This is a genomic window from Streptomyces diacarni (genome assembly GCF_003323715.1).
Lineage (GTDB): Bacteria > Actinomycetota > Actinomycetes > Streptomycetales > Streptomycetaceae > Streptomyces > Streptomyces diacarni.
Window position 1 is genome coordinate 1 of the sequence record NZ_QOIN01000048.1, and the last position, 57671, is coordinate 57671.

Consider the following 57671-nt stretch of genomic DNA (forward strand, 5'->3'; position numbering starts at 1 on the left):
CAGCGCTGCGAGGCGCAGCGCTGCGAGGCGCAGCGCTGCCAGGGGCAGCGCTGCGAGGGGCAGCGCTGCGAGGGGCAGCGCTGCGAGGGGCAGCGCTGCGAGGGGCAGCGCTGCGAGGGGCAGCGCTGCGAGGGGCAGCGCTGCGAGGGGCAGCGCTGCGAGGGGCAGCGCTGCGAGGGGCAGCGCTGCGAGGGGCAGCGCTGCGAGGGGCAGCGCTGCGAGGGGCGGCGCAGCGCTCAGCGGGCGCGGTCGAAGTCGATGGCGCTGTAGGCGCGCAGCTTCGAGAGCCGGTGCACGGATTCGATCTGGCGGATGGTGCCCGACTTGGACCGCATCACCAGGGACTGGGTGTAGGCGCGCTCTGCCCGGTAGTGGACGCCGCGCAGCAGGTCGCCGTCGGTGATGCCGGTGGCGACGAAGAAGACGTTCTCCCCCTGAACCAGGTCCTCGGTCAGCAGCACCTTGTCGAGGTCGTGTCCGGCGTCGAGGGCGCGCTGCCTCTCGTCGTCGTCCTTGGGCCACAGCTTGCCCTGTATCGTCCCGCCGAGGCACTTGATCGCGCAGGCGGCGATGATGCCCTCGGGGGTGCCGCCCACGCCGAGCAGCAGGTCGACGCCGGTCTCCTCGCGCACGGTCATCACGGCGCCGGCGACGTCGCCGTCGGCGATGAACTTGATCCGCGCGCCGGCCTCGCGGATCTCCTGGACCAGGTTCTCGTGCCGGGGGCGGTCGAGCACGACGACGGTGACGTCCTCGACGCCGCAGCCCTTGGCCTTGGCGATCCGCCGGATGTTGACGGCGGGCGGCGCGGTGATGTCCACGAACTCGGCGGCCTCGGGCCCGGTCACCAGCTTGTCCATGTAGAAGACCGCGCTGGGGTCGAACATCGCGCCGCGCTCGGCCACCGCCAGCACCGAGACGGCGTTGCCCATGCCCTTGGCGGTGAGGGTCGTACCGTCGACGGGGTCGACGGCCACGTCGCACTCGGCGCCCGTTCCGTCGCCGACGCGCTCCCCGTTGTAGAGCATCGGCGCCTCGTCCTTCTCGCCTTCGCCGATCACCACGATGCCGTTCATGGAGACCGTCGAGACGAGGGTGCGCATGGCCTTGACGGCGGCGCCGTCGGCGCCGTTCTTGTCGCCCTTGCCCACCCAGCGGCCCGAGGCCATGGCCCCCGCCTCGGTGACCCGTACGAGCTCCAGCGCGAGGTTGCGGTCCGGTGCCTCCGGGCTGACTTCGAGCTGTGAGGGCAGGTGGTGGTGTTCGGTCATCGGAACACACCTTTCTGTACGGCGACTCTGTACGGCCACTGCGGCGACGTGAGCTGTGCCGATTCGGCGAGGGTGAACAGGATTTTACCGGTCGTCATCTAAGTGAGCAGGAGCGCCCACGGATGAGCGTGGGGGCCGGGTCCGCCCCTGTCGCGGGCCGCCGACCGGCATAAGGGACGATGGGGGCGTGGCAGCAGACAAGAAGCGCGGCACGCAGACGGCCCGCGACATGGTGATCTCGCTGGCGGTGATCATCCTCGCCGCGTGGGTGATCTATCTGTTCATTCCCCACGACGAGGCCAAGAACCCGGCCAAGACGGTCAGCTACCGGGTGGAGTTGGCGTCCGCACGGCGTGCGGCGCCCTATCCCGTCGCCGCGCCGCAGGGGCTGCCGAAGGACTGGCGCGCGACCTCCGTGCGCTACTCCGCCGACGCCCCGACGGGGGCCGCCTGGCATCTGGGCTTCATGACGCCGAACGAGGAGTACGCCGCCGTCGAACAGAGCGACGGCGAGAAGCTCGGGCGGTTCGTCGACGAGGTGACCCAGGGCGCGCGCAAGACCGCGAAGAAGCAGCGCGTCGCGGGCGAGGAGTGGACGCGCTACTCCGGCACCGAGTACGACGCGCTGGTGCGCACGGCCCAGGACGGCAAGTCGGTGACCGTCGTCACCGGTACGGCCAACTTCCAGCAGCTGGGCCGGCTCGCCGGGGCGCTGGAGGCCAAGTCGCTGGAGGGCTGATCACACTCGCCCCCGCCCCCTTCCTGTCCGACCGGCTCCCCGTCCGACCGTTTCCCGCGGGGCGTGCGAAAGCCCCCGCGCGAGGGGATACGTGCGGGGGCGGTCCGTCGACGCGGCTGCTCAGCGGGTCGGCGCGGTTGCTCAGCGGGTCGGCGCGGTTGCTCAGCGGGTCGGCGACCCAGCGGCTCGCCGACCCGGTGGCTCAGCGCTTCACAGGACGGTGACCACGTCGTCGTAGGCGAGGCGGGGCGAGCGCGGTCGGAAGGCGTCGGGGCCCGGCTTGCCGATGTTGACGACCATGAGCACGCGTTGGCGCCCGTCGCCGAAGAACTCCTTGTTGACGCCCTCGGGGTCGAAGCCGGTCATCGGACCCGCGGCCAGACCCGCGGCGCGCACGCCGACGATGAAGTAGCCGGCCTGGAGGGTCGCGTTGAGGGCGCCGGCGGTCTCGCGCGAGGTCTCCTCGGCGAAGACCGCGTCCTTGATGTGCGGGGCGTGCGGGAACAGCTCCGGCAGCCGCTCGTGGAAGTCGAGGTCGTAGGAGAGGACCGCGGTCAGCGGCGCCTTGCGGGTCTTGGGCACGTTGCCCTCGGCCATGTGGGCGAGCAGGCGCTCGCGGCTCTCGGACGAGCGCAGCAGCGTCACCCGCAGGGGCGACTGGTTGAACGCGGTGGGGCCGTACTTGACCAGGTCGTAGATCGCCTGGGTCTGCTCCTCGGTGATCGGCTCGTCCGTGAAGGCGTTGGCCGTGCGGGCCTCACGGAAGAGGAGATCCTGGGCTGCGGGGTCGAGCGCGAGAGCCATGGGGGCGGTGCCTTGCCTTTTCGTGCGGGGTAGGGGTGCACGGTTGAGTGTAACGAGCACTTGTTCAAGCTTGAATAAATGCTGGCCACGGCCCCCCGCGGTCAACCCGGCCCCGATGAGCCCGCGTCGTCCCCCTCCACCTCTTCGGCCCCTTCCCCCTCTTCTTCCTCCAGCACCGCGTCCAGCCGGGCCCGCGCGCCGTCCAGCCAGGCGCGGCAGATGCCCGCGAGCTCCTCGCCGCGCTCCCACAGCGCCAGCGACTCCTCCAGCGTCGAGCCGCCCGACTCCAGACGCTGCACGACCTCGACCAGCTCCGCCCGCGCCTGCTCGTAGCTGAGCGCGTCCGCCGTGGCCAGCTCGGCCTGGGAGGCCGACGCGTCGTCCCCGGACGCTCCGTCCCCGGCCGCCGCGGCAGCCGCGGCACCTTCCGCTTCCGTCGTCATACAGCCAGCCTATGCGCGCCCTGTGACAGCGACGCCGAAGTCCCCCTCGGCGACCCGGGCCCGCAGCGGCTCGCCCTCGGCCACCTCGGCGGCGTCCCGCACGACGGCCCCGTCCGCGCGCCGGAGCACCGCGTACCCGCGATTGAGCGTCGCCGCGGGGGAGAGGGCCACGACACGGGCGCGGGTGTGCGCCAGCTCGTCCTGGGCGCGGGCCAGCCGGTGATCCAGACAGCGGCGGGAGCGGTCGAGCAGCGCCGCCACCTCGTCCTCGCGGGACTCCACCAGCGCGTGCGGATCGGCCATCGCCGGGCGGCTCATCACGTCCGCCAGGCCACGCTCCTCCCGCTCCAGCCTGCCGTTCATCACCCGCAGGCCGCGCTCACGCAGCGCCCGCACCCGCTCGTGCTCCTCGCCGACGTCCGGCACCGTGTCCTTCGCCGCGTGCGTGGGTGTCCGCGAGCGCAGGTCGGCCACCAGGTCGAGAAGCGGCGCGTCCGCCTCGTGCCCGATCGCCGAGACCACCGGCGTGCGCGCCGCCGCCACCGCGCGGACCAGGCGCTCGTCGGAGAACGGCAGCAGATCCTCCATACCGCCGCCGCCCCGCGTCACGATGATCACGTCCACGTCCTGCCGGGCGTCCAGCTCGCGCAGCGCCTCGATGATCTGCGGGACCGCGTAGGCGCCCTGCACCGCCGTGTTGCGCACCTCGAAGCGGACGGCGGGCCAGCGCTCCCGCGCCGTGTGCAGCACGTCCCGCTCGGCGTCGGAGGCCCGGCCGGTGATCAGCCCTATCCGCTGCGGCAGGAACGGCAGCCCCTTCTTGCGCTCGGCCGCGAACAGCCCCTCGGCCGCCAGCGCCTTGCGCAGCCGCTCCAGGCGGGCCAGCAGCTCGCCGACGCCGACCGGACGGATCTCGGCCGCGCGCAGCGACAGCCGTCCCGCCTTCTCGTACCACTCCGGCTTCGCGTGGACGACGACGCGGGTGCCCTCGCTGATGACGTCCTTGACCTGCTCGTAGACCTGACGGAAACAGGTGACGCTCAGCGAGACCTCGCGGGAGGGGTCGCGCAGCGTCAGGAAGACCATGCCGGCCCCCGGTCTGGGCGAGAGCTGGATGATCTGGCCCTCCACCCACACGGCTCCCAGCCGGTCGATCCAGCCGCGGATCAGCCGGGAGACCTCGCTGACGGGGATCGGGGACTCGGCGGACGTGGTGAGAGCCATGCGAGAAGGCTAGGCCCTGCCACCGACAGCCTGGCCCCGCCCCCGCAGGGCCCGCCGCACCTTGTCCCGGCGCGCCCTCAGCCCCCGCTTCCGTCTCCCGGGCCGCCCCCACTCCGGCTCTCCCGGCCGGTCCCGTTCCTCCGGCCCCCACGGCGGTCACGGGCGCGGAGGACGCACAGCGCGAGCAGGGCCAGGACGAACCAGCCCAGGCCCACCCAGTGGGCCTCCCGGTTGGCGGTGACGATCACGGCGATGACGATGGCGAGCCCCACCAGCGGAACCACCCAGTCCCACACGCCGCGCGCCCGTGGGTCCTCGGCGGTGGGTCCGGACGCGCTCCCGGCGCGGCGTCCGAGCCCGTAGTAGCCCACCACCGACAGGTGCAGCATGCCGAAGGCGAACAGGGCGCCGATGTCGACGATGGAGACCAGCCGGTCCAGGCCGTCGGGGGCGCGCGCCGCCCACACGGCGGCGCACATCGTCAGCACCGCGCTCACCAGCAGCGCCCGCCCCGGCACCCCGGTGCGCGGGCTGACGCTTCCCAGGACGTGCGGCAGCCGGCGGTCCCTGGCCATGGCGTACAGCAGCCGGGAGGCGGCCGCCTGCCCGGCCAGCGCCGCGAAGGCAGCCCCCAGCGCCTTGCTCGCCGCCACCGTCGTCTCCAGCCAGCCGCCGACCGCCGCCTCGGTGGCGTCGTAGAAGGCCGAACCCTGCTTCGCCGGGTCCTCGGCCAGCTGCCGTGAGGAGTCCTCGGACAGCAGCGCGGCCAGGTACGTCTGCGCGACGAAGAGCACTCCGGTGAGCAGCAGGCACCACACCAGCGCCCTGGCCACCGTCGGCGCGGTGCGGCCCTTGCCGCCGGCCGCCTCCTCGGCGAAGTTGGCGATGGCGTCGAAGCCCAGGAAGGAGAGCACCGCCACCGAGACCGCGCTCAGCAGGGCCGTCAGCGAGAACGCCCGGTCCCCGGTGAGCGGGGAGAGCCAGCCGCGCTGCGGGCCGTCCTGGACCAGTACGACGAGCGCGGCGGCCACGAACACCAGCAGCACCAGGATCTCCATGGCGAGCACCAGGAACCCCACGAGGGCCGCGCGGCGTACGCCCGAGAGGTTGAGCGCGGTGGTGATCACGACCGCGATCGCCGTCCAGATCCACTGGTCCACCTCGGGGACCAGCTGCGCCATGGCGATGCCCGAGAAGAGGTAGGCGACGGCCGGGATGAGGAGGTAGTCGAGCATCATCATCCAGCCGGTGACGAAGCCCGCGCCGTCCCCCAGGCCGGCGCGCGCGTACGCGTACACCGAGCCAGCCTGCGGCGCCGTGTGGATCATCCGTGCGTACGAGTAGGCGGTGAACGACATGGCCACCGTGGCGACCACGTACACCAAAGGGACGACTCCGTGGCTGCGGGCGTCCAGCGCCCCGTAGATGCCCACCGGCGCCATCGGCGCGATGAACAGCAGCCCGTAGACGATCAGGTCGCGGAGGGTCAGACTGCGCCGCAGGGCACCGTCCGGACGGCCTCCCAGGATTCCCGCGGTGCGTGTGCGAGCTGAAGGCATGGGGCCAGCTTGCCGCAGAACGCCGGCCGCGGCAGCGGAGCGCGCCACCTCCGGCTGCGGACGCGCTCCTCGCACGCCCCCCGAGTGAATCCCCGCACGCCCCGATGCCCTTTTCTCCCCGCCCTTACGATGGAGCCATGACTGGAACGTCCGACCGCAGGGCCGCCGACACACCGGAAGCCACGACAGCCGAACCCGCCGCCGGGGGACGCCGCCGCGTCCTGCTCGCCGCACCCCGCGGCTACTGCGCCGGCGTCGACCGCGCGGTGATCGCCGTGGAGAAGGCGCTGGAGCAGTACGGCGCTCCGATCTACGTGCGGCACGAGATCGTGCACAACAAGTACGTCGTCCAGACGCTGGAGAAGAAGGGCGCGATCTTCGTCGAGGAGACGGAGGAGGTACCCGAGGGCGAGATCGTCATCTTCTCCGCACACGGCGTGGCGCCGACCGTCCACGACGAGGCGCAGCGCGGCAAGCTGGCCACCATCGACGCCACCTGCCCGCTGGTGACCAAGGTGCACAAGGAAGCCGTGCGCTACGCCAAGGAGGACTACGACATCCTCCTGATCGGCCACGAGGGGCACGAAGAGGTCATCGGCACCAGCGGTGAGGCACCCGACCACATCACGCTGGTCGACGGTCCGGACGACGTGAAGAACGTCGAGGTCCGCGACCCGGAGAAGGTCGTGTGGCTCTCCCAGACCACCCTGTCGGTGGACGAGACGATGGAGACGGTCGACGCCCTCCAGGGCCGCTACCCCAACCTGCTCTCGCCGCCCAGCGACGACATCTGCTACGCCACGCAGAACCGCCAGACCGCCATCAAGCAGGTCGCGGCCGAGGCCGACCTGGTGCTGGTCGTCGGCTCCAGGAACTCCTCCAACTCCGTCCGCCTGGTCGAGACGGCGCTGACGCACGGCGCCAAGGACGGCCACCTCGTCGACAACGCGGAGGAGCTCGACGAGACCTGGCTGGAGGGCGTGGAGACCATCGGCCTGTCCTCCGGAGCCTCCGTGCCCGAGGTGCTGGTCGACGGCGTGCTGGAGTGGCTGGCGCAGCGCGGCTGGGACGAGGTGGAGATCGTCAAGCCGGTCGACGAACACATGCAGTTCTCGCTCCCCAAGGAGCTGCGGCGCGACCTGCGGTCCGAGGCGTCCGAAAAGCTGCGGGCCTGAGCGCACCGCGGCGGCTCCTGGCGTGCCGCCGGGGCTGCCGCGGTGTCGGGTGGCTGCCACTGCGGCCACCGCCGTGCTGGGGCAGTGGCCATCGGGTCGGAGTCGGTCGCACTGCTGTGCGAGTGGCGTGTTGCTGTCGGGCGCACGCCCTGCGTGGCCGGAGTGCTGCGGTCGGCGGCGCTGCTGCGCGGGCACCGCGTCGCCGGTCATGGCCGCACGGCTGCTGCGCGGTGACCCCGCCGCAGGCCGTACCCCGCTCAGGCGCCCTGGGGCGCCTTGGCGCGCCGCCTCCTGCGGCGCTCCAGGGCGAGCTTCGTCTTCCGTACGAGGACGATCAGCCCGGCGAGCAGCGTGCCCGCGTACAGCCAGACGGCGTGCAGCGCCAACCCCGTGAAGACGTCCTGGAGCAGCCCGGCGACGCCCTTCCCCGAGCCGCCCACCAGGAACAGCCCGACCGTGTAGGCCAGCGGCATCGCGACCGGTGCCGCGAACAGCTCGGCGGGCCGCACCCACAGCGCCGCGGCGACGCAGACGAGCACGAACGCGCTGCCGTACGCCACGGGTACCCCGCTCGGCAGCAGCCCGACGAGCGCGCCGAAGGCCGCCATCAGCAGCATGGCGAACACCCCGACGCCCAGCCCCGTCAGCCGGGGCGCGGGCCGCCTGCCCCGCAGGGCGCCCCGCGCCCCGGCGGGCGCACCCTCGCCAGAGGGCGCCGGACGGTGGGCGGAAGGGCGGTCCCCCTGCGTCCCCCCGCGCCCCGAGGGCGGCGGAGGCGGGGGAGAGGACGAGGGCGCGGCGGCCGGACGGGGCAGGCGCGGCCTGCGCCGGATGCGGACACTTCCGGCCGCGACCTCGCCACCGCCCATGCCGGCGGCGTCGTCGGCCGGCGCGTGGCCCTGACGCGGCTCGTCGCCGTACCGGCGGGGCGGCTCGTACGGCTCGGGGTCCCCGTACAGCTCGTACGGGTCGTGCTGGGTCGGGTGCGCGCTGCGTTGCTCCACCGGGCCACGGTAGGTCGTACGTGCCCGGCCCGGCGGTCATGGACACGCGATATCCGCCACCGCCACCGGACCGGCACGCCCGCGATCCGCCGGGAGGAGGAACACCGGTCGGGGGAGGGCGTTGCAAGGCCTTCCGTAGACTGGGTGGTCGGCCTTCGAGGGCCGCCTGTCCGCCAACAGACCCCACTATGGAGAACCCCGCGAGGGGCCACGGGAAGTAGTCGCCACGTGTCGCTCACGATCGGAATCGTCGGCCTGCCGAATGTCGGCAAGTCGACCCTGTTCAACGCCCTGACCAAGAACGAGGTGCTGGCGGCCAACTACCCGTTCGCCACCATCGAGCCGAACGTCGGCGTCGTGGGCGTCCCCGACCCCCGCCTCGGCAAGCTCGCCGAGCTCTTCCAGTCGCAGAAGGTCCTGCCCGCCACCGTCGACTTCGTCGACATCGCGGGCATCGTGCGCGGCGCCAGCGAGGGCGAGGGCCTGGGCAACAAGTTCCTTGCGAACATCCGTGAGTCCGACGCCATCTGCCAGGTCATCCGCGCCTTCAAGGACGAGAACGTCGTCCACGTCGACGGCAAGATCTCGCCCAAGAACGACATCGAGACCATCAACACCGAGCTGATCCTCGCCGACCTCCAGACCATCGAGAAGGTCCTGCCCCGCCTGGAGAAGGAAGCCCGGGTCAAGAAGGACAAGCAGCCCCAGGTCAAGGCCGTCCAGGAGGCGAAGGACATCCTGGAGGAGGGCCGCACCCTCTTCTCCGCCGGCATCGCCCAGGGCACCGACCGCGCCGAGCCGCTGCACGAGCTGCACCTGCTGACGACCAAGCCGTTCATCTACGTCTTCAACGTCGACGAGGACGAGCTGACGGACGAGTCCTTCAAGGACGAGCAGCGCGCCCTCGTGGCCCCCGCCGAGGCCGTCTTCCTCAACGCCAAGCTGGAGGCCGACCTCGCCGAACTCGACGAGGAAGAGGCCCTCGAACTCCTCCAGACCGTCGGCCAGGAAGAGCCCGGCCTGGCCACCCTCGCCCACGTCGGCTTCCGCACCCTCGGCCTCCAGACCTACCTGACGGCCGGCCCGAAGGAAGCCCGCGCCTGGACCGTCAAGAAGGGCGCCACCGCCCCCGAGGCCGCCGGCGTCATCCACACCGACTTCCAGCGCGGCTTCATCAAGGCCGAGGTCATCTCCTACGACGACCTCCTCACCACCGGCTCCACCGCCGACGCCCGCGCCGCCGGCAAGGCCCGCATGGAAGGCAAGGACTACGTGATGCAGGACGGGGACGTGGTGGAGTTCAGGTTCAACGTCTGACACGTCCTCATACATCCAACAGAAGGCCGTCTGGCCTGCTGCGGAGTGGGTGGGGCGGCCGTTGCGGTCCGCGCTGAGGCCGCAGCGTGCTGACGTAGGTCAGTGTGGGGGAATGGCTACGCTGCCGGTCCGGCCTGTGGTTCGTCCGGGTCGGTTCGGTCCGCGTGCGCCTTGTCGACGGCGGCCCGCGTCCGCTCTTCGGAGTCGGGCCGCGGATGGGTGTGGGCGTTCAGCGCGGATACCACTGCCGGCGCCCACCACCGTTACCTGAGCGACGGCTCGGAGGTCTCGCTGTACCTGGCGAAACCCGCAGCCCAGACGTAGCCGAGGGCGTTCAGGTCCGTCCGGGCAGAGCAACAGGGCATCGTCACGGCAAGTGCATCGGGCATGAGGTGGAGCAGTGTGATGCTCACTCTGCCGACCAACCGTCCAGCCTCGTCACCACAGGTCGTGAATGCGAGCTGCCACTACCACCGGCCAGCTTCCGGGCGCTGGAGGACTTTTGGGCGCGCGCCTGCGACAGGTCATCGCCCGGTACTGACGTCAGGCGCCGGCTTCGCTGTGCAGGGCCTCCGAGGGGAGCCCGGCGGTCAATGTCGGAGCCACCTGGCCAGGTGAGGGCAGCGGAACTGCGGGCCGCGGCGGATCGAAGCGCCCCACCTGCCGGCCGGGCAGAAGCGCAGAAGCAGGCTGTCAGGGCTCGTCGACGCTGGTCGGCGGGCCCTGTTCCCGTTGTTGCGGGCCTACGTCACCCCGTCGCGGCCTCGAAAAGTGAGCGCGCCTCACCAATCCGTTCGATACTTGCGGGTACTGAATACCCGTGGGTATGCAACTATGGGTGCATGGTAGATACAGCAGGTCACAGTCATCCGCCGGGGCCCGTGCCCCGCCTCCCACGTGACGAGGTGCGTCGCCGGCTGCTCGCCGCCGCGGAGCGGGTGTTCGCCGAGCGCGGGTACGCGGACAGCAAGCTGGAGGACATCGCCCGTACCGCCGGCTTCACCAAGGGCGCCGTCTACTCCAACTTCGGCAGCAAACAGGAACTGTTCGGGGCGATCCTCAGCGAACGCTCCGAAGCGGAGCTGGCCGACGTGATGGCCGGTCTCGACGCGGGTGCGGACGTCGCCGCGCTCATCGAGCAGGCGGCCCGTACGGTCGCGCAGCGGATCATCGACGACACCGAGCGGGGCCGGCTCGGTCTTGAGATCGCCGCCCGTGCCATCCGTGACGAGGAGACGGGTGCGGTGGTCGCCCCTATGCGGCGTGCTCAGCGCGCGTCGGCCGGGCGGGCGGTCCGGGAGGTCACCGAGCGTGCCGGGATCACCCCTCCCGTGGACCCCGAGCTCGCCGGAACGATCCTGCACTGCCTGACCAACGGCCTGGCGATGGAACATCTCGTCGATCGCGAGGGCGTCGACGCCGACACCGCGGAGCGGGCGCTGCGTGCCGTGCTCGGCTGGCTGACCGAGGGGGTACGGAAGTGAAGCGCAAGGAATACATCGACTGGCTGCGGAACCTGGCCATCCTCTTCCTGTTCCCGTTCCATACGGCCAGGATCTTCAACGACGACCCGGAGTTCTACGTGAAAGGGCCGGTGAGCACCCTCTCCTCGGCCCTGGTCAACATCTCCTCCTTCTGGTTCATGCCGTTGCTCTTCCTTCTGGCGGGAATGTCGAGCTTTTACGCACTGCGGAAGCGTTCCGCGGGGAGCTATGTGAAGGAGCGGTATCTGCGGCTGTTGATACCGTTCCTCTTCGGCTGCCTCGTCATCGTGCCGCCGCAGGCGTACTACGCGATGAAGTTCCACCACGACTACGGCGGAAGCTACGTCGACTTTCTGGATACGTACTTCACGGACTTCTCCCACTGGACGGTTCTCACGGGGATCTCCCCGGCCCACCTGTGGTTCATCCTGTTCCTGTTCCTCATCTCGCTCGCTGTGCTCCCCCTCATGCTCACGGTGGTCCGGAACCGGTACACGCCCTCCTGGCTGGACAGACCCGCTCTCGCCCTCGCGCCGGCGGCCGGGCTCGCGCTGCTGTCGTTCCTCCCGGAGATCGGCGGGGAGAACATCTTTGTGTACGCCGGCTACGTGCTGCTCGGATTCCTCCTCGCCACCAGCGACTCGATCACCGAGGCGCTGGAGAGGAATCGTCGCCGCTATCTCTGCCTCGCCGTTCCCGGGGCGATCGGGATTCTGGTCGAGCGCTTCACGATCGGCAGTCAGGACAATCTGCTGTTCACGGCCTGGCACTATCCCGTGTACTGGGCGACCCTGCTCGCCATCCTCGGATACGGGAAACGGTATCTCGACCGCAGGTCGGCCTTCATGAACTATTTCAGCCGGGCAGCCTTTCCCGTCTACATCCTGCACCAGACCTATGTGATCGTGATCGCGTACTACGTTCTCCAGGTGGACGCGCACGGTGCCGTCGCCTTCACCGCCATCATGGTTCCGGCATTCTGCCTCAGCATCGCCACCTACGAGATCGTCCGCAGGACGCCGGGACTGCGGGTCATGTTCGGCCTCCGGGCGCCTCGCCGGCCGTCGCCCCCGCTCTCGACAGAACCCACGGAGCGGCACGGCACGCGTCCCCCTCGACCTGGAGCGGCGTCCGGGCCCCGTCCGTAACCGTCCGTAACACCCCGGCGGGACCCTTCTTGCGTCGATCGAGGCTCTACCAGCCGACCTGCTCGCCGAGAGGTGACGCCTCTGGTCGGCCCCCGGCTGCAAGGATGTGGTGCACGAGTCGAGGGGAGAGGACCCGCTGTGTCGATCATCTACCGCACCACCATGCGTCCTACCAAGTTGGAACTGCTCGAGACGTGGCTTCCGTCCCAGCCGTGGTACGTCTCCGGCGCGGAGAGGGCCGCCCTCGTGATGGCGGGCGGCTTCCGGCTGGACGACCCTGCCGGCGAGGTGGGCGTCGAGTTCATGGCGGTCACCGACAAGGCCGGCGGCGAACCGGTCACCTACCAGGTGCCGATGACGTATCGGGCCGCGCCGCTGGCCGGCGCGGACGACGGACTCATAGGCACGTCGGACCATGGTGTCCTGGGTAAACGCTGGATCTACGACGCCACACACGATCCCGTCGCGATCGCACAGACGTACGCGCTGGTGACGGGGCGGGCGCAACCGCAGGACCGGAGCGAGAGCGACACCGCCGACCGGACGGTGGGCGTGCGCGCGGCGACCGGGGCGCCGGCGGAGGACGCGGGGATCGGGGAGGTGCGTCACGGGTCACGTTCGAGCGACGTCGACCTGGCCCTGCCCGGGGACGGCCTCCTGCGGCTGCGGTTCCTGCGCGCGCCCCGGCCTGATGACGTGCCGGAGACGGAGGACTGGCCCGGTCACGTCAGCGTCTCCTGGACGGACCTCGACGGCGGGCCGCAGCGAGGGCTGTGGTGTGCGTTGGTGGACGGCTCGGTGGACGGCGGGGAGTGACACCGGCGGGGCGGCCGGCGCCGGCCGGTTGATCGGCACGCCGGTCGCGGCTACGGCTGATGCCTGTCGGGGAGACCGGCTGACACCCCTCAGGGACGCTGCTGACGCCTGTCAGGACGCCGCTGACGGCCGAGGGCACCGTGACGCGTGCTGCGCCACGGTGCCCTCGGCCGTGTCGCGCACGCGGAACCCGATGCGGTCCACGCCCTCTGGTCTCACCGGCCGCTGTGAAACCCGAACGGCCCCGACAGCCCGCCGTGAGCGAGAGCCGCGAAATCCGCGAGACCCGGGGAGACCCGCGAGACCCGCGAGACCCGGGGGGCCCGGGGAGGCCGGGAAGCGGGAGACTGAGGAGATGAGCACGGACGACGACGACATGCCGCTGGCGGCACCGCGGGTCGACGTCGCCCCGGACGGGCGGCTGAGCGTACCCGCCCACGACGTCACGGCCCTCCTGCGTTCCCTCGCGCGGTCCTGGGCGCACAGCACACGCGACGGCGCTCCCGTGCGCGCCGGGGAAGGCCGTCAGACCGTGCGCCTCGAACCGGCTACCGTGCAGGCCCTCGCCGGCACCCTGGAGCAGATCGCCGACGAGCTCGACGTCCAGTTCATCGGGGTCGCCGGTCGTACGCCCCCGCCGCCGCCTCCCTCAGCGGACACCGAGGACTGACCGAGGACCGGCACCGGGCTGACCGAGGACCGGCACCGGGCTGACCGAGGACCGGCGCCGCCGCCCCGGCTCGCCCGTGGGAGGCTGTCCGCTCCGCTCGTGGTAGCCCGAGCTCCGACGCACTCCCACGCGTCCCGACGTCCCGAACTGGAGGCTCTGTGACCGCTGGAGGCCCCGTGACCCCACGTCGCGCCTGCACGACCGGCCAAGTCGTACGCGCACCCATCCGGCAGGACACCGCCGCGTGGCGCCGCGTGGCGGGCCGGCCGCACGGGTGGCCGATGTGAGGCGACCCGGGGGCGGTTCCGCCTCGGCCCCCGCCTCGGTCGACGGGGCGGGCGGCCGGGACAGCCGAGGCAGGCGGCGGTGGCGCCGGCGCGCGGAGCCGGCGGCCGGAAGCGGGATATCGGCCGCCGAACGGGAGCTGTTCGGCGGCCGGCTGCGCTGGGACGACGCGTTCGTCGAGCACGAGGGCGCGGTGGCGCGCCTGCGCTTCGCGCGCATGGCCGCCGCGTTGCCGCGCATGGTGGGGGTGGTGATGCGGGCCGGCTGGGAGACCGACCCGCGCGCGCTGACCGGTGTGGTGGTCGCGCAGGCGGGCCAGGGGCTGACGACCGCGTTCGGGCTCGTGGCCGTCAACGGTGTGCTCAGCAGCTTGTTCGCGGACGGGCCGACGGACGACAAGCTCCGGCAGTCGCTTCCGGCGCTCGCGCTGCTGGCTCTCGTCTCGGTGGGGATGGCGCTGCTGACGGCCTGGTCGACGGCCATGTCAGGACGGCTGGAGCCCCAGGTCGAGCGGGCTGTCTCGCTGCGGTACTACCGGTCGGTGACCGAGGTGGAGGTCGCGGCCACGGAACGGCCCGAGGTGCAACGTCACCTGGACGCGGGCAAGTTCGGCACGGACTCGGCGCGGCGCATGCTCACCCTGTCCGTGGGGGTCGCCAACGTGGTGATCGGCATGGTGGCGGCCGCGGTCGTGCTGGCCTCGCTGCACTGGGCGCTGCTGCCGATGCTGCTGGCCATCGCGCTGCCCAAGGCGTGGGGGGCGGTGCGTTCGGCGCGCCGGGAGTACGTGTCGCGGCGGCACTGGGTCGACCACCGCCGCGCCGTCGCCACGCTGCTCCAGTATCTGACGATGCCGCACGCCGCCGGGGAGATCAGGGCGCACGCGGCGGGCTCGCTGCTGCTGCGCGGGTACGAGGAGATGTCCGGGCTGATGGAGACCGAGCAGCGCCGTCTGGCCCGGGCGCAGGCCGGGACCGACCTGGTCGCCGCGGCGTTCTCCGGCCTGGCGTCCGTGGGCTGTTACGGCGTGCTGTGGTGGCTGCTGACCAGTGGTGGCCTGCCGATGGCGGTGGGGGGCACCGCCGTCGTCGCCATCCGCACCTCGACCGCGCGGCTCACGTCGCTGGTGCAGCAGGTCAACCGGATGTACGAGGAGATGCTCCGGCTCAGCGACACCGAGGAGGCCGTCAGGGTCGCGTCCGGGCACGCCATTCCCCGTACCGGCAGGCCGCTGCCCGCGCCGGTACGGGAGATCCAGGTGCGGGACGTCTCCTTCACCTACCCGGGGGCCACGGTGCCCGCGCTGCACCGGGTGGACGTGTCCGTGCGGCGCGGCGAGGTGACGGCGCTCGTGGGCGCGAACGGTTCGGGCAAGTCCACGCTGGCCAGGATCCTGGGCGGGCTGCTGCTGGCCGACAGCGGTGACGTGTGGTGGGTGGGCGGGACCCCCGAAGGGGAAGGGGAGCGGGTGGAGGTGCGCGATGCCGTCCGCGCCGAGGTCTTCCGGTCCGTCGGCATGCTGACGCAGGACTTCCCCACTTGGCAGATGACGGCCGCCGCGAACATCGCCGTCGGCGCCGGGGACCGTCCCCGGGACGCGGCCCGGCTCAAGGAGGCGGCGCGCGCCGCCGACGTGGACGAGTTGATCGAGGGCCTGCCGCACGGCTGGGACTCCATCGTCTTCAAGGGGTACGAACGCGGTGTCCAGCTCTCTGGCGGGCAGTGGCAGAAGCTGGGCACGGCGCGCAGCCTCTACCGGGGTGCGCCCTTCCTGCTGGTCGACGAGCCGACCTCGGCGCTGGATCCGCACGCCGAGATCGAGGCGTTCGACCGCTTGCGGACCCTGGCCGACAGCGGCGTCGCGGTCGTGCTGGTCACCCACCGGCTCGCCGCCACGGCCTCCGCCGACCACATCTACGTCCTGGACCGCGGGCACATCGCCGAACACGGCACCCACGGGGTCCTCATGGGCCGGGCGGGTGGTCTGTACCGGGGCATGTTCGACGCGCAGGCCGCACAGTACGGGCTCACCGCGTCCGTGGCGGAGGACGTTCCCGCGCCGCGCGACGGCAGTGCCGCTCAGTCCCCGTAGGAACTCCCGCTGTGCGCTCCTGGGTTGCGCAAGTGGCCGCCGTGATCGATGTGTTGACGCTCTCGTGGCGCTCCACTAGGTTCCAGGAAGCTCCGGGAAATCCGGCATTCGTCATCGCCGGATTTCTCTGGGATTCCCGTACGGGCCCCTTATCGAAGGGAACACAATGAGCGAAGACCTGCTGGAAGACGAATTCTCCCTCGACCTGCGTGTGGGTCACGCGGAGGTTTCGACCAGTTCCGCCGCCGCCACGAACAACGGCGGCTGCGCGACGTCGCGCACGTCGCTGTGCACCGACACACTCAGCGGGTGCTGCTGACACGTCACAGCTGATGTGACGCACACCCGTGCGGAGCCACGCGGAGGGCCCCGCGGCCCCTGCACAGGGGCTTCTGAGCCCTCCGTATGGTCATGTTCCTTCCGGCACGTACGGTCGTGTGCTTCCCGGCACGTACGGTCGTGTGCTTCCCGGCACGTACGGTCGTGTGCTTCCCGCGCGTACGGTCATGTGCTTCCCGTACGCATGGTCGTGCGCTTTCGAGGGCTGAAAGAGAGAACGGCGGAACCATGGAATCTCGTTCCGTGGGGAAAGTGACCGACGACGAGGTTCTGCGGCTGGCGCGCGAAGTGGCCGACCGGCTCATGGAGTCGGCCGGTGACGCCGCGGGGAAAGCGGATCTCGCCGACGGTGCCCCCGGTATCGCGCTCGCCCTCCGGTACGCCGCCGAGGTCTTCGACGACAGCCGCTACTTCACAGCGGGGCGGCTCCTCCTGCGGCGCACCGCCGAAGCGAGCGCCGCAACCCCCTTGCAGGCGCCCGGCCTGTACCTCGGCACCGCGGGCGTCGTCTGGGCGGTGACCGAGTACGCGCGCATGGAGCCGCGCTACCTCCCCACGCTCGCCACGATGACCGACCGGCTCGCCCGGCAGACGCTGGCGATCACGCTGCACACCGCCGCGGGAAGCGTCGCCTCGCACGATTACGACGTCATCGGAGGTGCGGCGGGCTGGCTCGCCGCGCTCCTCAAGGCCGCGGACGTGCTCGGCGGGCGCGCGACGGACACGGTAGGTGAGGCCGCGGACCGCCTCGTCGACTACCTGGTGGAGCTGACCCGGGATGACGGCGGCCCGCTCCGATGGTTCTGCGCGCCCTCCCACTTCCCCAGCATTCCCGGCCCCGACGGAGAGCCGACGCCCCTTCCCGGATACGTGAAGAACTTTCCCGACGGCGTCTACAACCTGGGATTCGCCCACGGGCCGCCGGGCATCCTCGCCGCCCTCTGCCGCCCCGAGCTCACCGAAGCGGCCGGCAGCACGACGGGTCGGGTGGCCGGCACCGAGGACCCTGCCGCACGGCCCCGCCGAGTGCGACAGGGGGTCCGCGATCTCGCCCGCACGCTCGAGGCGCTGCGCATCGACGGCCTGGACTACCCCGGGTGGGCCAACCTTCTGCTGCCCCACCCGGACTCGAAGCGCCCCGACACCGGTGCTGCGCAGGTACCGGCCAGGAGCGCGTGGTGCTACGGCCCGCCCGGAGTCGCCGCGTCCCTCCTGCCGGCTTCGCCGGTCTGCGGCGACCCGGAGCCGACCGACCTCGCGGTGGCCACGCTCCTCGGCCTCGACCGCACCCCCGCCGAGCAGCAGCGCGTCAACTCGCCCACGCTGTGCCACGGGCTGGCGGGGCTGGTGACCGTCTACGGCCGCGCCGCCGCACAGACCGGCGTGCCGGAGCTGTGGCGCATGCACGAGCGGTTCCTGGCGCGGATGTGCTCGTTCGCGGGCGAGGACCACCCCTATCTCTTCCCGGACTACGACCCATGGGGGCAGCAGGAGCACAACGCCGGTCTGCTGAACGGCGCGGCCGGGGTCCTCCTCGCTCTCCTGGGCGCCGTGTCCGAGGCGGCGGCCGGCTGGGACGAACTGCTGTTCCTGACCCCCAGGCCCCCGCGCGGGGACGTGCCAGGGACCGACGCACCGCGCAAGGAAGCGCCGCGCAAGGAAGCGCCGGACAAGGAAGCACCGCGCGGGGAAGCGCCGCGCAGAGACGCACGGCAGGGGGCCGGGGCGGAGACGAGACCGGGCCGGGGAACGGGGGAGACGTGAGCGAAGAGGCCGACACCTACGAGGCCTGCGGGTTCTTCATGCTCAGGGCGCCCGCCCTGCCGGCACGCCCGCTGCTGGAGGTGTTCAGGTCGCTGCCGGCGGACGCCGACACGCTGCGCACGGGCGCCTGGCAGGACAACTATGCCGAGCAGCTCCGCAAGCTGTGGTGGGCCCCGGGCGTGCGGGACGCCGTGCGGGCCGCCTCGCCCGACCTGGCGGACGCCGTCGAGCGGTTCGACACGCTCACCGGCAAGAGCCGGCGCAAGGCCGTGCGCGGGCTGGGCCGCTATCTGAACCGGATGAGTTTCCGCTCGACGCCGTTCGGCCTGTTCGCGGGCGTGACCACCGGCGTGTTCGGTGCCGAGCAGCGCACCCGGCTCGGGCACGGCGCTCTCGGCACGGCCCGTGCACGCGCGGACTCCGGGTGGGTCATGCACCTGGTGAAGCGTCTCGCCTTCGGCGCCGAGCGCTCCCGCGAGGACCTGCGGGTGCGGCGCAACGATCTGCTCCACGTGTCCCGCGGCCGGGTGTGGCTGTCCACCGCCGAGGGCTACGGACTCAACGAGGACGCCGGGGCCGCCCAGCCCGCCACCGGCGACGAGCAGCGCCCCACGCCCAAGGGCCGGCGCTCCGTCAGCGTGCGGCTCAGCGCGCCGATACGCTCCGTGCTCGATCTCGCCCGTACGCCGACGACACTCGGCGACCTGACCGCCGCGCTCACCGAGGCCTATCCGCAGGCCGGTGCGGAGCGCGTCGCGGCCCTGCTCGACGGGCTCTTCGACAGTGACATCCTCATCACCGTCGAGCGCCCCCGGCTGCTGGTCCCCCAGGCCGCCGGCACGGACCGCGACGACTCGCTGCTGCGCTCGATGCTTCCGCCCGTCACCGAGCCCGCCGTCGCCCGGGCGATCGACGAGGTGGAGGCCGCCGTCACCTCGTTCAACCGGGGCGAGATCCCGGCGCACCGGCTGCTCGGGGCGGCGAGCGCCCCGATGCCCGACGCCGTCGGCGGCCACGCGGGCCCGACGCTCCAGATCGACTCGGCGCTGAACCGCGACGGGTCCCTGGTCCTTCCACGGGCCGTGGCGGACCTGGCCGAAGAGGCCGCCCGCGTGCTGCTGCGCGTGGGCGCTCAGGATCGCTACCCGCCGCACCTGGGGGAGTACGCCGACGCCTTCGCCGAACGGTACGGCCACCGCTCCGAGGTCCCCCTGCTGGAGGCGCTGACCCCCGAGACCGGGCTCGGCCCGCCACGCCGATACCGCTCGCCGGGGCAGGCGTACCCGCTGCCCGGCATCGTGCCGGACCCCGTCGACCTGTCGGACCGGCCCGCGGGACCGACACGGAAGGCCGTGCTGGACCGGCTGGTCACCGGGGCGCTGGCCCGCAGGGAGCGGGCCGTCCAGCTCGACGACAGGGTGCTCGACGAGCTGGCCGAGGTCTCGGTGCCCGAGGACGACCACAGGCCGCCGATGCCCCTCCTCGATCTGCATCTCACCCTTGTGGCACCGGGACCGGGCCGTGAGCGGTGGCGCGCCGTCTGCGGCACCGCCGGGGTGGTGCCGGGCGGCCGGACCTTCTCCCGCTTCCACGACCTCCTGGACGACGGTGCCCAGGCGTCGCTGCGGGAGCTGGCCGCCGCCGAGGAGAAGCGCCAGGGCGACGCCGTCTGCGCCGAGCTGTCCTCCCTTCCGCAGGACGCCCGGTCCATCAACGTCTCGATCCGCCCGACCGCGCACACGTGGGAGCTGCCGGTCAACGTCACGCCGGGACGGGACGAGGAGCGGGTGATCCGGCTGGACGACGTTCTCGTCGGCGTGGCCGAGGGGAAGCTCTATCTGCGCAGCCGCACGCTGGGCCGGCGCCTGCACGTCACCGACCGCACCATGCTCAACTGGGCGGGCGCCCCCGACCCGTGCCGCTTCCTGCTGGAGGTCTCCCAGGCACTCTCCCGCACGGTCTCGTGGTTCAGCTGGGACGCGCTGAGCTGGACCATGCCGTTCCTGCCCCGCGTCGAACGGGGTGATGTGGTGCTGCGCCGGGCGCGGTGGCGGCTGCGGGCGGAGGAGTTCCTGCCGGCCCACGGGGACCACGGCGACGGGGACGGGCTGGCCGCGTTCGCCGAGACCTTCGCCGCCTGGGCGCAGACGTGGATGGTGCCCCGCCTGGTCAACATCGCCAGCAGCGACAACACCCTGCTGCTCGACCTCACCAGCGCCCCCTGCCTGCGCGAGCTGCGCGACAGCCTGGAACAGGCGCCGGAGGACGGGCTCGTCCTGGAGGAGGTACTGCCCGCGCCCGAGGACGGCTTCCTGCGGGACGCCGACGGGGAACCGTACGCCTCCGAGGTCGTGGTGCCCCTCGTGCGGACCGGCGAGGACCCGGGCCGGGTGGCCCGGCACATCAGGCCCCGCCGGCTCCCGGACACCGCCGAGGAGCCCGGTGCACGGGTCAAGCGGATCGGCAGCGACTGGCTGGCCGTGAAGCTCTACGCCGAACCGGACGCGCACGACACGCTGCTGGGCGTGGGCCTGGCCCACCTCGCAGGGCGGCTGTCCGAACAGTACGGCGTGGCGGCGCCGTTCTTCCTGCGCTACGGCGATCCGGCCCCCCACCTGCGGGTACGGTTCTTCGTGCCCGAGGAGGACGCGCGCGCGGATGTCCTGCGCGAGGTCACCGCCTGGGCGTACGACCTCGCGCGTGGCGGGCACCTGTCGGACCACACCTACGTCACCTACCAGCGCGAGGTCGAGCGCTACGGCGGCCCCGAACTGATCGCCGACGCCGAGGAGTTTTTCCGGCAGGACAGCGCGGCCGTCGTCCGGCTCCTCGCGGACCTGCGCGCCGCACCGGCCGGCCCGCCGGGTCTGCCGCCCCTCGGTCTGGACGCGTCACAGGAACGCGCCGCGCTGGTCGCCCTCACGCTCGACCGGCTGTGCGCCCTCCTGGTCCCCGAGCCCGGGGCGCGCCACGCACTCGCCCGCCTCGCGGCCTCGCGCAACGCCGGAGGCGGCCTGTACCGGACGGCGGGGCGCGGCCTGTGGACCGCCCGTACGCAGGACGGGCCCGCCCGCGCACTGCTCGACCGGGCGGCCGCCGCGTGGCACCCGGCCGCGGAGCGGCTCACCCGCCGGATGACCGAGCTGGAGCGGGACGGCGCGCTCCAGGCGGACCGCGGCGACATCGTGCTGGCCCTGCTGCACATGCACTGCAACCGCATGGGGCTGCGTCCCACCGAGGAGGCGGACTCCTACGGGGTGTGGCGACGGCTCCTCGACCGGGCCGCGCACGCGCCGCGCTGAGCGCGTCCGCGGGTGGGCTCCGAGCTCACCAGCGGACGGGCTGTCACAGGTTCCTGCGGAACAGGTCGAGGAGGGCCTCCCAGTGGCGTTCCTCCGCCGCCGGATCGTGGGCGGCGGTGTCGGACTGGGTGAAGCCGTGCGGGGCGCCCGCGTAGACCTCGGTGCGGTGGCGGACGCCCGCGGCGGTGAGCGTGCGCTCCAGCAGCTCGACCTGCTCGGGCGGCATGCCGGGGTCCTCGTCCGCGTGCCCGAAGTAGAGCTCAGCGGTGATCCGGTCGGCCGACAGGTGCGGGCTGTCCTCGGCGTCGGTGGCCAGGTTCGCGGCGTGGAAGCCCGCGGCTGCGGCGACCCGGTCGGGGTGGGCGCCGGCCGTGCGCAGGGCCAGCGCCCCGCCCATGCAGTAGCCCGTCACCCCCACGGGCCCTTCGGCCGCCTGCGCGAGTCCGGCGAGGTAGCGCAGGTACGCGTCGGCGTCCCGCGTGGCGTTCTCGGGTGTGAGCGCCTGGAAGGCCGGCCCCAGGCTCTTGAAGAGGTCGGGGCGCTGCGCGGGGTCGATGAAGTCGGGCAGCTCCACGACCGGAGCGCGCCCGGTGCGGTAGAAGACGTTCGGGACCAGCACCGTGTACCCGGCCGAGGCCAGCCGGTCGGCGAACGTCCGCAGAGCCGGGCGGAGTCCGAAGGCGTCCATGTAGAGGAGGACCGCCGGATGCGGCGCTCCGCCTCCGGGGTGCACGAGGTAGGCATCGGCGGTGCCGTCCCGCGTCGGGATGTCGATGGTGCTTGTGCTCACGGTGGTCATGGTCCCTGTCTCCTCCTCGCTCACGCGTGAGCCCCGGGGGACCCACGCCTCTCCGTGCGCCGCTGTCCCCGCGGCCCGGGGTCACAGCAGGCCCGCGCCGTACGGTACGCCGTGACCTGGGGCCGGCCCCTGAGGGGCGGGGATCGGACTCCCCGCCTCGGCCGGACGCCGCGCACGGCCCCGGGCTCGTGCTCAGCGGCGGGCGTCCGGTACCGGGTCGCGGCCGAAGACCCAGGGGGCGAGGACGAGCTGCCAACCGTCCGGGTCCGCGAAGACGGTGGCGCCGCGGGTGGGCCAGTACGGGTTGGTGGCGGCGACCGGACGGTGGCCGCGGGAGGTGAGGTGTGCGGTCGCGCGGTCGTGGGCCGCCTGGTCCTCCAGGTAGAGGACCAGCTGGTTCTCGGGGTGGGGCTCGGGGATGCGGGGCGGGGCGCCGTGCTGGGTCAGCTCCATGTGGACGGGGGTGCCGGGGAGGCCGAGGACGAGGCCGTCGTAGCCGGAGTGGTCGCGCCACTCGGCGAGGACGGGCAGGCCGAGATCGTCGACGTAGAAGGCGCGTACGGCGTCGAAGCGTGCCGTCGGGCGGGCGAATCGGACCGCGCCGACGGCCAGTTGGTCCGGCCAGCCGTGGTGGGCGGGTGTCGGGGTGCTCATGGGTTCACGGTGACAGGCGCGGCGGGCGCGGGCCTCCGTCCACCGGGCGGGCCCGTCTCCGTCTTGCGGCCGAGGACACCGTGCCCCTCACAGACCACCAAAGAAGTGTTTGACGGTGCGGGGCGGGTGCCGCACACTCACCGCATGACTCCTCCCGCCTCGCGGCCGCGTGGCCGCGGCGCCGACAGCGCGCGGCCTCTTCCCCTGCGCGCCCTGCTGCGTCGGCGCGGTTTCCGCGGGCTCGCGTCGGGGCGCGCCCTCACCTACCTCGGCAACGCGATGGCGCCCGTCGTCCTCGCCTTCGCCGTCCTCGACCTGGGCGGTTCCGCCGTCGACGTGGGCCTCGTCGTCGGGGCGCGCTCGGTCAGCAACGTCGTGCTGTTGCTGTTCGGCGGGCTGCTCGCCGACCGGCTGCCCCGGGCGCTCGTCCTCCAGGGCGCCGCCCTCGCCGCCGCGCTGGTGCAAAGCGGCGTGGGGCTGGCCCTGCTGTCGGGCCGGGCGTCGATGGGGGTGCTGCTGGTCCTCAGTGTGGTGCAGGGGGCGGTGGCGGCCGTCTCCGTCCCGGCCTCCGCTGCGCTGATTCCGCTCACCGTCACCGCCGACGAACTGCGGCCCGCCAACGCGCTCTCCCGGATGGGGGTCAACACCGGGATGATCGCCGGGGCCTCGCTGGGCGGGCTGCTGGCCGCCGTCGCGGGCCCGGGGTGGGGGATGGTGCTGGGCGGGGTGGCCTTCGCGGGCGCGTCCCTCGCCTACCGCCTGGCCGGACGGGGGCTCGCGTCCGTGCGGAAGCGGGCCGGTGCGGTCGCCGAGCCGGCGCGCCCGTGGCGGGAGTTGCGTGAGGGGTGGCGGGAGTTCGTCGCGCGCCCCTGGGTGTGGGTGGTGGTGCTCCAGTTCTTCGTGGTGAACGCGGTGGCGGCCGGCGGCATCCAGGTCCTGGGGCCGACGGTCGCCGACGCGACGTTCGGGCGCACGGCGTGGGGCTTCGTCCTGGCCACCCAGATGGCCGGGGCGCTGGCCGGCGGGGTGCTGGTGGCGCGCTCCAGGGCGCGGCACGCCCTGCGGCTCGGTGTGGCGGTGGTCGCGCTGGACGCGTTGCCGCTCATCGCGCTCGCGCAGTCGGCGGACGTGGCCGTGCTGGTGGTGGCGATGTTCGTCAACGGCGTCGCCATCGAGCAGTTCGGCGTCGCCTGGGACCTCTCGCTCCAGGAGAACGTGCCTCGGGAGAAACTGGCCCGCGTCTACTCCTACGACGCGCTCGGCTCGACCCTGGCCCTCCCCGTGGGGGAGATGGCCGCGGGCCCCTTCGCCGAACGCTTCGGAGCGCGGCCCACGTTGCTGTGCGGGGTCGCTCTGGTCGCCCTGGCGACGGCGGGCGCCCTGTGCAGCCGCCAGGTGCGGGGGCTGACGACGGGGGAGCCGCACCCGGCGGCCGGGTCGCCCGTGGTGGAGACGCGGACCTGAGGGAGACTGGCGCGATGTCCTCCCGTCCTCGCGGTGGTGCGCAGTCCGGTCCCGAGACCGTCCAGGCGTCCCCGGCCGCCACGCCTGCTGAGGCTCCGTCTTCCCAGGCGTCTTCCCAGGCGTCTTCCCGGGCGCGGGCGGGCGCGGCGGTCGCGGATCTGCGGGTGCTCGCCCACCCGTTGCGGCTGCGGCTGCTCTCCCTGCTGACGGGCCAGGCCCACAGCGCCGCTGAGGCGGCGCGGGTCCTCGGCCAGTCCCAGGCCAACGTCAGCTACCACCTGCGCAGGCTGCACAAGGCAGGGCTCGTCGAGGCGGCGGGCGAGGTGGAGGTCCGCGGGGGCACGGCCAAGCGGTACCGCCACGACCCCGACAGCGGCGACCGACTCGGCGCCGCCCGGGAAGTCGGCACCTACCTGGCTCTCTCCGGCACTCTCGGCGAGGAGTTGCGCCGGCGTACGGCGCAGCGCGACACCTCTGTGCCGGGCGAGATGACGGACGCCGAGGTCTGGCTGCCCGGACAGGTGTGGGAGGACGTGCGCGAGCGTGCCAGGGCGCTGGGCGGAGTGCTCCACGACCGGGCCCTCCCGCCGGGTACGGAGGGGGCGGTACGGGTCAGCGCGACGATGGTGCTGTTCGCGATGGAGGCGGCCGGGGAGGGGCCGTCGGGGGAGGGGCCGTCCGGGACGGGCGGTGACGGCGCGGAGACCTGACGGGCGGACGGGGGCGGACGGTCCGGTGGGCGGGTGGCGGGCGTACGCCGGGTGTCGGGCGTGTGCCCGGTGCGCATGCCGGCCGGATGTGCCTGCGGCGTCGAATGTGGGGGCTCTGAGCAGGGTCTCATCACATCGGGTGAAACTTTGGCCGACCGTTGCGGCCAACAACCCTCTGTTGCCAAGCTGTTGCTGACCGTCAGCATCTCTCGCACGATCCAGCGTTCACGCTGGCAGGCCGGAAACGGGGAGGGCACTCGTGCCATTCGGTGAACAGCCCGCGTATCTGCGGGTGGCCTCGGATCTGCGCAAGAAGATCTCCGACGGCTCCCTGCCGCCGCACGCCCGGCTCCCCTCGCAGGCCCGGATCCGCGAGGAGTACGGCGTCTCCGACACGGTCGCGCTGGAGGCCCGGAAGGTGCTGATGGCGGAGGGGCTGGTCGAGGGCCGCTCGGGCTCGGGCACCTACGTGCGTGAGGTGCCCTCGGCGCGCCGCGTCGCGCGTACGGGGTACCGGACGATGGAGGAGTGCACCCTCTTCCGTCAGGAGCAGTCCGACGAGAGGGTGCGGGGTACCTGGGAGTCGCGCAGCGAGCGGGAGGATGCCTCCCACGAGACCGCCGAGCGGCTGTTCGTCGAGCCGGGCGACAAGGTGATGCGCACGCGCTACGTCTTCCAGGTGGAGGGGGAGCCGGTGATGCTGTCCACCTCGTGGGAGCCGCTGGCGCTCACGGGGCGGACGCCTGTGATGCTCCCCGAGGAGGGGCCGCTGGGCGGCCGTGGAGTGGTGGAGCGGATGGCGGCGATCGACCTGGTGGTCGACAACGTCACCGAGGAGGTCACCTCCCGGCCCGGCAGGGCCGAGGAGATGGCCGAGCTCGGCGGGGTGCCGGGGCACGCGGTGCTGGTGGTGGCGCGCACGTACTTCGCGGGGAAGCGCGCCGTCGAGACGGCGGATGTGGTGGTGCCCGCCGACCGCTTCAAGCTGGCCTACCACCTACCCGTGAGGTGACGCGTCACCGGCTCAGGGGGTGACGCCTGCGGGGAGGGGGGCCCGGAGCCCGGGATGAGGGGCGAGGCCCGTCGCTCTCTGTCACCGATGGTGCTTCCGTGATCCCGCCCGCGCGTCCGGCGAGGCGAACTGGTGGCCGAGAACGTTTTCCCTTTGTGCAAAGTCGAATGCGGTGCGTGAGGGTCGGGCGTAGGCTCCGGCATATGCAAAGTGTGAGCGGCGACAGTGAGGCGGTGCGGCCCTGGCGGCTCATACGCCAGGACTGCCACGGCAATCGCTACCGCGTCGGCAGCTACGCCACCCGGGCGGAGGCCTTCCACCTCGCCGAGCGGCTGGGGGAACGGGGTGACGGCTATCTGGTGGAGCACCAGCGGTCCGACGGGTCAGTGCAGACGGTCAGCGGGTAGTCGTCGATGCGAGTGTGGATAATTCTCCCACCTTGACCGGTTCTGCCCGGCCCGTGAGTCTGGGGAGGCCGACCGGCCGAGCCTGCCATCCGATCCCGACCAGGGACGTGGGCCGTGTGAGCACCGAACCCGCCGGCGGGGCGCGACGAGCGACCCCGCTCCTCGACACGCTGCGCATCGGGATCGTCATGCTCGACGGGCGGGGCGACGTCCTGGTGTGGAGCCCCGCGGTGCAGGAGATCCTCGGCTGGTCCGCCGAGGAGACGATCGGCCGCCCCATCGAGGAGCTCATCGTCAGCGGCGCTGAGGAACGCCGGGCCCGGGTGGAGGCGCTGCGCCGTACGCACGGCTGGCGGGGCAACCTGAGCATCCGCCACCGGGACGGTTCGGTCGTCGAGGTCGAGGGCCGCGGTTCGCTGCTGCGCGACACCGAGCACCATCCGTTCGTGCTGGCCAACATCGTGGAGACCAGCCGCCTGCGGACGGTCGAACACGATCTGGCGGCGCTCGACGCGCTGTTCGCCTCCTCACCGCTGGGCATCGCCCTCTTCGACACGGAGCGGCGCCTGGTGCGCTACAACGACGCGCTGCTGCGGCTGGTGGACGCCGCGGACACCGACCTGGTGGGCCGTACGGTCGAGGCGCTGCTGCCGGCCGCGATGGCCGAGGAGGTCCTGCAGATCCAGACGGGCGTGCTGGAGACCGGCCGCTCCGTCGTCGACGTGGTGACCCCCTCGCTCGACGGCGGCGGTGCCCGTTCCGTCTCGTACGCGAGGCTGAGCGACCGCGGCGGCGAGGTGTTCGGGGTGAGCTGCACCGTCATGGACGTCACCGAGCGGCTGGAGGCGCTCGACAAGGCGGAGGCGGCGCGCGGCCGGCTCGCGCTGCTGGACCACCTCGGGGTGGCGCTGGGCGACCGGCTCGACGTCCGGGCGATCTCGCAGGCGGTCACCGGGGCGCTCATGCCGCGCTTCGCCGACTACGCGGGCGTGCTGCTGCGCGGCGAGGTCGCGTCGGGAGGCGAGCTGCCCGAGCCGGTCATCCCCGTGGGCACCCCGTTGCACATGCTGGGGTTCGCCGCCCGGCACGCGGGCGAGCGCGTGGAGCGGCTGCTGCGGCTCGGCAGCGAGATCGTCTACGCGCGCGACTCCCTGCTCGGCCGGGCGCTGGACAGCGGCGAGCCGCAGCTGGCGACCTCGCCCGAGGAGATCCTCCGCGCCACCAGGACGGGCGACCCCACGACGGACGCCACCCTGGAGCTGGACGTGCACTCGCTGATGGCCGTCCCCCTGCGCGCCCGCGGCACCGGCCTCGGGCTGCTGGTCGTCAGCCGCGCCGAGAACCGGGAGCCCTTCGTCGACGACGACCGGGCGCTCGCCGTCGAGCTGGCCGACCGCTCCGCCACCTTCCTCGACAACGCCCGGCTCTACGCGCGCGAGCGCGAGGGCGCGCTGATGCTGCAACGGAGTCTGCTGCCGCAGCACATCCCCGAGCCGCCCGGCGTGGTCCTCGCCTACCGCTACGTGCCGGGCAGCAGCGGCACGGAGGTGGGCGGCGACTGGTTCGACGTCATTCCGCTGCCGGGCGGGCGGGTCGCCTTCGTCGTGGGGGACGTGATGGGCCACGGGCTGCACTCGGCCGTCACCATGGGCCGGCTGCGCACCGCGGTCCGCACGCTGGCCGGGCTCGACCTGCCGCCAGATGAGCTGCTCGCCCGGGTCAGCACCGTCGGCGACGACCTCTCCCACGGCCCCGACGAACCGATGATGGCCACCTGCCTGTACGCCGTCTACGAGCCGGCGCCCACCTCGGCGGGCAAGCGGTGCGGGGTGCTCACCCTGGCGAGCGCGGGCCACGTGCCGCCGCTGCTCGTCACGCCCGAGGCCGACGGGGGGTGCCGGGCGCGCCCCCTCGACGTCCCCTCGGGCACGCCCCTGGGGATCGGGCCGGGCCTGGACGGCGCCCGGGAGCTGACGGAGGTGGAGATCGAGGAGGGCAGCGTGCTCGTCCTCTACACCGACGGGCTCGTCGAGCGCCCGGGAGAGGACATCACCGAGGGCATCGACCGGGTGTGCGGACTGCTGGCCGGGCCCTCGGGGTGCCGGGTGGCGCCCGAACCCGGCTTCTCGTGGGACGGGGCGGGCGGTTACGTCTCACCGGGGCCGGTCGAGGACACCGGGTGCGGCGGCATCGAGAACGCGTGCGACGTCCTCATCTCGGCGCTGCGCGAACAGGGCGGGCCCGGCGACGGGCGGCTGAGCACCAGGGACGACGTGGCGCTGCTGCTGGCGCGGCTCGGCGGACTCCCCGGCGACACCGCCGCCTCGTGGTCGTTCACCACAGGCGACTACGCGGTGCGGCGGGCGAGGGAAGCGGTACGGCGCACCCTGCACGAGTGGGGCCTGGTGGAGCTGGAGGACACCGGCGTACTGCTGGTGAGCGAACTGGTGACCAACGCGCTGCGCTACGCGCGCGGCCCGATCGGGGTCCGGATGGTGCGCGACACCGGGCAGCAGGCCGGGGTGCAGGGACGCGTGCTGGTCGTGGAGGTCTCCGACCCGATGCCCGAGCCGCCGCGCGAGCGGGTCGTCACCGAGGACCAGGAGGGCGGCAGGGGCATCCAACTGGTGGCCGGACAGGCCCGCCGCTGGGGCACCCGGATCGGGCCAGAGGGCAAGACGGTCTGGTTCGAACTGCCTCTCGACTGAGCGTCCTCGGCGGGTGAGGTGTGCCCCCAGTGGGCGGGTGGCGCGGGGTGGCGTCGGGCCGGTGAGCGGACGGCCTGCCAACCGTGCCGCCTCCCAGGGTTCGAGACCCCGCTCGCTGGTTAGGAGACAGAGGTGGCCCCCGTGGACAGCGGGGGGTGTGCGCACGTTGCCTCGTCGTGGCAAGGAGACTTGTGGCGATCGGGAAGAGCGGGCTCCGGATTCCTCTCCGGGCTGCCACACTGCTCGGACCGGAGGCGAGCACCGGCAGTGGAAGGGGCGGCATTGAGCGATATCCCGGTGGAGGCGGCCGGTAAGCAGGACGACGTACGTCGTGCCCTGGCACTGCTGAACGCCGCAGGCGCGCGGATCGGCAACTCACTGGACCTGGAGACCACGGCCCGCGAACTGCTGGACGTGGCAGTGCCGCAGTTCTGCGACCTGGCCTCCGTCGATCTGTACGAGAGCGTGCTGGCGGGCGACGAACCCCGCCCCGTCGGACCGCCGGGCCCCGACGACGCCGACGGTTTCGGCGACACGGGACCGGCCCGCGGCATCGGCTCCGCACCGGGCCACACTCCGCGCCCCGAGCTGCCCAGGCGGCGCCGGGAGCCCCTCGCGGCGCCCCGCGGCGAACTGCGCAGAGTGGCCTTCGCCAGCGCCGTCGCCGACGCGCCCTACGCCCTCGCACTGCCCGACGAGGAAGCCAGGAGGGGCGAGAACACGGACGAGCGCGCGGCAGCGGCCCGCTGCAACGGCAGCGGGCCCGCGAGCGGCGCGCAGCCAGGACAGCCCGCCGAGGTGGGCTCCACGCACTGCTACGCCGAGCACTCGCCCTACGCCACCGCGCTGCGCACCGGGCGGGTGCAGAACATCCCGGGCCAGGACGGCAGCGTCCCCGCCCAGTTCGGCGCCGTCGTCCAGTCGACACTCGCCGTCCCCATGGTCGCCAGGGACCGGGTGCTGGGGCTCGCGCAGTTCTCCCGGGCCAAGGGCAGCGAACCGTTCGGGGAACGGGACGGCGCGCTCGCCGCCGAACTGGCCGCCCGCGCCGCCGTGTGCATCGACAACGCGCGCCTCTACCGCAGGGAACACGAACGCGCCCTCATACTGCAGCGCAGCCTGCTGCCGCCGGGCGACCCGGAGGCGGCCGGACTGGAGATCGCCTGCCGCTACCTGCCGGGCAACCCGGCCACCGAGGTCGGCGGCGACTGGTTCGACGTCATCGAACTGCCCGGCCACCGCACCGCCATCGTCGTCGGCGACGTGATGGGCCGCGGACTGCGCGCGGCCGTCGCCATGGGCGAACTGCGCACCGCCGTGCGCACACTGGCGCTGACCGACATGGAGCCCGCCGAGGTCCTCGGCGCCCTCGACGAGATCGCCCGCGGCCTGGGCGACGCGCGCCGCCAGCAGCACACCCAGCGCGCCTACCGCGGCGCCGACGCCGACCTGTCCGAGGTCTACCTGGCCACCTGCATCTACGCCGTCTACGACCCCGTCTCGCGGCGCTGCACGTTCGCCAACGCCGGGCACCTGCCGCCCATCCTGCTGGAACCGGCCGACGAGTCCGCGCTGCTGCTGGAGGTGCCCAAGGGGGTCCCGCTGGGGGTGGGCGGCGAGCCCTTCGAGGAGATCGAGGTCGAACTCCCCGAGGGCGCCATGCTCGCGCTCTACACCGACGGCCTGGTCGAATCCCGCGACCACCCGCTGGACGAGGGCCTCGACCGGTTCCGCTCCGCTCTCACGGACGCCGCCGAGCCGCTGGAGGACACCGCGGACCGGGTACTGCGCACCCTCAACGTGCACCACGGCGAGGACGACATCGCGCTGCTGGTGGCACGGGTGCAGGGCCTGGACGGCGGCAACGTGGGCGACTGGACGCTGCCGCCCGAGCCGCGCTCGGTGGCGCGCGCCCGCGAGCTGGCCCGCGAACAGCTGACCGCCTGGGACCTGGAAGCGCTCGGCGACACCACGGAGCTGCTGGTGAGCGAGCTGGTCACCAACGCACTGCGGTACGGCGAGGGCAACATCAGGCTGCGGCTGCTGCTGGAGCGCACGCTGGTGTGCGAGGTGTGGGACGCCGGGCAGGTGCAGCCGCGCCGCCGCCGCGCCCACGACACCGACGAGGGCGGCCGCGGACTGCAACTGGTCGACCTGCTCAGCACCGGCTGGGGCAGCCGCCGGGTGCCCCTGGGCAAGGCCGTCTGGTTCCAGCTGCCCCGCCCCGAGTCGGGCACCGCGGCGCCCGACCCGACCGAAGCGCTGCTCAACCTCTTCTGAAACGCGTCAACCCTGACGCGTGTCAACCCCGACGCGTGTCAACCCTGACGCGTGTCAACCCTGACGAAGGGCAAACCCCCCGCCCGACTTTCGGGTCGGGGGCCCGCGCCCGCCCCGCCCGTACGTTCCCCGCATGGTCACCGAACAACGGCACAGCCGAGCAGCACGACGTGAACGGCATACGGGCAGCCGGGGACGAGCGACACCGGCCGGGCACCGGGGCCCGCGTCCGGCCCAGCCGGGTCCACCCGCGAAGCGGCGCGGTGTCCCGTGGCGTCCGTGGGTGCGCGGTGCGCTCGCGGCGGTCGCGGTCCTGTCGGCCGGCGCGGGCGCGCTGTGGGCGCTCGCACCGGGCGGGCTCGGCCGGCAGGCACCCGTACGGATCACGGACGGCGTCTCCGCCTCCGCCTACCGGGAGTTGAGCGGGGCCGCCTCCCACGGGCCGGGCTGGCTCGGCGGCCTCTTCGAACTGGCCACCGAGGGCACCCTCGTCGCGCTCGGACTGCTCTGGCTGTGGACGGGCGTGCGCGCGTGGCGCGACAGGAACCCCAGGCTGGGGACGGGGCTCGCGCTGACGGCGATCGGCACTGTCGTGGCGTACGCGCTGAGCGAGGGGCTGAAGCTGGTGGCCGATCAGGAGCGGCCGTGCCGGGCCCTGGCCGGGGCCGACCCGCTCGCCGCGTGCCCGCCGACGGGCGACTGGTCGTTTCCGAGCAACCACGCCACCCTGGCCGCGGCGCTCGCGGTCGGTCTCGCCCTGACGCGGCCCCGGCTGGCCGCGGTCACGCTGCCCCTCGCGGCGGCCGCCGCGCTGCTGCGCGTCCTGGTGGGGGTGCACTACCCGCACGACGTGCTGGCGGGCGCCGTCCTGGGCGGCGCGGTCGCGGCGGCGCCGCTGGTACTGGCGCGGTCAGCGGGGCGGCTCCACCAGGCCTGACTCGTGGGCCACGACCGCGGCCGCCGCGCGGTTGTCGATGCCCAGGCCGGCGAGGATCGAGCTGACGTGCGCCTTCACCGTCCCCTCCACCACCCGCAGCCGCCGTGCGATCTGCGCGTTGGAGCGGCCCGCGCCCAGGTGGGCGAGGACCTCCCGCTCGCGGGGCGTCAGCTCACCGACCCGGGCCCGCGCGGTGGCGCGGCGCCCGGCCGCGGCACCGGCGTCGGAGACGGCCAGATGCGCCACCACACGGGCCGCCACCTTGGGGGAGAGGTAGGCGGCTCCCTCGGCCACGGCGCGCACCCCCGCGAGCAGTTCCTCCGGCTCGCCCGCCTTGACGAGGAAACCGGCGGCCCCACCGCTCAGCGCCCGAAGGATGTAGTCGTCCTCGCCGAACGTCGTCAGCATCACGGCCCGGACGCCGGGCACCGACCGGCGCAGCGCGGCCAGTGCCTCGATGCCGTCCGCCTTCGGCATGCGGATGTCCAGGACCGCCACGTCGGGGCGGTGCCGCCGCGCCAGCTCGACGGCCTCGTGCCCGTCGGCCGCCTCGGCGACGACCTCGATGCCGGGGTCGGTCGCCAGGATCGCCCGCACGCCCGTACGGGCCAGGGGTTCGTCGTCCGCGAGCAGGACGCGGACCGCCGCGGGGCGCGTCACCTCAGCCGCCCCCTCAGGCGTGCAGCGCCCGCGCGGACACCAGCGTGCCCGCGCGGAAGCAGAGCCGGTAGACGTCGCCCGAGCGGTCGTCGAAGGGGTTCGCTGTCATGGCGTAGTACTCGCATCTCGTACCGGGCTCCTGCGGCGGTGGCGGGGGGTGCGGGGGCCGGTGCGAGCTCTGCATGTCGGGCAGCAGCGGGGCGATCCCGTCCCGCTGCTGCCCGGCGCGCAGCCGGCCGAAGTCCTCGGCCGACAGCACCGTCCGCTCGGTCCTCAGCATGTCCCACCACGTCAGTGCGCCCCCAGCAGGGCACAGGCCAGCAGGCAGGAGGTCACGGCGGTGAGCGCCGTACGGCCCATGGCCCGCCGGGCGCGCCGCTGTTCGTCGGCGAAGGGTGCTTCGCATGAGTCCTCCGGAAGCGGCGCCGGGTGGGGCGGGCGGTCGTGGGGGAGTACCGCGCGGAGAGCGAAGCCGCCGTCCAGGGTGGGCCCGTGCCGGAGCGAACCGCCCACCAGGCGGACCCGTTCGGCGAGCCCCGGCAGCCCGTGCCCGCCGACGGCCCGCCGTTCGGGAGCGCCACCCGGCGCGGGACCGTTCACCACCTCGACCCGCGTCACCTCCGCGCCCGCCAGACCGTGCCCGCCACCGCCACCGCCACCGGAGGCGCCCACGCCCAGGCCCGCGACCGTGTCCGCGCCCGCGCCCGCGCCCGCGCCCGGGTCCGTGCCGGTGTCCGCGCCCGCGTCCGTGTCCGCGACCGTGTCCGTGTCGGCACCGGTGCGCGTCACGCGGACCGTGACGGCGGCGCCCGGCGCGTGCTTGGCGACGTTCGTGAGGCCTTCCTGGACGACGCGGTGCGCGGCGTCCAGGACCGCGCGGGGCGGTGCGGCGGCCGACGCCGCGTCCTGGGCGGGCTCGTCCACATACGCGGTGACGGCCAGCCCCGAGGCGGCGGCCTCCTTCAGCAGGCGGGTGACGCCGGTGTCCGCGGGGCGGACGGGCGCGGCCTCGTCCGAGGCGCGCAGGACGCCGATGACGTCGCCGAGCCGGTCGACGGCGGCCTCGGCGCGGCCGCGGATGTCGGCGGCGGCCGCACGGTGCTCGGGGGACAGGCCGGGCGCCAGCTTCAGTGCGCCCGCCGAGAGGGCGAGCAGACCCAGTTCGTGGCCGAGGGCGTCGTGCATGTCCTGCGCGACGCGGGTCCGCTCCCGCTCGCGCGCCTGCTCGGCGACCAGCCGCCGCTCGCGCGTCAACCGCGCGGCCCGCTCCCAACCGGCCTGTGCCAGCTGGCGGTACTGCCGCCAGAAGCGGCCCGCGCACCAGGGCAGCATGCCCGCGAGGAGTACGACGGCCACGAACCGTGTCCCGGGTGTCGGCGAGGCCGCCACCGGCAGCGCGGTCACCATGGCCACGGCGAGGGCCGTGGCGAGCAGCAGCGCGGCGACCCTGCCGCTGCCCCGCCGCAACCCGGCCAGGAAGGCGCAGCCCGCGGTCGCCGCGATCCACCACGGCCCTGCCACGACGGCGAGGACGGCGGCGCCCCCGGCGCCCACCGCCGCCAGATGCCCGCCCGGCACCCGGCGGCGGGAGCGCGGCAGGAGCCCGGCTGCGCGCGGGCGCCCGTCCCGGGGGCGGCGTCGGGCCGCCGGCAGGCGTCCGGCCGCCCGCCGCGGGCCCCTGGGGGCGCAGGACTTCGTACGCACGGCTTCGTTCACGGGAGCGACGGTAGAAGGCCCGTGTCCGGCGCGGTACTGCCGAAAGTCCCATGGCCGGGCGCCGGATCCGGTGCTCGACCCGCTCGCACTAGAGTTCCCCTCCACGACCGCGGCACTCAGGGGGAGAGCCCGATGACCTTCCGGCAGCACATGAGAGCGGCGGTGGCGCGCGTGCTCGCGGAGTTTCCCCCGGACGCGGACGGCGGCATCTACGCGGTCACGTTCCGGATCGACGCGGTCGACCAGGACCCCCGCTTCCCCCACCTTGCGGTCGGCTACGTCACGGAGGGGGAGGTGGCCAGGCAGCTCGCCGTCTCCGCGGCCGCCGACCCGTGGGAGGTGCGCTGGAGCTACGCGTACTTCCCGCCCTCGGGCCTGGAAGGCGTCCGCGTCCTGGGCCACGACGAGGAGCACGATCCGCGCGGCGCCGAGCTGCACCGCGCCGAGTCCGAGGCGGCTGGGCTCTGGTACGAGGACGACGCCCCCGAAGAAGTGCGGGACGAGTGCGCTGCGCGGCTGGACGGCGCCTTCCGCGCGCTCTGTGTCGACGTGGCCGCGGAACTGCACGCGGACGGTGACCTGGTACGGGCCCTGGGGCGTCCGCTGCCCGTGATCCTCTACGACATGTTCGACCCGGAGGAGATGTTCGCGCTCAGCGGCGCGGCCAACCCGCCCGAACTGGTCGCCGACTTCCTCTCGGTGCTCGTGGAGAGCTGACGGGGCGCGGCCCCCGGGTGTGCCGCCCGGGAGCCGGGGAGCACGTCATCCCTGCCGGCGGCGGATCTTGTCGCCGAGCCAGACCAGCGGGTCGTACTTGCGGTCGGCGGCCCGTTCCTTGAGCGGGATGAGGGCGTTGTCGGTGATGCGGATGCCCTCCGGGCACACCTCGGTGCAGCACTTGGTGATGTTGCAGTAGCCGAGCCCGTGCTCGTCCTGGGCGGCGGACTGACGATCCAGGCCCTGCCGGTCGGCGGCGTCCAGCGGGTGCATGTCCAGTTCGGCGACTCGCATCAGGAAGCGCGGCCCGGCGAACGCCGTCTTGTTCTCCTCGTGGTCGCGGACCACATGGCAGGTGTCCTGGCACAGGAAGCACTCGATGCACTTGCGGAACTCCTGCGAGCGCCCGACGTCCTCCTGCTGCATCCGGTACTCACCGGGCGCCAGCTCCCGCGGCGGCACGAACGCGGGCACCTCGCGCGCCTTCTGGTAGTTGAACCCGACGTCGGTCACCAGGTCCCGCACCACGGGAAAGGCCCGCAGCGGGGTCACCGTGATGGTCTCGGCGCGGTCGAAGACCGACATGCGGGTCATGCACAGCAGCCGCGGCCTTCCGTTGATCTCGGCGCTGCACGAGCCGCACTTGCCCGCCTTGCAGTTCCAGCGCACCGCGAGATCGGGTGCCTGGGTGGCCTGGAGGCGGTGGATGATGTCGAGGACGACCTCGCCCTCGTTGACCTCGACGGTGAAGTCCTCGAGGCCGCCACCGTCCACATCGCCGCGCCAGACCTTGAAGTGCGCGTCGTAGCTCGTCGTGTCCGGTGCGGTAGTCACTCGCTCGTCAGCTCCTCGTCGGTCAGGTACTTGATCAACTCCTCCTTCTCGAACAGCTCAAGGAGGTCCTTGCGGATCGGCGGCATCTCGCGGCGGCGGAGGCTGATCCGCTCGGCGCGCTCGCCCCTGCCCTCGGCCGCCTTGAGGGTGCAGACGAGGTTGGCGCGGCGCCACTCGCGGTCCATCTCCGGGTAGTCGTCGCGGGTGTGCCCGCCGCGCGACTCCGTGCGGTTGAGCGCGGCACGGGCCACGCACTCGCTGACCAGCAGCATGTTGCGCAGGTCGAGCGCCAGGTGCCAGCCCGGGTTGAACTGCCGGTGGCCCTCCACCGTGGCCCTTCCGGCGCGCTCGCGCAGGTCGCCGAGGCGCTCCAGCGCCTCGGACATCTCCTCCTCGCGCCGGATGATGCCGACCAGCTCGTTCATGGACTGCTGGAGTTCCTGGTGGACCGCGTACGGGTTCTGGGCGGGGCGGCCCCCGCCGCGGGAGACACCGGAGGCGCCTGTGGAGCCCGTGGCCCCCGAGGGGCCATCGGCACCCGGCTCCTCCGCCTCGCCGAACGGGCGCAGCGCCTCGGCCGCCGCCGCGTCGACCTGCTCGGCGCCGACCGCAGGGCGCCCGCCCGCGCACGCGCGCGCGTACTCCGCCGCGTGCAGGCCGGCGCGCCGCCCGAAGACCAGCAGGTCGGACAGCGAGTTGCCGCCCAGCCGGTTGGAGCCGTGCATCCCGCCGGCGACCTCGCCCGCCGCGAAGAGCCCCGGCACGCCGCGCGCCGCCGCGGTGTCCGAGTCGACGTCCACGCCGCCCATGACGTAGTGGCAGGTGGGGCCGACCTCCATCGGCTCCGCCGTGATGTCCACGTCAGCCAGCTCGCGGAACTGGTGGTGCATCGAGGGCAGCCGCCGCTTGATCGTCTCGGCGGGCATCCGGGTGGAGACGTCCAGGAAGACGCCGCCGTGCGGGGAGCCGCGCCCGGCCTTGACCTCGGCGTTGATGGCGCGGGCCACCTCGTCGCGCGGCAGCAGCTCGGGCGGGCGGCGGTTGCTGTCCGGGTCCTCGTACCAGCCGTCGGCCTCCTGCTCGGACTCGGCGTACTTCTCCTTGAAGACGTCCGGCACGTAGCCGAACATGAACCGCTTGCCCTCGGAGTTGCGCAGCACCCCGCCGTCGCCGCGCACCGACTCGGTGACCAGGATGCCCTTCACCGACGGCGGCCAGACCATTCCGGTGGGGTGGAACTGCACGAACTCCATGTTGATCAGCGAGGCCCCGGCCAGCAGCGCCAACGCGTGCCCGTCGCCCGTGTACTCCCAGGAGTTGGAGGTCACCTTGAACGACTTGCCGATGCCGCCGGTCGCCAGCACCACCGCCGGCGCCTCCAGCACGAAGAAGCGGCCGCTCTCCCGCTCGTAGCAGAAGGCGCCGCTCACTCTCCCGCCCTCGTCCCCGTCCTCGCCGTCCTCCTTCAGGATCCGCGTGACGGTGCACTCCTGGAAGACCTTGATGCGGGCCTCGTAGTCGCCGCTCTCCTTGAAGTCCTCCTGCTGGAGGGAGACGACCTTCTGCTGGAGCGTACGGATCAGCTCCAGGCCCGTACGGTCGCCGACGTGCGCGAGGCGCGGGTACTCGTGGCCGCCGAAGTTGCGCTGCGAGATCCGCCCGTCCTTCGTACGGTCGAACAGCGCCCCCCACGTCTCCAGCTCCCACACCCGGTCGGGGGCCTCGCGGGCGTGCAGCTCGGCCATCCGCCACTGGTTGAGGAACTTGCCGCCGCGCATCGTGTCGCGGAAGTGGACCTGCCAGTTGTCGCCGTCGTTGACGTTGCCCATGCTGGCGGCGATGCCGCCCTCGGCCATCACCGTGTGGGCCTTGCCGAACAGGGACTTGCAGATCACCGCCGTGCGCAGCCCCCTCTCGCGCGCCTCGATCGCGGCGCGCAACCCGGCGCCGCCCGCGCCGATGATGACGACGTCCCACTGGTGGCGTTCGACGTGTGCCATGTCGCTGTATTCCCTCTCACATCTCTCTTCAGAAGAAGCGCGGGTCGGTGAACGCGCCGGTGGCCAGCAGGTAGACGTAGAAGTCCGCGAGCGCCACGCTGATCAACGAGGCCCAGGCGAGCAGCATGTGCCGCTCGTTGAGCTTTCCGACCCAGCCCCACATGCGGTAGCGCACCGGGTGCTTGGAGAAGTGCCGCAGCCGGCCGCCCACGATGTGGCGGCAGGAGTGGCACGAGAGGGTGTACGCCCAGATCAGCACGATGTTGACGAGGAAGATCAGGGTGCCCAGACCCATGTGTCCCCACGCGTACTCCGCGTTGCGGAAGCCGAGCAGGGTGTCCCAGGTGAGGACCGCCGCGACGAGCAGCGCCGCGTAGAAGAAGTAGCGGTGGATGTTCTGCAGGATCAGCGGGAAGCGGGTCTCGCCGGAGTACGTCTTGTGCGGCTCGGCCACCGCACAGGCCGGGGGAGAGGCCCAGAACCCGCGGTAGTAGGCCTTGCGGTAGTAGTAGCAGGTGAGCCGGAAACCCAGCGGGAAGATCAGGATGAGCAGCGCAGGGGAGAGCCCCCACCACTGGCCGAACAGTGCCCAGTTGGGTCCGCCCTTCATCGTCGCGCAGTTGTCCGCCAGGCACGGCGAGTAGAACGGCGACACGTAGGGCGCGTGGTAGTAGTCGGCGCCCGCGAACGCGCGCCAGGTGGAGTAGACGACGAACGCCAGCAGCCCCAGCACGGTGACCGCGGGCGCCAGCCACCAGCGGTCCTTGCGCAGGTGCGGCGCGGCGATGGCGGCGCGCGTGCTCCCGCGTACGCCGGTGGCTTGGGGGCCCGCGGTCTGTCGGGGCCCCGTGTTCTGTTGGGGTTCGGTGCCAGTGGCCAACGGAATCTCCGGAAGAGACGACGGGGATCAAGGGCGGCAAGGGCCTGCCGTGTGAACTCGCAGTATCCATCGAGTCACGGTGCGTGCCGGTCGCGCGCCCCCAGCCCCTCGTCGTCGACATCCATCCACAGGCCGGGGTCGTAGGGCTGGTCGGAAATCGTCACCATCTCGGCGCGCGGCGCACCGGGCTGCCGCGGCGCGGTGGCTCTCAACAGGGAGAGCGATTCCCGCAGGTGCTCGGTGTCGCTGCGCATCCGCCGGATCTCCAGCCCGCTGCCGACGTGCTGTTCGAGTCGGCTGACGCAGCGTGCGAGATCGTCCAGACAGCGCTGAGCGACCGTCAGTTCATCGTGCAGAGACATGAGTTGCCCACCTCCGCTAGGCCGCGGCCAGCTTGGTCCATGCGCCTGGCGAGTGTTGCGCGTCACACTCCTTCTTGTGAAGAGTGCGACACGTCTTTCCGCCCGTACGGGTCACCTCGCGCGGGGCGCGAAGTTGCCACGCCCGGGTACGGCGCCCACCGGACGTCGCGGTGCGGGGCCGTCCGTCCGGGGGTCAGTACACGGTCACCTGCCGGATATAGATGCGTTCATGCCTCACGACGATGAGGTACTCGAACATGCCACCTGGTACGTGAGCTGTCGCGCTCTTGGGGTTCTCCCCCTGGTAGGCGGAGCCTTCCAGGGGAAGCGCGGCGGCCGCGCGGGCAAGCTCGTCGGCGCGGCTTCGACCTGTGCGACGAAGCCCGGATCAGCTCCTCCGACCAGGTACTCCTCCGACGGGTCGTATTCCCATTCCCAGCTCACTCGCCGAGCTCCCGGTAGGCGGCGCGGAGGATGTCGCCCGACTCGTGGACGTGGTGCCGAGCCTGCTCGGGGTCTTCCGAGACGTGAGCGAGGTACTCGGCGCGGTGGAAACGGCGCGCCTGGGCCGGAAACCGTTCGATCTCGATGACGGCGGCCCAGCGCAGGAGGAAGCCGCGCAAAGGGCCGATGGTGCTTTGCCGGACAGCTTCGGCGAGGGCCTCGTCCTTCTCTCTGTCCATGTCGGGCAACCGCCCGGGGGCGACGACGGAGAGTGCTTCCCGGAGTGCGCCGGGGGTGCGTTCGGGGCGGGGAACCAGTTCGGCCTGTTCCTCGGGGTGGGTGGTCATGTGCCGGTTCTCCTCGCGGTGACTGTGCGCCAGTCTGCCTTGTTCCGGGGCGGGAGTCGGGGAAACGGCGGAGCGGGACCTCGCGCGGTGCGGTGCTCCGCACGGGTGACGTGCGGAGCCCACACGTCGCGTCTGGCGGACTCCCGGGTTTGGGTGCGCCGCGAGTGGGGCGAAAAGATGTGATGAACCGCAAAAACCGCCAGAAGAGGACGTTGCGGGCGCGCGGTCAGCCCCGGAGGTTTCAGCATGCGAGCCGTCCCAGCCGAGTCAGCACGGCCCCCGTGGCCGCCACAGCCAGCACAGTCCCCCCGCCGCACGGTCCTGCGCCACAGCTCCGGCAACCGCCGGCACCGCGGCGGGGCCCGGCGATGGGTCGCCGGACTGGTCGCCGGAGTACTGCTGCCGCTGGCCGCATGCAGCGCGGGAGACTCCCAGGACGGCGCGGCGGGCGCCGGCATCGGGCAGGGCTCGGCCGACGCGGACGGCGACATCCACGGCACCGAGCGCGCGCAGGTCACCTCCGGCGGCACCCTGCGCTGGGCGGTCGACGCCAAGCCCACCACCTTCAACGTCTTCCAGCCCGACGCCACCGAGGCCACCGAGCGGGTCGCCGGAGCCACCCTGCCCGCGCTGTTCACCCTCGACAAGCACGGGAAGGCCCAGCTGAACAAGGACTTCCTGCGCGGCGCCGAGGTCACCGCGACCGAACCGCGGCAGACCGTCGTCTACAAGCTCAACCCGAAAGCACGCTGGAGCGACGGCCGCCGCCTGTCCGCAGCCGACTTCCGCGCCCAGTGGAAGGCGCTGCGCGGCAAGGACAAGGCGTACTGGACGGCACGCAACGCCGGCTACGACCGCATCAAGAAAATCTCCGCGGGACAGCACGCGGGCGAGGTCGAGGTCGTCTTCGCCAAGCCCTACGCGGACTGGCGGTCGCTGTTCACCCCGCTCTACCCGAAGCAGGCGATGCGCAGCCCGCACGCCTTCAACGACGGCTCCCGCACCGAGCTCGCCGCCGTGGCAGGACCCTTCAAGGTCACCAAGGCCGACAAGGACCGCGAGCACACCGTCCTGCGGCGCAACCCCCGCTGGTGGGGCGAGCGCGCGAAACTCGACCGCATCGTGCTGACCGCCGTACCCCGCGACAAGCGCGCCAAGGCGCTGACCAAGGGGAAGATCGACGTCGCCGACATCAGCGGCTCCGCCGCGAAGAAGATCGGCGTCGCGAACGGTCTCGGCGGCCCCCAGCGCCCCGACGCGGCGAAGAAGCGCTCCGAGAAGCAAGAGGCGAAGCTGCGCGAGAAGCGCCGCCGCGAGGCCCGTAAGAAGTTCGGCGCGGCCACCGCCGAGCAACTCGGCTCCTACGAGGTGCGCCGCGCCCTCGACCCCGCCTACACCCAGCTCGCCCTCAACGGCTCCCGCGGGCCGCTGTCCGACGAACGGGTACGCCGCGCCGTCGCCCGCGCCATCGACCGCGACGAGCTCGCCAAGCAGGCGCTGGAGGGCACAGGCCTGCCCGACAAACCACTCGGCAGCCACCTGCGGATGACCAACCAGGACGGCTACCAGGACAACAGCGACGCGGTCGGCGGCGAGGACATCGACTCCGCGCAGTCCCTCCTCGCGGATGCGGGCTGGAAGGCCGGCGGCCCCCTCGCCCAGGGCAAGAGCGGAGCAGGCGCCGACGAGCCCTCCGCCGGAACCCCCCCGAAGTCCGGCGAGCGGGACGGCCGGGAAAAGCCACAGGGCGGACCGGCCGAGCCGCCGGCCGCCGCGGCGTCCCCGCAGGCGGGCGCCCGCGCGCCCTACCGCGCCGAAGCCGAGGCCTCCGTGCCGCGGCTCACCGCGGCGCAGATCGCCCAGGTGGTCGACAAGCCGCTCGGACTGACCGTCTCCACCACCACCCAGCGCGGCGCCATCCTCGCCCAGGCCGCACACGCGCGCCTCGCCTCGGCCAAGGAATCGGGCTCCCAGCGGAAGCTGAGCCGGGCCGAGTCCGCGCTGAAGACGGCACAGAAGGTACAGGCCACGGCCGACGAGATGCGCACCCTCGCGGTCGACCCGGCCGGCGCCGTACGCAGCAAGGGCGGCAAACCGCTGGCCCTCCGCTTCGTCCTGCCCGCCGGCAAGGGCTCCGCCCAGCTGCGGGCCACGGGCGAGCGCATCGCGCAGATGCTCGACGAAATCGGCATCCGCACGCAGATCAAGGAAGTACCCGGCGAAAGCTACTTCAAGGACCACATCGCCACGGGCGACTACGACCTGGCGCTCTACGCCTGGCCCGCGACCGCCTTCCCCGCGACCGAGGCCCGGCCGATCTTCGCCAAGCCGCAGCCCGCCTCCGACGGCTCGCTGCTCGTCGAGCAGAACTACGCACGGGTGGGCACCGACCGGATCGACCAGCTCTTCGAGCAGGCGGCAGGGGAACTGGACGACGGGGCGCGCAAGGAACTGATGGAGAAGGCGGACGCACGGATCTGGGCAGTGGCCGGATCCCTGCCCCTCTACCAGCGCCCGCAACTGATCGCGGCCAAGCGCGACCTGGCCAACGTCGGAGCGTTCGGCTTCAGCACGCCCCACTACGAGGACATCGGCTACCGCCGCACCTGAGCCCTCCCGCACCGTGCCGGCTCCCGAACCCGGGAGCCGGCACGGCCGCCTCGGCACACCGGGCGCGCCCCCGGTGCGCCCTCCGCCCTGCGGGCGCGGGAACGGGGCGGCGCCGCCCCGTTCCCGCGGGGCCCCGCCCGCGGGAACGTGAGGGTGCCCTCGACGGGTGGGAACACGGGGCCGGCCCGACGGCGCCCGAGTACTGACGGTGACACCCCCTCCGGACGGCGGCCCCACCCGAGGAGCGGGTGCACCGCGCGGCGGTGCGTTCGGGGGCGGGTAGGGCACGCGCGGCCCGGTGGTGGCCGGGTGCGGGTGGCGGTGGTCTACCGGGCGGGGGCCCGCTCGGTGCCGGGCGGCCCGTGGGGCGGCGCGTCGTGGGTGAGCGCCCTGGTGTGACGATGAGCACCTGGCGGGTGAGGAGTAGGCACTCGGCTCAGCGAACCGGTCCGGGCGCGGGTGGGTGGGGCAGGCGCCGTGACGGGGAGGCGCAGGCCAGGTGCGGCACAGCGGCCCCGCGGCCCAGCGGCTTACGCGGCACAGTGCGGGCCCGCATGGGGCGGAAGTGCGGTCGGGTGGTCCGGCGGTAGCCGGTGGCGTGGCGGCCCCGTCGGGGGCTTCGCGTGGCTGCCCGTACCATGGCGTGTGAGGCCGCGGCGAGCCGAGCCCGGCATCAGGGCCCGCGGCCCGGCCCTCACGGGCCGGGGGCGCCCCGGCCGGAGGCCGGGGGAGCGCGGCCTCATCCGTCAACCCGGGAGACACCCCTCAGTGCCCACGCGCCACGACATCCGCAACGTCGCCATCGTCGCCCACGTCGACCACGGCAAGACGACTCTCGTCGACGCCATGCTCAAGCAGGCCGGAGCCTTCGCGGCCCACCAGCTCGAATCCGTCGACGACCGGGTGATGGACTCCAACGACCTGGAGCGCGAGAAGGGCATCACCATTCTCGCCAAGAACACCGCGGTCAGGTACCACCCCAAGGACGGTGGTGACCCCGTCACCATCAACATCATCGACACTCCGGGCCACGCCGACTTCGGCGGCGAGGTCGAGCGGGGTCTGTCGATGGTGGACGCGGTCGTCCTGCTCGTCGACTCCTCCGAGGGGCCGCTGCCGCAGACCCGCTTCGTGCTGCGCAAGGCGCTGGAGGCCCGGCTTCCGGTGATCCTCTGCGTGAACAAGACGGACCGTCCCGACGCCCGGATCTCGGAGGTCGTGGACGAGACCTACGACCTGTTCCTCGATCTGGACGCCGACGAGGAGCAGATCGAGTTCCCGATCGTCTACGCCTGTGCGCGGGACGGCATCGCCTCGCTGACCCAGCCGGCGGACGGCGCGGTGCCGGCGGACAGCAGCAATCTGGAGCCGTTCTTCACCACGCTGCTGGAGACGGTTCCCGCGCCCACCTTCGAGGAGGCGGCGCCGCTCCAGGCGCACGTCACCAACCTGGACGCCGACAACTTCCTGGGCCGGATCGCGCTGCTGCGTGTGGAGGCGGGCGAGCTGAAGAAGGGCCAGACCGTGGCCTGGATGAAGCGCGACGGCTCGGTGCAGAGCGTGCGTATCACCGAGTTGATGATGACCGACGCGCTGACCCGCAAGCCGGCCGAGAAGGCGGGCCCCGGGGACATCTGCGCCGTCGCCGGTATCCCGGACATCATGATCGGTGAGACGCTCGCCGACCCGGAGAACCCGGTCGCGCTCCCGTTGATCACCGTGGACGAGCCCGCGATCTCCATGACGATCGGCACGAACAACTCTCCGCTGGTGGGCAAGGGCGGCAAGGGGCACAAGGTCACCGCGCGGCTGGTCAAGGACCGGCTGGACCGGGAGCTGATCGGTAACGTCTCGCTGCGCGTCCTGCCGACGGAGCGCCCCGACACCTGGGAGGTGCAGGGCCGTGGTGAGCTGGCGCTGGCGATTCTGGTGGAGACGATGCGCCGGGAGGGCTTCGAGCTGACGGTGGGCAAGCCGGAGGTCGTCACTCGCGAGATCGACGGCAAGGTCCACGAGCCGGTGGAGCGCATGACGATCGACGCCCCCGAGGAGTACCTGGGTGCGATCACCCAGCTCATGGCGTCCCGCAAGGGCCGTATGGAGACGATGACCAACCACGGTTCCGGCTGGGTGCGGATGGAGTGGCTGGTTCCGGCGCGGGGCCTGATCGGTTTCCGTACCGAGTTCCTGACCGAGACCCGGGGGACCGGCATCGCGCACTCGCTCTTCGAGGGCCACGAGCCGTGGTTCGGGGATCTGCGCACGCGCCGCAGCGGGTCGCTGGTCGCGGACCGGGCGGGCAAGGCGACGCCTTTCGCGATGATGAACCTGCAGGAGCGCGGTGTGATCTTCATCGAGCCCGGCACCGAGGTGTACGAGGGCATGCTGGTCGGCGAGAACTCCCGTTCCGACGACATGGATGTCAACATCACCAAGGAAAAGAAGATGACCAACATGCGCGCGGCCTCCGCCGACACGACGGAGAACCTGGTGCCGCCGCGCAAGCTGTCGCTGGAGCAGTCCCTGGAGTTCTGCCGCGAGGACGAGTGCATCGAGGTGACACCGGAGACGGTCCGTATCCGCAAGGTGAACCTCGACATGAAGGAGCGCGCGCGGGCTGCCGCGCGGGCCAAGAGGTAGCCGGGCCAGGACGCGGCCGGTCCGCGAGGTAGCCGGGCCAGGACGCGGCCGGGCCCCGAAGGCAGTCGGTGCCCGGTTGCGCAGCGTAGCGATTGGTGCGGAAGCGGAGAGGGCCACGCCCGCGGGGCGTGGCCCTCTCCGCATTCCGGTGTCCGGATAACGGTTCGGCAACCTGAGCGACTGTCCGTTTTGGTGGGGTTCTCGGAGTCGTTCTTGTCGCTTAACGGACAACCGGATGTAGGTGTAATCAAACCGAGACTCTTCACATCTGGTCCACACGGGGGGTGAGGGCAGATAGTGAGTGCATCGAGCTCGGGTTAATGGGTCACGCACCGTCAGGTGGGCGGCGACTCCGCGAGCGTGGGGGCGTGTAGCACGGACCGGCAGGCTGCCGGCCATGGCACCGCCCCTTCTTCCTTGGTGAACGACTCTAGGAGGTCGCTCCATGCGTGGTGCGAAGATGATGCAGTGGTCCGCTCTTGCGGCGGCCGTGGCGCTGGCCGCCACGGCGTGCGGTGGCGGTTCCGGCGACGACGGCAACGCGTCGGGCAAGCCCGCCGGGTACGTCTCGATGTTCAACGGCGAACCCCAGCACCCGCTGATGCCGTCCAACACGAACGAGAAGTTCGGCGGCTACGTCATCGACGCGCTGTTCACCGGCCTCGTCGGCTACGACGGCAAGGGCGAGCTGAAGAACGAGAACGCCGAGTCGGTGAAGTCCAAGGACAACAAGACCTGGACTGTCAAGCTCAAGAAGGGCTGGAAGTTCCACGACGGCACGGACGTGACCGCCGAGTCGTACGTCAAGGCGTGGAACTGGATGGCCAACGTCGAGAACAAGCAGGCCAACAGCTACTGGTTCGGCGACATCAAGGGCTACGAGGACGTCCACCCGGAGAAGGGCAAGCCCAAGAAGGACGAGATGGAGGGGCTGAAGGTCGTCGACGACCACACCTTCACCATCGAGCTGGCCAAGCCGGTTCCGTACTTCGAGTACAAGCTGGGCTACAAGACCTTCACGCCGCTGCCCGAGTCCTTCTACAAGGACCCCAAGGCGTTCGGCCAGAAGCCGGTCGGCAACGGCCCGTACAAGTTCCAGAAGTGGACCCACAACAAGCTGATCCAGGTCAAGGCCGTGGACAGCTACAAGGGCTCCAACAAGGCCAAGAACAAGGGCGTCCAGTTCAAGACCTACTCCAAGCTGGAGTCGGCCTACCAGGACGCGCTGTCCGGCAACCTGGACCTGGTCGACGGCGTCGGCCCGAAGGACCTGCCCAAGCGCAAGTCCGACTTCGGCGACCGCGCGCTCGACGTCCCGTACGCGGGCACCCAGAGCATCGTCCCGGCCGTCTACTCCAAGCCGTTCAAGGACGTGGACCCGAAGGTCATCCAGGGCCTGTCGATGGCGATCGACCGCGAGACGATCACCAAGACGGTGCTCCAGGGCACCCGCATCCCCTCCAAGGCGTTCACCCCGCCGCAGGTCAAGGGCTACCAGAAGCTGGACACCGACGTCCTGACCTACAACCCGAAGAAGGCCAAGAAGTACATCAAGGACGGCGGCGGCATCCCGGGCAACAAGATCTGGATCCAGTACAACGCCGACGGCGGCCACAAGGAATGGGTGACGGCTGTCTGCAACAGCATCACCAAGGCCACCGGCGTGAAGTGCGTGGGTGACTCCAAGCCGGACTTCCAGACCGACCTCGAGGCCCGCCAGGCCAACAAGGTCAAGGGCACCTACCGGGGCGGCTGGCTCGCGGACTACCCGCTGAACGTGAACTTCATGCAGGACCTGTACAAGACCGGCGCCTCCACCAACTACGGCCGGTTCTCCGACAAGAAGGTCGACGAGCTCTTCGAGAAGGGCGACCACGCCGAGACGCTGGAGGGGTCCATCAAGGACTACCAGGCGGCCGAGAAGGAACTGCTCAAGAAGATGCCGGCCATCCCGCTGTGGGACTACGCGGCCAACATCGTGCACGGCGAGGGCATCGACGACGTCAAGGTCGGCTTCGACGGCAACGTCCTCCTGACCGACATCACCGTCAAGTAGCAGCACCCGGGAAGACGCCGGGGCCGCACCGCCACGAGCGGCGGCCCCGGCCGTTCCCGAGCTCCCTTTCCGTTACGGAGGCACTATGGGGCGCTATGTCGCACGGCGACTGCTCCAGATGATCCCGGTCTTCATCGGGTCGACTCTGCTGATCTTCTGCATGATGTTCGCGCTGCCCGGCGACCCCGTGGCGGCGCTCTTCGGTGAGAAGAAGCCCGACCCGGCGCAGATCGCCACGATCAAGCATCAGCTCGGTCTCGACCTGCCGTTGTGGCACCAGTACTGGAACTACCTCACCGGTCTTTTCCAGGGCGACTTCGGCACCCAGATAGCCACTCAGAGACCGGTCGCCGAGGTGATCTCGCAGGCGTTCCCCGTGACCGTCCGGCTCACGCTGTTCGCCTTCTTCTTCACCGTTCTCATCGGTGTACTGCTCGGCCTGGTCTCCGGCCTGTTCGCCGAGAAAGTGTTCGACCGGGTCGTGCTGATCTTCACGCTGCTGCTGATCTCGGTGCCCAGCTTCGTCCTCGGCTACCTCTTCCAGTACTTCTTCGCCTTCCAGCTCGGCTGGCTGACCCCCACGGTGCAGGACTCCCGAGATATGGGGCAGTTGCTGCTGCCCGCGCTCGTCCTCGCCGCGCTCTCCTTGGCGTATGTCACACGGCTGACCCGCACCTCGGTGGCGGAGAACAAACGGGCCGACTACATCCGCACCGCCGTCGCCAAGGGGCTGCCCCGGCGCCGGGTGGTCGGTGTCCACCTGCTGCGCAACTCGCTGATCCCCGTCGTCACCTTCCTCGGTACCGACATCGGCGCGTTGATGACCGGGGCGATCGTCACCGAAGGCATCTTCAACGTGCACGGCGTCGGTAACACCATCTTCGAGGCGCTCAACCGCCGCGAGGGATCCACGGTCGTCGGCATCGCCACGCTGATCGTCATCGTCTACCTCGTCGCAAGCCTGCTCGTCGACCTGCTTTACGCGGTCCTGGACCCGAGGATCCGTTATGACTGAGACCCTGAACGTGTCCGCCTCGGCGTCCACCGACCCCAAGCCCGCTCCGCCGGGCAACGACGCCAAGCCGGCCAAGGGGCGCAGTCTGTGGTCGGACGCCTGGCACGATCTGCGCCGGAACCCGCTCTTCGTCATCTCGGCCGTGCTGATCGTGGTGCTGCTGGTGATGGTGGCCTTCCCCAGCCTGTTCACCTCGGCTTCCCCGACGGTGGGCGACCTGACGCACCACTACCAGGGCAAGCCCAACTACAGCCACTTCTTCGCGGAGGACTGGTTCGGGTACGACACCCAGGGCCGCTCCGTGTGGGCGCGCATGGTCTACGGTGCCCGCGCGACCGTCCTCGTCGGCGTCCTGGTGACGCTCTTCGTGACGATCCTCGGCGGCCTCGTCGGCCTCGTCGCCGGCTACTTCGGCGGCTGGATCGACAGCGTGCTCTCCCGGATCACCGACATCTTCCAGGGCATCCCCTTCCTGCTGGGTGCCATGGTGGTGCTGACCACCTTCACCGAGGGCAACGTCTGGGTGGTGATCACCGCGCTGCTCTTCCTCGGCTGGACGCAGATCGCCCGTGTCGCCCGCGGCTCGGTGATCACCGTCAAGCAGAGCGACTACGTGCACGCCGCGAAGTCGCTGGGCGCGAGCACGGCGCGGATCATGTTCCGGCACATCGTGCCCAACGCGGTCGCTCCCGTCATCGTCGTCGCCACGACGGCGCTCGGCGGTTACATCGCGGCCGAGGCGACCCTCTCCTACCTGGGTATCGGCCTGGCCGAGCCCACGGTCTCCTGGGGTGTCGACGTCTCCGCCGGCAAGGACGGCCTGCGTACCGCGCCCCACATGCTCATTTCCCCCGCCATCATGGTCTCCCTGACCGTCCTGGCGTTCATCATGCTCGGCGATGCGGTCCGCAACGCCCTCGATCCCAAGAGCCGTTGAGGGAGGCGCGCCTCATATGACCCTGCTCGAAGTGCGGGACCTGCACGTCGATTTCCACACCCGGGACGGCATCGTCAAGGCCGTCAACGGTGTGAACTACCAGGTCGAGGCCGGCGAGACGCTCGCGGTGCTCGGCGAGTCCGGTTCAGGCAAGTCGGTGACCGCCCAGGCGATCATGGGCATCCTGGACATGCCGCCCGGGCGCATCCCCCAGGGGAAGATCCTCTTCCACGGCGAGGACATGCTCGCGATGTCCAAGGAGGAGCGCCGCAAGATCCGCGGCGCCCGCATCGCCATGATCTTCCAGGACGCGCTCTCCTCCCTGAACCCGGTGCTGACCGTCGGCTACCAGCTGGCGGAGATGTTCCGCGTCCACCAGGGCGCCTCCCGCAAGGAGGCGAAGGCCAAGGCCATCGAGCTGATGGACCGGGTGAAGATCCCGGCCGCCAAGGCCCGGGTGAGCGACTACCCGCACCAGTTCAGCGGCGGCATGCGGCAGCGCATCATGATCGCGATGGCGTTGGCGCTGGAGCCCGATCTGATCATCGCGGACGAGCCGACGACCGCGCTGGACGTCACGGTGCAGGCGCAGGTGATGGAGCTGCTGGCGGATCTGCAGCGTGAGTTCAACATGGGGCTCATCCTGATCACCCATGACCTGGGTGTGGTGGCGGACGTCGCGGACAAGATCGCGGTGATGTACGCGGGCCGGATCGTGGAGACGGCGCCGGTCAAGGAGCTGTACAAGGCTCCGGCCCACCCCTACACCAAGGGGCTGCTGGAGTCCATTCCCCGCCTCGACCAGAAGGGCAAGGAGCTCTACGCGATCCAGGGCCTGCCGCCCAACATGGCCAAGGTTCCCGACGGCTGCGCCTTCCACCCGCGCTGCCCCGTCGCACGGGACGTCTGCCGCAGTGAACTGCCCCCGCTCGCCGAGGTCGGCGAAGGACGCGGCAGCGCGTGCCACTTCTGGAAGGAGACCCTCGGTGAGTGAGAAGCCTCAGCTGACCAAGCAGACCGAGAGCTCGTATGCGGCGGGCGAGCCGATCCTCGAGGTGCGGGACCTGGTCAAGCACTTCCCGCTGACGCAGGGCGTTCTCTTCAAGCGGCAGGTCGGCGCGGTCAAGGCCGTCGACGGCATCTCCTTCGACCTCTACCCGGGCGAGACGCTGGGCATCGTCGGCGAGTCCGGCTGCGGCAAGTCGACCGTGGCCAAGCTGCTGATGAACCTGGAGGCGCCGACCTCCGGGACCATCCGCTACAAGGGCGAGGACATCACCAAGCTGTCGGGGCGTGCTTTGAAGGCGGTGCGGCGGAACATCCAGATGGTGTTCCAGGATCCGTACACGTCGTTGAATCCGCGGATGACGGTGGGTGACATCATCGGGGAGCCGTTCGACATCCATCCGGAGGTGGCGCCGAAGGGGGACCGGCGGGCCAAGGTGCAGGAGCTGCTGGATGTGGTGGGGCTGAACCCGGAGTATGTGAACCGGTATCCGCACCAGTTCAGCGGGGGTCAGCGGCAGCGCATCGGGATCGCGCGGGGTCTGGCGCTGCGTCCGGAGATCATCGTGGCGGACGAGCCGGTCTCGGCGCTGGACGTCTCGGTGCAGGCGCAGGTCGTCAACCTGATGGAGCGCCTCCAGGACGAGTTCGGCCTCTCGTACATGTTCATCGCGCACGACCTGTCGATCGTGCGGCACATCTCCGACCGCGTCGGCGTGATGTACCTGGGCAAGATGGCGGAGATCGGCAGCGACGAGGAGATCTACGAGCACCCGACGCACCCGTACACGCAGGCGCTGCTGTCGGCCGTGCCGGTGCCCGATCCCGAGGCGGAGGGGCGCAGGGAGCGGATCGTGCTGGAGGGCGACGTGCCCTCACCGGCGAATCCGCCGTCGGGCTGCCGGTTCCGTACCCGCTGCTGGAAGGCGGAGGCGCGCTGCGCCGAAGAGGTGCCTCTGCTGGCGATTCCCGCGCCGTTCGAGGAGGCGGAGTCGGGCGCCGCGCACCCGTCGGCCTGCCACTTCGCCGAGGAGCGGGCGGCCGTGGTCGCGGTCTGAGTCCGGCCCTGGGGGCTGTCGTGCCCGCCCGTGTGGTCCATACGGGTTCCGGCCCTCCGGGGCCCGGGCACGGCATCCGGGCATATGGTGTCAAAAGGTGTTAAGTGGGTCCGAGTCGAACTCGGACCCACAGCGCTTCCAGGAGGCACCCATGCGTGGAGCCACCCGCGTGACCATGACCAGGAGGGCGCTCGCCGCCGTGGGTGTGCTCGCGCTCACGGCGACCGCCTGCGGTGGCGGTTCCAGCTCGGGAGGTGCCGGCGGCGGGGCACCCGACGGTGTGATCCGCGCCTTCTGGACCGACCCGCAGCATCCGGTCGAGCCGGCGAACACCAACGAGGTGCAGGGCGGCAAGGTCCTCGACATGATCATGCGGGGGCTCAAGAAATACGACCCGAGCACGGGTGAGGCCAAGAACGCCGTCGCCGAGTCCATCACGACCGACGACCAGCGCACCTTCCGCATCAAGCTGGAGAAGGGCTGGAAGTTCTCCGACGGCACGCCGGTGACGGCGAAGTCGTTCGTGGACGCGTGGAACTACGGCGCGCTGGTCACCAACAAGCAGGTCAACTCCTACTTCTTCCAGTACATCGACGGCTACGACGACGTCCACCCCGAGAAGGGGAAGCCCGAGGCGAAGAAGATGTCGGGGCTGAAGGTCACCGGCGACCGCGCCTTCACGGTGAAGCTCAACCAGAAGTTCTCCATGTGGCCGCAGACGCTCGGCTACAGCGCTTACGCGCCCCTGCCGAAGTCCTTCTTCACCGACCACGAAGGCTGGCTGAAGAAGCCGGTGGGCAACGGCCCGTACAAGGTGGACTCCTACACCCGCGGTCAGTCGATGAAGCTGTCGCGCAACACGCACTACAACGGCGCGGACAAGCCGCGGAACAAGGGCGTCGAGCTGCGGGTCTACACCGATCAGAACACCGGCTACACCGACTTGCAGGCCGGAAACCTGGACGTCGTCGACGAACTGCCGGCCGGGCAGCTCAAGAACGCCAAGCGGGACCTGAACGGCCGCTACATCAACCAGCCCGCGGGCATCACCCAGACCCTCTCCTTCCCGATGTACGACAAGCGGTGGAAAGGCGAGAAGGGCGCGCTGGTGCGGCGGGGCCTCTCCCGTGCGATCAACAGGAAGGAGGTGACCGAGGAGATCTACCACGGCACGCGGGAGCCCGCGACCGACCTGACCTCTCCCGTGCTGGGGGCGGGCGGCGGGTACGAGCCCGGCCTGTGCGGCAGCGCGTGCGAGTACGACCCGAAAGCGGCCAAGAAGCTCATCAAGCAGGGCGGCGGACTTCCCGGCGGCAAGATCACGCTGACCTCGAACGTGGACACCGGCTCCCACCGGCAGTGGATGGAAGCCGTCTGCAACAGCATCAACCGCACCCTGGACAAGAACAACGCCTGCACGGTGAATCCGGTGCCGACGTTCAGCGAGTTCCGCTCCGACATCAGCGGCAAGAAGATGAAGGGCATGTTCAGGACCGGGTGGCAGATGGACTATCCGCTGATCCAGAACTTCATCCAGCCCCTCTACTACACCGACGCCTCCTCCAACGACTCCGGATTCTCCGACCCGAAGGTCGACAAGCTCATCGACCAGGCGAACGCGGCCGGCGATCAGAAGAGCGCGATCGGCCTCTTCCAGCAGGCGGAGAAACGCATCCTTGAGACGTTCCCCGCCATTCCGCTGTGGTACCAGAACGGGAACGCCGGATACTCCGAGCGCGTCGGCAACGTGAAGCTCAACCCCTTCTCCGTGCCGGTCTTCACCGACATCAAGGTCAAGTGAGCCGTCGTGGGGCGCTATGTCGTACGGCGACTGCTCCAGATGGTCCCGGTCTTCATCGGGACGACGTTCCTCATCTTCGTGATGGTCTACGCCGTCGGCGACCCGGTGAACGCCATGTTCGGCGACCGGGCGCCCGACCCGGCGACGGCCGCACAGCTGCGCGCGGAGTTCAACCTCGACAAGCCCCTCTGGCAGCAGTACGGGCTCTACATGGGCAAGATCTTCTCCGGTGACTTCGGCAACGCCTTCAACGGGCAGCCGGTGACCGAGCTGATGGCGACCGCGTTCCCGCTGACCATCCGGCTGGCGCTCGTCGCCGTCGTCATCGAGATCGTCATCGGCCTGGTGCTCGGCGTGCTGACCGGCCTGCGCCGCGGGCGGCCCATCGACAGCGGGGTGCTGATGCTGACCCTCGTCGTCATCTCGGTGCCGACGTTCGTGACCGGCACCGTCTTCCAGTACCTGCTCGGCGTCCGGTGGGGGCTGATCGCCCCCGCCGTCTCGCCCGCCGCGCCGCTGGGCCAGCTGCTGCTGCCCGGACTGGTACTCGCGCTCGTCTCGCTCGCCTACGTCACCCGGCTGACCCGCACCTCCATCGCGGAGAACTCCCGCGCCGACTACGTGCGCACCGCCGTCGCCAAGGGACTGCCGCGGCGCCGGGTGACCGTACGGCACCTGCTGCGCAACTCGCTGATCCCCGTCGTCACCTTCCTGGGCACCGACGTCGGCACCCTGATGGCGGGGGCCCTGGTGACCGAGCGGATCTTCAACATCCACGGCGTCGGCTTCCAGCTGTGGCAGGGCATCGTGCGGCAGAACTCACCGACCGTCGTCGGCTTCGTGACCGTCCTCGTCATCGTCTTCCTCCTCGCGAACCTGCTCGTCGACCTGTTGTACGCCGTGCTCGACCCGAGGATCCGCTATGTGTGACCCACGCCCGCCGGCGCGCACCGCGCCCACCCCCACCCGCAGGGGGAGCCCATGACGGGGCCACCCGCCATCGAGGGCCCCGACGAGACGGAAACGCTCGCCGGGGTCGAGAGCCAGGCCGAGCGGGCCGGCGGCAAGGGCCCCTCCTCACCGGGTCGGGAGCCGCGGGAGCGGGCGCGGAGCCTGTGGTCCGACGCGTGGCACGACCTGCGCCGCAACCCGGTGTTCCTGATCGCGGGCCTGCTCATCGCGTTCCTCGTGCTCATCTCCGTGTGGCCGGGCCTCATCGCCTCCCGGGACCCGCTCTCCTGCCGGCTGGGCCGCTCGCTGGACGCCTCCTCGGCGGGGCACTGGTTCGGCTTCGACACCCAGGGATGCGACGTGTACACGCGGGTGGTCTACGGCGCCCGAACGTCCGTGACGGTCGGCGTCTGCGCCACGCTGGGGGTGGCCGTGCTGGGCAGCGTGCTCGGCGGACTCGCCGGGTTCTTCGGCGGCGTGTGGGACGCCGTTCTCTCCCGCCTCACCGACATCTTCTTCGGCATCCCCATGATCCTGGGCGGCCTGGTCTTCCTCTCCATGACCGGAAGCCGCTCGGTGTGGACGGTGGTCGCCTTCATCGTGCTGCTCGGCTGGCCGCAGGTGGCCCGCATCGCGCGCGGCTCCGTCATCACGGCCAAACAGAACGACTACGTACTGGCCGCCCGCGCGCTGGGTGCGGGCAACGCCCGGATGATGACCCGGCACATCCTGCCGAACGCCGTCGCCCCCGTGATCGTGACGGCGACCATCGCGCTGGGCACCTACATCTCGCTGGAGGCCACGCTCAGCTTCCTCGGCGTGGGCCTCCAGCCGCCTACCGTCTCTTGGGGCGCCGACATCTCCGCCGCCTCCCAGGGCATGCAGTTCCGCAACGCGCCGCACATCCTGCTGTACCCGGCCGCCGCGCTCAGCCTCACCGTGCTGGCGTTCATCATGCTCGGCGACGCGGTGCGCGACGCCCTCGACCCGAAACTGAGGTGAGCGCGTGAGCCTCCTTCAGGTGCGCGACCTGCACGTGGAGTTCCACACCAGAGACGGCGTGGCCCAGGCCGTCAACGGGGTCGACCTCGGGGTCGAGGCCGGCGAGACGCTCGCGGTGCTCGGCGAGTCCGGTTCCGGCAAGTCGGTGACCGCCCAGGCGATCATGGGCATCCTGGACATGCCGCCCGGGCGCATCACGGGTGGCGAGATCGTCTTCCAGGACAGGGATCTGCTGACCCTCCCGCGCCAGGAGCGGCGCCAGATCCGCGGCGCGAAGATGGCGATGATCTTCCAGGACGCGCTCTCCGCTCTGAACCCGGTGCTGACCGTCGGCTACCAGCTGGCGGAGATGTTCCGCGTCCATCAGGGCGCCTCCCGCAAGGAGGCCAGGGCCAAGGCCGTCGAGCTGATGGAGCGGGTCCGCATCCCGGCAGCGCGCCAGCGGGTGGGGGACTACCCGCACCAGTTCAGTGGCGGCATGCGGCAGCGCATCATGATCGCGATGGCGTTGGCGCTGGAGCCCGATCTGATCATCGCGGACGAGCCGACGACCGCGCTGGACGTCACGGTGCAGGCGCAGGTGATGGACCTGCTGGCGGATCTGCAGCGTGAGTTCAACATGGGGCTCATCCTGATCACGCACGACCTGGGTGTGGTGGCGGACGTCGCGGACAAGATCGCGGTGATGTACGCGGGCCGGATCGTGGAGACGGCGCCGGTCAAGGAGCTGTACAAGGCTCCGGCCCACCCCTACACCAAGGGACTGCTCGACTCCATTCCCCGCCTCGACCAGAAGGGCGGGCAGCTCAACGTCATCCGGGGCATGCCGCCCAACCTGCAGCAGACCCCCCCGGGCTGCGCCTACAACCCCCGCTGCCCCATGGCGCGTGCGGTCTGCCGCAAAGACGAACCTCCGCTGTACGAGGTCTCGGCGCTGCGGGCCAGCGCCTGCCACTTCTGGGAGGAGATGTTCGATGCACGGTGAGGGATCGAGCCGCAAGGTGGCCAGGGAGGAGCTGATCCAGGCGCGGAAGCTGCTGGCGAAGTCGCACGCCGAGCGCAGTTACGCGGCGGGCGAGCCGATCCTCCAGGTGCGGGACCTGGTCAAGCACTTCCCGCTGACGCAGGGTGTCCTCTTCAAGCGGCAGGTCGGCGCGGTCAAGGCTGTCGACGGCGTCTCCTTCGACCTGCGGAAGGGGGAGACGCTGGGCATCGTCGGCGAGTCGGGCTGCGGCAAGTCGACGGTGGCCAAGCTCATCACCCACCTGGAGAGGCCGACGGCGGGCACGATCCGCTACAAGGGCAACGACATCACCCGCGCCTCGGGGCGTGCTTTGAAGGCGGTGCGGCGGAACATCCAGATGGTGTTCCAGGATCCGTACACGTCGTTGAATCCGCGGATGACGGTGGGTGACATCATCGGGGAGCCGTTCGACATCCATCCGGAGGTGGCGCCGAAGGGGGACCGGCGGGCCAAGGTGCAGGAGCTGCTGGATGTGGTGGGGCTGAACCCGGAGTATGTGAACCGGTATCCGCACCAGTTCAGCGGGGGTCAGCGGCAGCGCATCGGGATCGCGCGGGGCCTGGCGCTGCGTCCGGAGATCATCGTGGCGGACGAGCCGGTCTCGGCGCTGGACGTCTCTGTGCAGGCGCAGGTCGTCAACCTGATGGAGCGACTCCAGGACGAGTTCGGCCTCTCCTACGTCTTCATCGCGCACGACCTGTCCATCGTGCGGCACATCTCCGACCGCGTCGGCGTGATGTACCTCGGCAAGCTCGTCGAAGTGGGTACGGAGACCGAGATCTACGAGCACCCGACGCACCCCTACACGCAGGCGCTGCTGTCGGCCGTGCCGGTGCCCGATCCCGAGGCGGAGGGGCGCAGGGAGCGGATCGTGCTGGAGGGCGACGTGCCCTCACCGGCCAACCCGCCGTCGGGCTGCCACTTCCGCACCCGCTGCTGGAAGGCGCAGCAGCGCTGCGCCGAGGAGGAGCCGCCGCTCGCGGTGCCGGAGAACTTCGCCGACAGTCTTCCAGGCGAGGCCGTCCACCACCCCTCCGCCTGCCATTTCGCGGCCGAGCGCGCCGCGGTGGTGGGGCCCGTCGAGACGTGAGGGGCTGACCTACCAGGTCTGCGGCGGGGGCCCGTACGGTGCGGGGCCGCCTGCCGGGTACGAGGGGCTGGGGCGCGGGGAGCGCTGCTGTCCCCGGGAGAGGGCCAGCAGGACG

At 71.7% G+C, this 57671-nt stretch carries 48 protein-coding genes and 3 pseudogenes (1 of these 51 running past the window's edge); 32 read left to right on the forward strand and 19 right to left on the reverse strand.

Features of this window, described 5'->3' with window-relative positions; translation table 11 throughout:
* Positions 1-50 precede the first annotated feature (50 nt).
* A pseudogene (locus DTL70_RS35150) lies at positions 51-170 on the forward strand (pentapeptide repeat-containing protein); the annotation flags it as partial.
* On the opposite strand, the pseudogene DTL70_RS35155 reads toward DTL70_RS35150, so the two are convergent.
* Both DTL70_RS35155 and glpX read right to left on the reverse strand, forming a co-directional pair.
* Positions 135-233: pseudogene (locus DTL70_RS35155) on the reverse strand (hypothetical protein); the annotation flags it as partial. The pseudogenes DTL70_RS35150 and DTL70_RS35155 sit on opposite strands and share 36 nt — an antisense overlap.
* Positions 234-236: 3 nt before the next feature.
* Positions 237-1271 (reverse strand): class II fructose-bisphosphatase, encoded by a 1035-nt coding sequence (glpX, locus tag DTL70_RS21860; RefSeq protein WP_114023700.1) that lies wholly within the window; start codon positions 1269-1271, stop codon positions 237-239.
* 187 nt (positions 1272-1458) lie between these two features.
* Here glpX and DTL70_RS21865 point away from each other — a divergent pair, with 187 nt between their 5' ends.
* Entirely contained in the window at positions 1459-2010 is a 552-nt protein-coding gene (locus tag DTL70_RS21865; RefSeq protein ID WP_114023701.1) for a DUF4245 domain-containing protein, read from the forward strand.
* 210 nt (positions 2011-2220) lie between these two features.
* Here DTL70_RS21865 and DTL70_RS21870 read toward each other — a convergent pair whose 3' ends face one another.
* From DTL70_RS21870 to DTL70_RS21885, 4 genes are all read right to left on the reverse strand, one after another.
* Positions 2221-2814, reverse strand: coding sequence for a malonic semialdehyde reductase (locus tag DTL70_RS21870; RefSeq protein WP_114023702.1), 594 nt, complete (start codon positions 2812-2814; stop codon positions 2221-2223).
* 101 nt (positions 2815-2915) lie between these two features.
* Positions 2916-3257 carry an exodeoxyribonuclease VII small subunit gene (locus tag DTL70_RS21875; RefSeq protein WP_114023703.1) on the reverse strand — a complete coding sequence of 114 codons (342 nt, stop codon included), beginning with the start codon at positions 3255-3257 and terminating at the stop codon, positions 2916-2918.
* Between the two features lie 9 nt (positions 3258-3266).
* Positions 3267-4481 (reverse strand): exodeoxyribonuclease VII large subunit, encoded by a 1215-nt coding sequence (xseA, locus tag DTL70_RS21880; protein ID WP_114023704.1) that lies wholly within the window; start codon positions 4479-4481, stop codon positions 3267-3269.
* 77 nt (positions 4482-4558) lie between these two features.
* A complete protein-coding gene (locus DTL70_RS21885) occupies positions 4559-6040 on the reverse strand; it encodes an APC family permease (RefSeq protein ID WP_114024224.1) in 1482 nt (493 codons plus the stop codon).
* A 137-nt stretch (positions 6041-6177) separates the two neighbouring features.
* Between DTL70_RS21885 and DTL70_RS21890 the strand changes: the two genes are divergently transcribed.
* Complete coding sequence (locus DTL70_RS21890) at positions 6178-7215, forward strand: 4-hydroxy-3-methylbut-2-enyl diphosphate reductase (protein ID WP_114023705.1); 1038 nt, start codon at positions 6178-6180, stop codon at positions 7213-7215.
* Positions 7216-7472: 257 nt separating this feature from the next.
* Here the strand turns inward: DTL70_RS21890 and DTL70_RS33645 are convergent, their stop codons facing one another.
* Entirely contained in the window at positions 7473-8219 is a 747-nt protein-coding gene (locus tag DTL70_RS33645) for a DUF6542 domain-containing protein (protein ID WP_181861029.1), read from the reverse strand.
* A 228-nt stretch (positions 8220-8447) separates the two neighbouring features.
* Between DTL70_RS33645 and ychF the strand changes: the two genes are divergently transcribed.
* The 8 genes and pseudogenes from ychF to DTL70_RS21935 form a co-directional block, all read left to right on the forward strand.
* A complete protein-coding gene (ychF, locus tag DTL70_RS21905; protein ID WP_114023708.1) occupies positions 8448-9536 on the forward strand; it encodes a redox-regulated ATPase YchF in 1089 nt (362 codons plus the stop codon).
* An 842-nt stretch (positions 9537-10378) separates the two neighbouring features.
* Positions 10379-11020: a TetR/AcrR family transcriptional regulator gene (locus DTL70_RS33650; RefSeq protein ID WP_181861030.1), complete on the forward strand. Its 642-nt coding sequence runs from the start codon at positions 10379-10381 to the stop codon at positions 11018-11020.
* Entirely contained in the window at positions 11017-12168 is a 1152-nt protein-coding gene (locus tag DTL70_RS21915) for an acyltransferase family protein (RefSeq protein ID WP_181861031.1), read from the forward strand. Before DTL70_RS33650 ends, DTL70_RS21915 begins: the two co-directional genes overlap by 4 nt.
* Before the next feature lie 138 nt (positions 12169-12306).
* Positions 12307-12984, forward strand: a complete 678-nt coding sequence (locus tag DTL70_RS21920; protein WP_114023711.1) for a maltokinase N-terminal cap-like domain-containing protein — start codon at positions 12307-12309, stop codon at positions 12982-12984.
* A 355-nt stretch (positions 12985-13339) separates the two neighbouring features.
* Complete coding sequence (locus DTL70_RS21925) at positions 13340-13654, forward strand: hypothetical protein (RefSeq protein ID WP_114023712.1); 315 nt, start codon at positions 13340-13342, stop codon at positions 13652-13654.
* A 283-nt stretch (positions 13655-13937) separates the two neighbouring features.
* The gene (locus DTL70_RS21930) at positions 13938-16031 is read left to right on the forward strand and encodes an ATP-binding cassette domain-containing protein (RefSeq protein WP_425470393.1); all 2094 of its coding nucleotides are present in this window, start codon (positions 13938-13940) and stop codon (positions 16029-16031) included.
* Positions 16032-16197: 166 nt separating this feature from the next.
* Positions 16198-16350, forward strand: coding sequence for a hypothetical protein (locus tag DTL70_RS33655; protein ID WP_181856300.1), 153 nt, complete (start codon positions 16198-16200; stop codon positions 16348-16350).
* Between the two features lie 323 nt (positions 16351-16673).
* A pseudogene (locus tag DTL70_RS21935) lies at positions 16674-17942 on the forward strand (lanthionine synthetase C family protein); the annotation flags it as partial.
* On the opposite strand, the gene DTL70_RS35160 reads toward DTL70_RS21935, so the two are convergent.
* The gene (locus DTL70_RS35160; protein WP_425470404.1) at positions 17840-18073 is read right to left on the reverse strand and encodes a pentapeptide repeat-containing protein; all 234 of its coding nucleotides are present in this window, start codon (positions 18071-18073) and stop codon (positions 17840-17842) included. The pseudogene DTL70_RS21935 and the gene DTL70_RS35160 overlap by 103 nt on opposite strands.
* A 57-nt stretch (positions 18074-18130) precedes the next feature.
* On the opposite strand from DTL70_RS35160, the gene DTL70_RS21945 reads away from it, so the two are divergent.
* Positions 18131-21436, forward strand: a complete 3306-nt coding sequence (locus DTL70_RS21945; RefSeq protein ID WP_114023714.1) for a lantibiotic dehydratase — start codon at positions 18131-18133, stop codon at positions 21434-21436.
* Between the two features lie 43 nt (positions 21437-21479).
* Here the strand turns inward: DTL70_RS21945 and DTL70_RS21950 are convergent, their stop codons facing one another.
* Positions 21480-22235: a dienelactone hydrolase family protein gene (locus DTL70_RS21950; protein WP_114023715.1), complete on the reverse strand. Its 756-nt coding sequence runs from the start codon at positions 22233-22235 to the stop codon at positions 21480-21482.
* Positions 22236-22427: 192 nt separating this feature from the next.
* On the reverse strand, positions 22428-22889 hold the full coding sequence (locus tag DTL70_RS21955) for a VOC family protein (protein ID WP_114023716.1): 462 nt from the start codon (positions 22887-22889) through the stop codon (positions 22428-22430).
* Positions 22890-23033: 144 nt separating this feature from the next.
* Between DTL70_RS21955 and DTL70_RS21960 the strand changes: the two genes are divergently transcribed.
* From DTL70_RS21960 to DTL70_RS21990, 7 genes are all read left to right on the forward strand, one after another.
* Positions 23034-24353 (forward strand): MFS transporter, encoded by a 1320-nt coding sequence (locus DTL70_RS21960; RefSeq protein WP_114023717.1) that lies wholly within the window; start codon positions 23034-23036, stop codon positions 24351-24353.
* A gap of 14 nt (positions 24354-24367) precedes the next feature.
* On the forward strand, positions 24368-25063 hold the full coding sequence (locus DTL70_RS21965; RefSeq protein WP_114023718.1) for an ArsR/SmtB family transcription factor: 696 nt from the start codon (positions 24368-24370) through the stop codon (positions 25061-25063).
* Positions 25064-25322: 259 nt separating this feature from the next.
* A complete protein-coding gene (locus tag DTL70_RS21970; protein WP_114023719.1) occupies positions 25323-26075 on the forward strand; it encodes a GntR family transcriptional regulator in 753 nt (250 codons plus the stop codon).
* 203 nt (positions 26076-26278) lie between these two features.
* The gene (locus tag DTL70_RS21975; RefSeq protein WP_181861033.1) at positions 26279-26482 is read left to right on the forward strand and encodes an SPOR domain-containing protein; all 204 of its coding nucleotides are present in this window, start codon (positions 26279-26281) and stop codon (positions 26480-26482) included.
* 116 nt (positions 26483-26598) lie between these two features.
* Positions 26599-29190, forward strand: coding sequence for a SpoIIE family protein phosphatase (locus DTL70_RS21980; RefSeq protein ID WP_245979533.1), 2592 nt, complete (start codon positions 26599-26601; stop codon positions 29188-29190).
* A gap of 282 nt (positions 29191-29472) precedes the next feature.
* Complete coding sequence (locus DTL70_RS21985; RefSeq protein ID WP_114023722.1) at positions 29473-31470, forward strand: SpoIIE family protein phosphatase; 1998 nt, start codon at positions 29473-29475, stop codon at positions 31468-31470.
* A 283-nt stretch (positions 31471-31753) separates the two neighbouring features.
* On the forward strand, positions 31754-32407 hold the full coding sequence (locus tag DTL70_RS21990) for a phosphatase PAP2 family protein (RefSeq protein ID WP_245979541.1): 654 nt from the start codon (positions 31754-31756) through the stop codon (positions 32405-32407).
* On the opposite strand, the gene DTL70_RS21995 is transcribed toward DTL70_RS21990, so the two are convergent.
* Genes DTL70_RS21995 through DTL70_RS22005 form a run of 3 tightly spaced genes read right to left on the reverse strand, consistent with a single transcriptional unit; the run spans position 32381 to position 34783 of the window.
* Complete coding sequence (locus tag DTL70_RS21995) at positions 32381-33067, reverse strand: response regulator (RefSeq protein WP_114023724.1); 687 nt, start codon at positions 33065-33067, stop codon at positions 32381-32383. The two genes, DTL70_RS21990 and DTL70_RS21995, sit on opposite strands and share 27 nt — an antisense overlap.
* Before the next feature lie 13 nt (positions 33068-33080).
* Entirely contained in the window at positions 33081-33347 is a 267-nt protein-coding gene (locus DTL70_RS22000; protein WP_114023725.1) for a hypothetical protein, read from the reverse strand.
* Positions 33348-33358: 11 nt separating this feature from the next.
* The gene (locus DTL70_RS22005) at positions 33359-34783 is read right to left on the reverse strand and encodes a sensor histidine kinase (RefSeq protein ID WP_245979542.1); all 1425 of its coding nucleotides are present in this window, start codon (positions 34781-34783) and stop codon (positions 33359-33361) included.
* A 132-nt stretch (positions 34784-34915) separates the two neighbouring features.
* On the opposite strand from DTL70_RS22005, the gene DTL70_RS22010 reads away from it, so the two are divergent.
* Positions 34916-35500: a hypothetical protein gene (locus DTL70_RS22010; RefSeq protein WP_114023726.1), complete on the forward strand. Its 585-nt coding sequence runs from the start codon at positions 34916-34918 to the stop codon at positions 35498-35500.
* A gap of 45 nt (positions 35501-35545) precedes the next feature.
* Here DTL70_RS22010 and DTL70_RS22015 read toward each other — a convergent pair whose 3' ends face one another.
* The 5 genes from DTL70_RS22015 to DTL70_RS22040 all read right to left on the reverse strand — a co-directional run bounded on the left by DTL70_RS22015 (position 35546) and on the right by DTL70_RS22040 (position 40367).
* Entirely contained in the window at positions 35546-36334 is a 789-nt protein-coding gene (locus tag DTL70_RS22015; protein ID WP_114023727.1) for a succinate dehydrogenase/fumarate reductase iron-sulfur subunit, read from the reverse strand.
* A complete protein-coding gene (locus tag DTL70_RS22020; RefSeq protein WP_114023728.1) occupies positions 36331-38334 on the reverse strand; it encodes a fumarate reductase/succinate dehydrogenase flavoprotein subunit in 2004 nt (667 codons plus the stop codon). Before DTL70_RS22020 ends, DTL70_RS22015 begins: the two co-directional genes overlap by 4 nt.
* Before the next feature lie 28 nt (positions 38335-38362).
* The gene (locus tag DTL70_RS22025) at positions 38363-39214 is read right to left on the reverse strand and encodes a hypothetical protein (protein WP_181861034.1); all 852 of its coding nucleotides are present in this window, start codon (positions 39212-39214) and stop codon (positions 38363-38365) included.
* 74 nt (positions 39215-39288) lie between these two features.
* The gene (locus DTL70_RS22030) at positions 39289-39576 is read right to left on the reverse strand and encodes a hypothetical protein (RefSeq protein WP_114023729.1); all 288 of its coding nucleotides are present in this window, start codon (positions 39574-39576) and stop codon (positions 39289-39291) included.
* Between the two features lie 440 nt (positions 39577-40016).
* A complete protein-coding gene (locus DTL70_RS22040) occupies positions 40017-40367 on the reverse strand; it encodes a hypothetical protein (protein WP_114023730.1) in 351 nt (116 codons plus the stop codon).
* Between the two features lie 246 nt (positions 40368-40613).
* Here DTL70_RS22040 and DTL70_RS22045 point away from each other — a divergent pair, with 246 nt between their 5' ends.
* The 12 genes from DTL70_RS22045 to DTL70_RS22100 all read left to right on the forward strand — a co-directional run bounded on the left by DTL70_RS22045 (position 40614) and on the right by DTL70_RS22100 (position 57556).
* Complete coding sequence (locus DTL70_RS22045) at positions 40614-42977, forward strand: ABC transporter family substrate-binding protein (RefSeq protein WP_114023731.1); 2364 nt, start codon at positions 40614-40616, stop codon at positions 42975-42977.
* Positions 42978-43745: 768 nt separating this feature from the next.
* Positions 43746-45617 (forward strand): translational GTPase TypA, encoded by a 1872-nt coding sequence (typA, locus tag DTL70_RS22050; RefSeq protein ID WP_114023732.1) that lies wholly within the window; start codon positions 43746-43748, stop codon positions 45615-45617.
* A 445-nt stretch (positions 45618-46062) separates the two neighbouring features.
* Positions 46063-47673: a peptide ABC transporter substrate-binding protein gene (locus DTL70_RS22055; RefSeq protein ID WP_114023733.1), complete on the forward strand. Its 1611-nt coding sequence runs from the start codon at positions 46063-46065 to the stop codon at positions 47671-47673.
* Between the two features lie 85 nt (positions 47674-47758).
* Complete coding sequence (locus DTL70_RS22060; protein ID WP_114023734.1) at positions 47759-48688, forward strand: ABC transporter permease; 930 nt, start codon at positions 47759-47761, stop codon at positions 48686-48688.
* A complete protein-coding gene (locus tag DTL70_RS22065; protein WP_114023735.1) occupies positions 48681-49625 on the forward strand; it encodes an ABC transporter permease in 945 nt (314 codons plus the stop codon). Before DTL70_RS22060 ends, DTL70_RS22065 begins: the two co-directional genes overlap by 8 nt.
* The gene (locus tag DTL70_RS22070; protein WP_114023736.1) at positions 49588-50619 is read left to right on the forward strand and encodes an ABC transporter ATP-binding protein; all 1032 of its coding nucleotides are present in this window, start codon (positions 49588-49590) and stop codon (positions 50617-50619) included. Before DTL70_RS22065 ends, DTL70_RS22070 begins: the two co-directional genes overlap by 38 nt.
* Entirely contained in the window at positions 50612-51688 is a 1077-nt protein-coding gene (locus DTL70_RS22075; protein WP_281278717.1) for an ABC transporter ATP-binding protein, read from the forward strand. Before DTL70_RS22070 ends, DTL70_RS22075 begins: the two co-directional genes overlap by 8 nt.
* Before the next feature lie 151 nt (positions 51689-51839).
* On the forward strand, positions 51840-53489 hold the full coding sequence (locus tag DTL70_RS22080; RefSeq protein WP_114023737.1) for a peptide ABC transporter substrate-binding protein: 1650 nt from the start codon (positions 51840-51842) through the stop codon (positions 53487-53489).
* Between the two features lie 6 nt (positions 53490-53495).
* On the forward strand, positions 53496-54419 hold the full coding sequence (locus DTL70_RS22085) for an ABC transporter permease (RefSeq protein WP_114023738.1): 924 nt from the start codon (positions 53496-53498) through the stop codon (positions 54417-54419).
* A 51-nt stretch (positions 54420-54470) separates the two neighbouring features.
* Positions 54471-55442, forward strand: coding sequence for an ABC transporter permease (locus tag DTL70_RS22090; protein WP_114023739.1), 972 nt, complete (start codon positions 54471-54473; stop codon positions 55440-55442).
* A 4-nt stretch (positions 55443-55446) separates the two neighbouring features.
* A complete protein-coding gene (locus DTL70_RS22095) occupies positions 55447-56427 on the forward strand; it encodes an ABC transporter ATP-binding protein (RefSeq protein WP_114023740.1) in 981 nt (326 codons plus the stop codon).
* On the forward strand, positions 56417-57556 hold the full coding sequence (locus tag DTL70_RS22100; protein WP_114023741.1) for an ABC transporter ATP-binding protein: 1140 nt from the start codon (positions 56417-56419) through the stop codon (positions 57554-57556). The genes DTL70_RS22095 and DTL70_RS22100 overlap by 11 nt, the downstream gene beginning before the upstream one ends.
* A 9-nt stretch (positions 57557-57565) precedes the next feature.
* On the opposite strand, the gene DTL70_RS22105 is transcribed toward DTL70_RS22100, so the two are convergent.
* Positions 57566-57671 carry the final stretch of a hypothetical protein gene (locus DTL70_RS22105; protein WP_114023742.1) on the reverse strand. It continues 914 nt past the right edge of the window, so the window shows 106 of its 1020 coding nt (coding positions 915-1020); its start codon lies beyond the right edge, outside the window; the stop codon is at positions 57566-57568.

Excerpts from the sequence above, each read along its gene's own strand:
- DTL70_RS22040 (WP_114023730.1), bottom strand. The coding sequence starts at position 40,367 with ATGACCACCCACCCCGAGGAACAGGCCGAACTGGTTCCCCGCCCCGAA.
- DTL70_RS21875 (WP_114023703.1), bottom strand. The coding sequence starts at position 3,257 with ATGACGACGGAAGCGGAAGGTGCCGCGGCTGCCGCGGCGGCCGGGGAC.
- DTL70_RS22010 (WP_114023726.1), top strand. The coding sequence starts at position 34,916 with ATGACCTTCCGGCAGCACATGAGAGCGGCGGTGGCGCGCGTGCTCGCG.
- DTL70_RS22020 (WP_114023728.1), bottom strand. The coding sequence starts at position 38,334 with ATGGCACACGTCGAACGCCACCAGTGGGACGTCGTCATCATCGGCGCG.
- DTL70_RS22060 (WP_114023734.1), top strand. The coding sequence starts at position 47,759 with ATGGGGCGCTATGTCGCACGGCGACTGCTCCAGATGATCCCGGTCTTC.
- DTL70_RS21960 (WP_114023717.1), top strand. The coding sequence starts at position 23,034 with ATGACTCCTCCCGCCTCGCGGCCGCGTGGCCGCGGCGCCGACAGCGCG.
- DTL70_RS22030 (WP_114023729.1), bottom strand. The coding sequence starts at position 39,576 with ATGTCTCTGCACGATGAACTGACGGTCGCTCAGCGCTGTCTGGACGAT.
- DTL70_RS21965 (WP_114023718.1), top strand. The coding sequence starts at position 24,368 with ATGTCCTCCCGTCCTCGCGGTGGTGCGCAGTCCGGTCCCGAGACCGTC.
- DTL70_RS21925 (WP_114023712.1), top strand. The coding sequence starts at position 13,340 with ATGAGCACGGACGACGACGACATGCCGCTGGCGGCACCGCGGGTCGAC.
- DTL70_RS21885 (WP_114024224.1), bottom strand. The coding sequence starts at position 6,040 with ATGCCTTCAGCTCGCACACGCACCGCGGGAATCCTGGGAGGCCGTCCG.
- DTL70_RS21870 (WP_114023702.1), bottom strand. The coding sequence starts at position 2,814 with ATGGCTCTCGCGCTCGACCCCGCAGCCCAGGATCTCCTCTTCCGTGAG.
- DTL70_RS33650 (WP_181861030.1), top strand. The coding sequence starts at position 10,379 with ATGGTAGATACAGCAGGTCACAGTCATCCGCCGGGGCCCGTGCCCCGC.
- DTL70_RS21890 (WP_114023705.1), top strand. The coding sequence starts at position 6,178 with ATGACTGGAACGTCCGACCGCAGGGCCGCCGACACACCGGAAGCCACG.
- glpX (WP_114023700.1), bottom strand. The coding sequence starts at position 1,271 with ATGACCGAACACCACCACCTGCCCTCACAGCTCGAAGTCAGCCCGGAG.
- DTL70_RS21955 (WP_114023716.1), bottom strand. The coding sequence starts at position 22,889 with ATGAGCACCCCGACACCCGCCCACCACGGCTGGCCGGACCAACTGGCC.
- DTL70_RS22000 (WP_114023725.1), bottom strand. The coding sequence starts at position 33,347 with ATGCTGAGGACCGAGCGGACGGTGCTGTCGGCCGAGGACTTCGGCCGG.
- DTL70_RS22045 (WP_114023731.1), top strand. The coding sequence starts at position 40,614 with ATGCGAGCCGTCCCAGCCGAGTCAGCACGGCCCCCGTGGCCGCCACAG.
- DTL70_RS22065 (WP_114023735.1), top strand. The coding sequence starts at position 48,681 with ATGACTGAGACCCTGAACGTGTCCGCCTCGGCGTCCACCGACCCCAAG.
- DTL70_RS33655 (WP_181856300.1), top strand. The coding sequence starts at position 16,198 with ATGAGCGAAGACCTGCTGGAAGACGAATTCTCCCTCGACCTGCGTGTG.
- DTL70_RS21975 (WP_181861033.1), top strand. The coding sequence starts at position 26,279 with ATGCAAAGTGTGAGCGGCGACAGTGAGGCGGTGCGGCCCTGGCGGCTC.
- DTL70_RS22055 (WP_114023733.1), top strand. The coding sequence starts at position 46,063 with ATGCGTGGTGCGAAGATGATGCAGTGGTCCGCTCTTGCGGCGGCCGTG.
- DTL70_RS21950 (WP_114023715.1), bottom strand. The coding sequence starts at position 22,235 with ATGACCACCGTGAGCACAAGCACCATCGACATCCCGACGCGGGACGGC.
- DTL70_RS22070 (WP_114023736.1), top strand. The coding sequence starts at position 49,588 with ATGCGGTCCGCAACGCCCTCGATCCCAAGAGCCGTTGAGGGAGGCGCG.
- xseA (WP_114023704.1), bottom strand. The coding sequence starts at position 4,481 with ATGGCTCTCACCACGTCCGCCGAGTCCCCGATCCCCGTCAGCGAGGTC.
- DTL70_RS22080 (WP_114023737.1), top strand. The coding sequence starts at position 51,840 with ATGCGTGGAGCCACCCGCGTGACCATGACCAGGAGGGCGCTCGCCGCC.
- DTL70_RS22100 (WP_114023741.1), top strand. The coding sequence starts at position 56,417 with ATGCACGGTGAGGGATCGAGCCGCAAGGTGGCCAGGGAGGAGCTGATC.
- DTL70_RS22090 (WP_114023739.1), top strand. The coding sequence starts at position 54,471 with ATGACGGGGCCACCCGCCATCGAGGGCCCCGACGAGACGGAAACGCTC.